Source organism: Gilliamella sp. B2717 (assembly GCF_026536675.1).
Classification (GTDB): Bacteria; Pseudomonadota; Gammaproteobacteria; order Enterobacterales; family Orbaceae; genus Gilliamella; species Gilliamella apicola_I.
The window spans coordinates 57,978-115,648 of record NZ_JAFNNQ010000011.1; the positions used below are offsets into that span (position 1 = coordinate 57,978).

General features: G+C 35.3%; 54 protein-coding genes and 1 riboswitch (1 of these 55 only partly in view). Of the genes, 24 read left to right on the forward strand and 30 right to left on the reverse strand.

Translation table 11 applies throughout. The features are described from left to right. Positions 1-256: 256 nt before the first annotated feature. The gene (locus tag J3U35_RS02725) at positions 257-460 is read left to right on the forward strand and encodes a heavy-metal-associated domain-containing protein (RefSeq protein ID WP_267349770.1); all 204 of its coding nucleotides are present in this window, start codon (positions 257-259) and stop codon (positions 458-460) included. Between the two features lie 167 nt (positions 461-627). Here the strand turns inward: J3U35_RS02725 and thiD are convergent, their stop codons facing one another. The 13 genes from thiD to J3U35_RS02790 all read right to left on the reverse strand — a co-directional run bounded on the left by thiD (position 628) and on the right by J3U35_RS02790 (position 12,700). Then, a complete protein-coding gene (thiD, locus tag J3U35_RS02730) occupies positions 628-1,425 on the reverse strand; it encodes a bifunctional hydroxymethylpyrimidine kinase/phosphomethylpyrimidine kinase (protein ID WP_267359494.1) in 798 nt (265 codons plus the stop codon). Positions 1,426-1,433: 8 nt separating this feature from the next. Then, positions 1,434-2,075, reverse strand: a complete 642-nt coding sequence (thiE, locus tag J3U35_RS02735; RefSeq protein WP_267359395.1) for a thiamine phosphate synthase — start codon at positions 2,073-2,075, stop codon at positions 1,434-1,436. Positions 2,076-2,087: 12 nt separating this feature from the next. Continuing rightward, entirely contained in the window at positions 2,088-2,873 is a 786-nt protein-coding gene (thiM, locus tag J3U35_RS02740) for a hydroxyethylthiazole kinase (protein ID WP_267359397.1), read from the reverse strand. A 45-nt stretch (positions 2,874-2,918) separates the two neighbouring features. Next, a riboswitch (TPP riboswitch) is annotated at positions 2,919-3,020 on the reverse strand. 68 nt (positions 3,021-3,088) lie between these two features. Continuing rightward, positions 3,089-4,450, reverse strand: coding sequence for a Trk system potassium transporter TrkA (gene trkA / locus J3U35_RS02745; RefSeq protein ID WP_220215588.1), 1,362 nt, complete (start codon positions 4,448-4,450; stop codon positions 3,089-3,091). Between the two features lie 123 nt (positions 4,451-4,573). Then, positions 4,574-5,569: a tryptophan--tRNA ligase gene (gene trpS / locus J3U35_RS02750; RefSeq protein WP_267349765.1), complete on the reverse strand. Its 996-nt coding sequence runs from the start codon at positions 5,567-5,569 to the stop codon at positions 4,574-4,576. A gap of 24 nt (positions 5,570-5,593) precedes the next feature. Beyond that, complete coding sequence (locus J3U35_RS02755; protein ID WP_267349763.1) at positions 5,594-6,289, reverse strand: phosphoglycolate phosphatase; 696 nt, start codon at positions 6,287-6,289, stop codon at positions 5,594-5,596. Further along, the gene (rpe, locus tag J3U35_RS02760) at positions 6,282-6,959 is read right to left on the reverse strand and encodes a ribulose-phosphate 3-epimerase (protein WP_267359399.1); all 678 of its coding nucleotides are present in this window, start codon (positions 6,957-6,959) and stop codon (positions 6,282-6,284) included. Before rpe ends, J3U35_RS02755 begins: the two co-directional genes overlap by 8 nt. Before the next feature lie 45 nt (positions 6,960-7,004). After that, positions 7,005-7,820 (reverse strand): Dam family site-specific DNA-(adenine-N6)-methyltransferase, encoded by an 816-nt coding sequence (locus J3U35_RS02765; RefSeq protein WP_267349761.1) that lies wholly within the window; start codon positions 7,818-7,820, stop codon positions 7,005-7,007. 46 nt (positions 7,821-7,866) lie between these two features. Beyond that, positions 7,867-8,676, reverse strand: coding sequence for an SPOR domain-containing protein (locus J3U35_RS02770; RefSeq protein ID WP_267359401.1), 810 nt, complete (start codon positions 8,674-8,676; stop codon positions 7,867-7,869). 70 nt (positions 8,677-8,746) lie between these two features. Continuing rightward, entirely contained in the window at positions 8,747-9,268 is a 522-nt protein-coding gene (aroK, locus tag J3U35_RS02775; RefSeq protein WP_065558794.1) for a shikimate kinase AroK, read from the reverse strand. Positions 9,269-9,452: 184 nt separating this feature from the next. Continuing rightward, the gene (gene gutQ / locus J3U35_RS02780; protein WP_267349756.1) at positions 9,453-10,415 is read right to left on the reverse strand and encodes an arabinose-5-phosphate isomerase GutQ; all 963 of its coding nucleotides are present in this window, start codon (positions 10,413-10,415) and stop codon (positions 9,453-9,455) included. 211 nt (positions 10,416-10,626) lie between these two features. After that, a complete protein-coding gene (locus J3U35_RS02785) occupies positions 10,627-11,250 on the reverse strand; it encodes a LysE family translocator (RefSeq protein WP_267359403.1) in 624 nt (207 codons plus the stop codon). 7 nt (positions 11,251-11,257) lie between these two features. Beyond that, positions 11,258-12,700 carry an LTA synthase family protein gene (locus tag J3U35_RS02790; RefSeq protein WP_267359405.1) on the reverse strand — a complete coding sequence of 481 codons (1,443 nt, stop codon included), beginning with the start codon at positions 12,698-12,700 and terminating at the stop codon, positions 11,258-11,260. A gap of 382 nt (positions 12,701-13,082) precedes the next feature. Here J3U35_RS02790 and glyA point away from each other — a divergent pair, with 382 nt between their 5' ends. Further along, positions 13,083-14,339 (forward strand): serine hydroxymethyltransferase, encoded by a 1,257-nt coding sequence (glyA, locus tag J3U35_RS02795; protein WP_267359407.1) that lies wholly within the window; start codon positions 13,083-13,085, stop codon positions 14,337-14,339. Between the two features lie 49 nt (positions 14,340-14,388). Here the strand turns inward: glyA and J3U35_RS02800 are convergent, their stop codons facing one another. After that, positions 14,389-16,557, reverse strand: a complete 2,169-nt coding sequence (locus tag J3U35_RS02800; protein ID WP_267359408.1) for a hypothetical protein — start codon at positions 16,555-16,557, stop codon at positions 14,389-14,391. Positions 16,558-16,752: 195 nt separating this feature from the next. On the opposite strand from J3U35_RS02800, the gene J3U35_RS02805 reads away from it, so the two are divergent. After that, positions 16,753-18,672: an ABC transporter ATP-binding protein gene (locus J3U35_RS02805; protein WP_267359410.1), complete on the forward strand. Its 1,920-nt coding sequence runs from the start codon at positions 16,753-16,755 to the stop codon at positions 18,670-18,672. Positions 18,673-18,709: 37 nt separating this feature from the next. On the opposite strand, the gene J3U35_RS02810 is transcribed toward J3U35_RS02805, so the two are convergent. Continuing rightward, positions 18,710-19,876: a sugar transporter gene (locus J3U35_RS02810; protein WP_267359412.1), complete on the reverse strand. Its 1,167-nt coding sequence runs from the start codon at positions 19,874-19,876 to the stop codon at positions 18,710-18,712. A gap of 190 nt (positions 19,877-20,066) precedes the next feature. Between J3U35_RS02810 and J3U35_RS02815 the strand changes: the two genes are divergently transcribed. Continuing rightward, positions 20,067-20,423: a DMT family protein gene (locus tag J3U35_RS02815; protein WP_267359414.1), complete on the forward strand. Its 357-nt coding sequence runs from the start codon at positions 20,067-20,069 to the stop codon at positions 20,421-20,423. A 298-nt stretch (positions 20,424-20,721) separates the two neighbouring features. Continuing rightward, positions 20,722-21,483 (forward strand): acid phosphatase, encoded by a 762-nt coding sequence (locus tag J3U35_RS02820; protein ID WP_267359415.1) that lies wholly within the window; start codon positions 20,722-20,724, stop codon positions 21,481-21,483. Positions 21,484-21,584: 101 nt separating this feature from the next. Here the strand turns inward: J3U35_RS02820 and apbC are convergent, their stop codons facing one another. After that, entirely contained in the window at positions 21,585-22,652 is a 1,068-nt protein-coding gene (gene apbC, locus J3U35_RS02825; protein WP_267359417.1) for an iron-sulfur cluster carrier protein ApbC, read from the reverse strand. Between the two features lie 252 nt (positions 22,653-22,904). On the opposite strand from apbC, the gene metG reads away from it, so the two are divergent. Next, positions 22,905-24,932 (forward strand): methionine--tRNA ligase, encoded by a 2,028-nt coding sequence (gene metG, locus J3U35_RS02830; RefSeq protein ID WP_267359419.1) that lies wholly within the window; start codon positions 22,905-22,907, stop codon positions 24,930-24,932. Positions 24,933-25,018: 86 nt separating this feature from the next. Here metG and J3U35_RS02835 read toward each other — a convergent pair whose 3' ends face one another. Continuing rightward, complete coding sequence (locus tag J3U35_RS02835) at positions 25,019-25,807, reverse strand: SDR family NAD(P)-dependent oxidoreductase (protein ID WP_267359421.1); 789 nt, start codon at positions 25,805-25,807, stop codon at positions 25,019-25,021. 452 nt (positions 25,808-26,259) lie between these two features. Here J3U35_RS02835 and J3U35_RS02840 point away from each other — a divergent pair, with 452 nt between their 5' ends. Further along, positions 26,260-27,150, forward strand: coding sequence for a LysR family transcriptional regulator (locus tag J3U35_RS02840; protein ID WP_267359423.1), 891 nt, complete (start codon positions 26,260-26,262; stop codon positions 27,148-27,150). A 105-nt stretch (positions 27,151-27,255) separates the two neighbouring features. Here J3U35_RS02840 and tolC read toward each other — a convergent pair whose 3' ends face one another. After that, positions 27,256-28,605 carry an outer membrane channel protein TolC gene (gene tolC / locus J3U35_RS02845; RefSeq protein ID WP_267349733.1) on the reverse strand — a complete coding sequence of 450 codons (1,350 nt, stop codon included), beginning with the start codon at positions 28,603-28,605 and terminating at the stop codon, positions 27,256-27,258. Positions 28,606-28,743: 138 nt separating this feature from the next. Here tolC and nudF point away from each other — a divergent pair, with 138 nt between their 5' ends. Together nudF and cpdA are read left to right on the forward strand one after the other, a co-directional pair. Beyond that, positions 28,744-29,373 carry an ADP-ribose diphosphatase gene (gene nudF, locus J3U35_RS02850; protein ID WP_267359425.1) on the forward strand — a complete coding sequence of 210 codons (630 nt, stop codon included), beginning with the start codon at positions 28,744-28,746 and terminating at the stop codon, positions 29,371-29,373. 176 nt (positions 29,374-29,549) lie between these two features. Next, a complete protein-coding gene (gene cpdA, locus J3U35_RS02855; protein WP_267359427.1) occupies positions 29,550-30,377 on the forward strand; it encodes a 3',5'-cyclic-AMP phosphodiesterase in 828 nt (275 codons plus the stop codon). Between the two features lie 41 nt (positions 30,378-30,418). Here cpdA and cls read toward each other — a convergent pair whose 3' ends face one another. The 5 genes from cls to fldA all read right to left on the reverse strand — a co-directional run bounded on the left by cls (position 30,419) and on the right by fldA (position 34,034). Continuing rightward, positions 30,419-31,882, reverse strand: a complete 1,464-nt coding sequence (cls, locus tag J3U35_RS02860) for a cardiolipin synthase (RefSeq protein ID WP_065558777.1) — start codon at positions 31,880-31,882, stop codon at positions 30,419-30,421. A gap of 5 nt (positions 31,883-31,887) precedes the next feature. Then, the gene (yciA, locus tag J3U35_RS02865) at positions 31,888-32,346 is read right to left on the reverse strand and encodes an acyl-CoA thioester hydrolase YciA (RefSeq protein WP_267359429.1); all 459 of its coding nucleotides are present in this window, start codon (positions 32,344-32,346) and stop codon (positions 31,888-31,890) included. Positions 32,347-32,373: 27 nt separating this feature from the next. Further along, complete coding sequence (locus tag J3U35_RS02870; protein ID WP_267359431.1) at positions 32,374-32,916, reverse strand: septation protein A; 543 nt, start codon at positions 32,914-32,916, stop codon at positions 32,374-32,376. Between the two features lie 66 nt (positions 32,917-32,982). Continuing rightward, a complete protein-coding gene (gene fur, locus J3U35_RS02875; RefSeq protein WP_065558774.1) occupies positions 32,983-33,441 on the reverse strand; it encodes a ferric iron uptake transcriptional regulator in 459 nt (152 codons plus the stop codon). An 80-nt stretch (positions 33,442-33,521) separates the two neighbouring features. Beyond that, positions 33,522-34,034, reverse strand: a complete 513-nt coding sequence (gene fldA / locus J3U35_RS02880; protein ID WP_267359433.1) for a flavodoxin FldA — start codon at positions 34,032-34,034, stop codon at positions 33,522-33,524. 179 nt (positions 34,035-34,213) lie between these two features. Here fldA and sucC point away from each other — a divergent pair, with 179 nt between their 5' ends. The 11 genes from sucC (at position 34,214) to hslU (ending at position 43,966) form a co-directional block, all read left to right on the forward strand. Then, on the forward strand, positions 34,214-35,383 hold the full coding sequence (sucC, locus tag J3U35_RS02885; RefSeq protein WP_267359435.1) for an ADP-forming succinate--CoA ligase subunit beta: 1,170 nt from the start codon (positions 34,214-34,216) through the stop codon (positions 35,381-35,383). A gap of 27 nt (positions 35,384-35,410) precedes the next feature. Next, entirely contained in the window at positions 35,411-36,277 is an 867-nt protein-coding gene (sucD, locus tag J3U35_RS02890) for a succinate--CoA ligase subunit alpha (RefSeq protein WP_267349726.1), read from the forward strand. Between the two features lie 110 nt (positions 36,278-36,387). Then, positions 36,388-37,959 (forward strand): cytochrome ubiquinol oxidase subunit I, encoded by a 1,572-nt coding sequence (locus J3U35_RS02895; RefSeq protein ID WP_267359437.1) that lies wholly within the window; start codon positions 36,388-36,390, stop codon positions 37,957-37,959. 19 nt (positions 37,960-37,978) lie between these two features. Beyond that, complete coding sequence (gene cydB / locus J3U35_RS02900; RefSeq protein WP_267349724.1) at positions 37,979-39,115, forward strand: cytochrome d ubiquinol oxidase subunit II; 1,137 nt, start codon at positions 37,979-37,981, stop codon at positions 39,113-39,115. A 9-nt stretch (positions 39,116-39,124) separates the two neighbouring features. Beyond that, positions 39,125-39,238, forward strand: coding sequence for a cytochrome bd-I oxidase subunit CydX (cydX, locus tag J3U35_RS02905; RefSeq protein ID WP_267359439.1), 114 nt, complete (start codon positions 39,125-39,127; stop codon positions 39,236-39,238). Positions 39,239-39,418: 180 nt separating this feature from the next. Beyond that, on the forward strand, positions 39,419-39,814 hold the full coding sequence (gene ybgC / locus J3U35_RS02910) for a tol-pal system-associated acyl-CoA thioesterase (protein ID WP_267359440.1): 396 nt from the start codon (positions 39,419-39,421) through the stop codon (positions 39,812-39,814). A gap of 9 nt (positions 39,815-39,823) precedes the next feature. Continuing rightward, entirely contained in the window at positions 39,824-40,495 is a 672-nt protein-coding gene (gene tolQ, locus J3U35_RS02915) for a protein TolQ (protein ID WP_218837365.1), read from the forward strand. A 3-nt stretch (positions 40,496-40,498) separates the two neighbouring features. Continuing rightward, the gene (tolR, locus tag J3U35_RS02920) at positions 40,499-40,918 is read left to right on the forward strand and encodes a colicin uptake protein TolR (protein ID WP_267359442.1); all 420 of its coding nucleotides are present in this window, start codon (positions 40,499-40,501) and stop codon (positions 40,916-40,918) included. Between the two features lie 30 nt (positions 40,919-40,948). Further along, positions 40,949-41,914 (forward strand): cell envelope integrity protein TolA, encoded by a 966-nt coding sequence (gene tolA, locus J3U35_RS02925; protein WP_267359444.1) that lies wholly within the window; start codon positions 40,949-40,951, stop codon positions 41,912-41,914. 169 nt (positions 41,915-42,083) lie between these two features. Further along, positions 42,084-42,611: an ATP-dependent protease subunit HslV gene (gene hslV, locus J3U35_RS02930; protein ID WP_025316169.1), complete on the forward strand. Its 528-nt coding sequence runs from the start codon at positions 42,084-42,086 to the stop codon at positions 42,609-42,611. Positions 42,612-42,637: 26 nt separating this feature from the next. Beyond that, entirely contained in the window at positions 42,638-43,966 is a 1,329-nt protein-coding gene (gene hslU / locus J3U35_RS02935; RefSeq protein WP_267349720.1) for an HslU--HslV peptidase ATPase subunit, read from the forward strand. A gap of 100 nt (positions 43,967-44,066) precedes the next feature. Here the strand turns inward: hslU and asmA are convergent, their stop codons facing one another. From asmA to mltA, 3 genes are all read right to left on the reverse strand, one after another. Further along, entirely contained in the window at positions 44,067-45,959 is a 1,893-nt protein-coding gene (asmA, locus tag J3U35_RS02940) for an outer membrane assembly protein AsmA (RefSeq protein ID WP_267359446.1), read from the reverse strand. Positions 45,960-45,992: 33 nt separating this feature from the next. Then, complete coding sequence (gene dcd, locus J3U35_RS02945) at positions 45,993-46,574, reverse strand: dCTP deaminase (RefSeq protein WP_065558762.1); 582 nt, start codon at positions 46,572-46,574, stop codon at positions 45,993-45,995. 70 nt (positions 46,575-46,644) lie between these two features. Continuing rightward, positions 46,645-47,724: a murein transglycosylase A gene (mltA, locus tag J3U35_RS02950; protein WP_267359448.1), complete on the reverse strand. Its 1,080-nt coding sequence runs from the start codon at positions 47,722-47,724 to the stop codon at positions 46,645-46,647. Positions 47,725-47,915: 191 nt separating this feature from the next. On the opposite strand from mltA, the gene cycA reads away from it, so the two are divergent. Continuing rightward, positions 47,916-49,289, forward strand: a complete 1,374-nt coding sequence (cycA, locus tag J3U35_RS02955) for a D-serine/D-alanine/glycine transporter (protein ID WP_267349717.1) — start codon at positions 47,916-47,918, stop codon at positions 49,287-49,289. A 46-nt stretch (positions 49,290-49,335) separates the two neighbouring features. Here the strand turns inward: cycA and J3U35_RS02960 are convergent, their stop codons facing one another. Continuing rightward, positions 49,336-50,367, reverse strand: a complete 1,032-nt coding sequence (locus tag J3U35_RS02960; protein WP_267359450.1) for a TerC/Alx family metal homeostasis membrane protein — start codon at positions 50,365-50,367, stop codon at positions 49,336-49,338. 174 nt (positions 50,368-50,541) lie between these two features. Here J3U35_RS02960 and dacB point away from each other — a divergent pair, with 174 nt between their 5' ends. Then, entirely contained in the window at positions 50,542-51,984 is a 1,443-nt protein-coding gene (gene dacB, locus J3U35_RS02965) for a serine-type D-Ala-D-Ala carboxypeptidase (RefSeq protein WP_267359453.1), read from the forward strand. Positions 51,985-52,032: 48 nt separating this feature from the next. On the opposite strand, the gene J3U35_RS02970 is transcribed toward dacB, so the two are convergent. Both J3U35_RS02970 and J3U35_RS02975 read right to left on the reverse strand, forming a co-directional pair. Continuing rightward, entirely contained in the window at positions 52,033-53,868 is a 1,836-nt protein-coding gene (locus J3U35_RS02970) for an ABC transporter ATP-binding protein (RefSeq protein WP_267359454.1), read from the reverse strand. A 239-nt stretch (positions 53,869-54,107) separates the two neighbouring features. Continuing rightward, the gene (locus J3U35_RS02975) at positions 54,108-54,794 is read right to left on the reverse strand and encodes a LexA family transcriptional regulator (RefSeq protein ID WP_267359456.1); all 687 of its coding nucleotides are present in this window, start codon (positions 54,792-54,794) and stop codon (positions 54,108-54,110) included. A gap of 664 nt (positions 54,795-55,458) precedes the next feature. Here J3U35_RS02975 and tatA point away from each other — a divergent pair. Together tatA and J3U35_RS02985 are read left to right on the forward strand one after the other, a co-directional pair. Continuing rightward, positions 55,459-55,632 (forward strand): twin-arginine translocase TatA/TatE family subunit, encoded by a 174-nt coding sequence (gene tatA / locus J3U35_RS02980; RefSeq protein WP_411590960.1) that lies wholly within the window; start codon positions 55,459-55,461, stop codon positions 55,630-55,632. A 7-nt stretch (positions 55,633-55,639) separates the two neighbouring features. Continuing rightward, the gene (locus tag J3U35_RS02985) at positions 55,640-56,824 is read left to right on the forward strand and encodes an FAD-dependent monooxygenase (RefSeq protein ID WP_267359458.1); all 1,185 of its coding nucleotides are present in this window, start codon (positions 55,640-55,642) and stop codon (positions 56,822-56,824) included. A gap of 59 nt (positions 56,825-56,883) precedes the next feature. On the opposite strand, the gene J3U35_RS02990 is transcribed toward J3U35_RS02985, so the two are convergent. Then, positions 56,884-57,671: the 3' portion of an NADH:flavin oxidoreductase/NADH oxidase gene (locus J3U35_RS02990; RefSeq protein WP_267359460.1), read on the reverse strand. Its footprint extends 253 nt past the window's final position; only the last 788 of its 1,041 coding nucleotides appear in the window; its start codon lies beyond the right edge, outside the window — the gene reads right to left on this strand; the stop codon is at positions 56,884-56,886.

The window sequence follows — 57,671 nt, forward strand, 5'->3', positions numbered from 1 at the left end:
GAAATAATGTCATTGTGGCTTTGTAACTGAAGCATGCTTTTTACAAACAATATTGTGGACGTTTCAAAAAATTTAGCTTCATTTTTTACTGTACGCAATCTTTTTTGTTTCCCACAAAGTATGATGAAAATTACTGGGCTTGATTATTATCAAACGAGTAATAATGCGGGTCAATGGATCGAACACAATTATAAGGCCTACGCTAATTTGGGCGATCCGAATTCTGATAAGATTTAATTGAAAAGAGAGGTCAACTATGAAATTAATTGTCGATAATATGAGTTGTCAGCATTGTGTTAATACGATTACTAAAGCGATTAACGATATTGATCCAAAAGCGAAAGTAACGATTGATTTGGCTAAACATGAAGTTGATATCGAAGGCGGGACCATTTCACAAGAAGCCGCTATAGCGGCTATCAATGAAGCTGGGTATGAATTTGTAGGTATTTCATATTAATTAACCTATATTAAAGCAAACAAATTTGGACGTTAGTTTTTTTATTTATCTGTTTTCATTAACACGTTTAAAACGTCCAAAACCTACTTTACATCCTCTTTTAATCACTCATATTTTGAAAAATTTGAAGAGAGTGTTCGCAAATATGCGTCAATTGTGTTTTTGAATCACCACCAACAATAAAAGTGATGTGTTGGTCCAATCCCTTTACCAATATTTAAATCATCAGCATGGCGTATGGCTCCGTGAAGATATTCTTTCGCCTGTTTAACCGCGTGTGCTAAGCTGTTTTTAGGTAATAAAGCCGCAATAGCGGCTGATAAGGTACAACCTGTACCATGCGTATTTTTTGTTTGAATTCTTTGCGATGTCATTCGGATTGTTTGGTCTGAGGTGATTAAATAATCGGGACTTTCTTGACTGTCTAAGTGCCCGCCCTTCATTAGTACCGCTTTACAACCTAGTTTAAGTAAATCTTGCCCTTGTTTTAGCATCTCATCTTCATTTTTCGCTTCATCACAATCTAAAAGCGCTGCGGCTTCGGGTAAGTTAGGTGTAATAATTGTTGCCAGTGGCAATAATTGTTCTCGAATGGCGGTAATGGCATCGGGTTTTAAAAGTGCATGTCCCCCTTTAGCGATCATAACTGTATCAAGTACAATCGATGGTATAGGATGATTTTTTAATAACTGATAGACAGTTGTGACAATTTCTTTATTCATTAGCATACCAATTTTGACACTATCAATGTGGATATCTTGATATAAGGTGTTAAATTCTGCTTCGATAAATTCGGTGGGAATTGCCAATACCGCATCAACACCTTGGGTACTTTGTGCGGTTAACGCGGTAATGACAGACATGCCATACGCACCAAGTGCCGAAAACGTTTTGAGATCGGCTTGGATGCCAGCTCCCCCACTGGGATCTGAACCAGCAATAGTTAGGGCTGTAATTGTCATGATGTTGCTTCCTATCTAGCTTGATTTATTTTATTGATTAGTAAGGTGGTTGCTTGTTCAATATTGGATTGACCACAAATAGCCGATACGACTGCAACGCCTTCAATTCCTGTTTGCATCACTTCTGTTATTTTTGTTATGTCGATACCGCCAATGGCAACAGCAGGGCAATGTTTGGTTTTGACTAATTGAGTTAACTGCTCAATACCAAGTGCCGAGGATGCATCTTTCTTGGTCGAGGTCGGATAGACAGGACCAATTCCAATATAATCGACGTTTTGCCAAGGCACGGTTTCAAGTTGTTGCTGATTCGAAACAGATAGCCCTAACCATTTATTTTTACCGATCAATCGGCGAGCTACATCAACGGGCAAATCATTTTGACCAACATGCACACCATCTGCATCGACAGCTAAAGCAATATCCACATGATCATTAATCAATAGCGGTACCGATGTCTGACTGAGTGCTTCTTTCAAGGCTAAAGCAGCTTTATACCAATCTTTGCCTGTCAATTCTTGTTCTGATCGTAATTGTACGGCGGTTACACCGTTGGCAACGGCAATTTTGGTGGTGTCTACCATGCCACTAATTCCTCCACATAGTGTCGGATCGAGCACTAAATAGAGAGTAAGATCCAACTTTTTCTGCATGCTACGTCCCTATTAGTATGATGAATAAAATAGTGATAATTGATCTAATAACGATACGGCAAAACTGCCTAATCCAAGCTGTTTATTTGCCTTTTCTCCAGCTTTTTTCATCATAAAGCAAGCGGCTGCTGTGGCTAAAAGTGGATCGGTTGAATTTACAATAAACGCTGCAACCATAGCAGATAAGGAACAGCCTGTTCCGGTAATTTTGGTTAAAGCAATATCACCGCCTGCTATAGCGTAAGTCGTATGACCATCAGTAATATAATCAATGTCACCAGTCATGGCGATGATAGTCTGGTAGTCTTGTGCCAATTGTTTTGCATATTGTAAAGCGGATTTTGTCGAGTCTTGACTGTCCGGGCCTTTTGATGATGCAAATTGACCGCTTAGCGCTAAGATTTCCGAAGCATTGCCACGAATAACGGTGGGTTTAAATGATAATAATTGATACGCAATTTCGGTACGATAAGCAAGTGCCGAACCAACGGCAACAGGATCAAGTACCCATGGAGTTTGGCTTTGTTGAGCTTGGCTTGCTGCAAGTAGCATACTTTTGGCGGTATTGTGATTAATTGTACCGATGTTAATCAGTAAACTATTAGCAATTTTAACAAATTCAGCCACTTCTTGTTCAGCAATAATCATTGCTGGTGAAGCTCCAATAGCAAGTAGGACATTAGCAGTAAAATTTTGTACAACATCATTTGTTATACAATGAACTAATGGGCGTTGCGTTTTGACAAGATTAATAAAAGGTGTAACTTGTGTGATTTGAAGCGATGTGGTTACTGACATGTTCATTCCTTATTTGATTTATAGGGAAGAATTTGCCTATTGTAAAGTTGAATGGCTAGACTTCCCTACGCTGGTGTTATCCAGATCAGGTTCAACGGGTAAACTCTCAGTTTTTTTAATGAATAAAAAACACCCCGAGTCAAAATTATGCTTATATTATGAACTGCCTATTGGCTTTTAACAAGTTTGTATAATAGAAAATTTCGATTTAAATGTTATTGTAACAATTTTTCGATATCCGTAATGGCTCTTCTATCCGGCAAGAAAATGATCAGGTGATCATTCTCTTCAATCGTTAAATCCGTGTTGATAATAATAACATCTTCATCACGTACAACTGCACCAATTGTTGCCCCAGACGGTAGCTTTAATCCATTGATGTTTTTTCCGACCAGTTTTGAATTTTCTTTATCACCATGCGCAACGATTTCCACAATTTCAGATTCGCCTTGTCGTAGTGATACAACTTTGACGATGCCTGTTTGTCTGACATGACTTAAAAGTTCAGAAATAGTGGCGTGTTGGGGTGAAATAGCAATATCAATCACACTATCATTAATGAGTTCTAGGTAAGCTTGTTTTTGAATTAAGACGATGACTTTTTTAGCGCCCATTCTTTTCGCTAACATCGATGACATAATATTGGATTCATCATCGCCGGTTACCGCAATAAAAAGATCGGTAAGTTCAATCTGTTCTTGGGATAGCAATTCTTGGTCTGATGATTCGCCATGTAATACTGTGGTATTAAGTAACTGTTCGGCAATGAGTTCTGCCCGTTCGGCATTGCGTTCAATTAGTTTGACTTGATAATCATTTTCTAAGCGCTTAGCCAGTGCAAGTGCAATGCCGCCACCGCCACTAATGATAATTCGTTTATAGGGTTTTTCTAAACGTTGTAGCTCACTGGTCACGGCTTTGATATTGGTTGGCGGAGTAATAAAATACACCATATCGCCAGCTTCAATTAAGGTAGAACCCAGTGGACGAATAAAGCGATTTTTACGGTAGATAGCAACGACTCTGGCTTCAACATGCGGAAGATGTTCTTTAAGCTCTGATAGCTCACTGCCAACTAGCGCACCACCATAATACGCCATAACGGCAACTAGACACACACGGGTATCGTTGAATGAGGCAAATTGTAATGCGCCTGGATATTGAACTAAATGACTGATGTGGTTGGTAATAAGGTTTTCTGGTGCAATGATATGGTCGATATTGATACACTCTTTATTGAAAAAAGGATATCTTTCATCATTGTATTCCGGTGCGCGGATACGCGCCACTTTTTGCGGAATATTAAACATGACATGCCCTATTTGACATGCCATCATGTTGATTTCATCAGAGTTGGTAACGGCAACAAGCATATCAGCCGATTCCGCGCCAGCACTCTCTAATACTTGTGGATAAGATGATTTTCCACAAATAACTTGTAAATCAAAGCGTTCTTGCAAAGATTGCAATTTATCATGATCTTCATCGACAACAGTGACATCGTTCTGTTTTTCAGTAACAAGATATTCTGCAAGCGCACTGCCTGTTTGTCCTGCCCCAAGAATGATAATCTTCATAACTAACCTATTTTAATTAAATGGCTTTCATCGGATTGATTGTCATTAGGATAATCAATGCCTATATCAAAGCTAATTAATACTGTTTAGTGTTAATAATAATCATGTTTTTTTGATTTCAGACTATACAAAACCGATAGCGTCATAGACCTTTTTCAATGTGATATCCGCTTTAGCTCGAGCTTTTTCAGCGCCTTCTTTCATGATTGAATAGAGGTAATCTTCATCATCACGATATTGGTGATATTGTGCTTGTAAGTGACTTATCATATCAATCACTTGTGTCGCCACTTCCGTTTTAAGATGTCCATACATTTTACCCTCAAACTCTTTTTCAAGTTCGGTGACTGGTTTTCCTGTTACACCAGTTAATATATCTAATAAATTTGATACACCAGCTTTATTTTTTAAATCATAACGTACAACAGGCGGTTCATCAGAATCGGTCATCGCTCGTTTGATTTTTTTCTCGATGTCTTTAGGATTTTCAAGTAAGCCAATCACATTGTTTCGATTTTCATCAGATTTAGACATTTTTTTCGTTGGGTCTTGTAAAGACATCACTCTTGCACCAACTTTAGGGATAAAAGGTTCAGGAACAGTAAAAATGTCACCATACAGGGCATTAAAGCGCATTGCAATATCACGTGATAGTTCGAGATGTTGTTTTTGATCGTCACCCACCGGTACTAAATTAGCTTGATATAATAAAATGTCAGCTGCCATTAATACAGGATAATCAAAAAGCCCTGCGTTAATATTTTCAGCGTGTCGTGATGATTTATCCTTGAATTGGGTCATGCGACTGAGTTCACCAAAATAAGTGTAACAGTTTAATGCCCACCCTAATTCAGCATGAGCAGGTACATGAGATTGTACAAATATAGTGCTTTTTTGAGGATCAATGCCACATGCTAAATAAAGCGCCATGGTATCGAGCGTTGCTTTGCGTAGCTTCTGTGGATCTTGGCGTACTGTGATAGCATGTTGATTTACAATACAATAAACGCAATCGTATTCTTGTTGTAAAGCGACCCAATTTTTTAAGGCACCCAAATAGTTGCCAAGTGTTAATTCCCCTGATGGCTGAGCGCCACTAAATACAATCGGTTTACTCATAATTTATTCCTAATCTATTCATTCTTATTTTTTTGCCTCAGCTTTAGGCAGTGGTAACAAGGTTAATATATCTTTGAAATCGTCAAACAAAAAATCGGGGTCGCTGGTCGCTATGGATACACCATAGTTGTAACCGTAACTTAACGCAACAGTAGGGCAGTTAGCATTCTTTGCTGCGGTAATATCATTTTTCGAGTCACCAACAAATAGTAATTGATCGCAAAAGAGCCCAAACGTTGCCATAACTTGATAAAGTGGGGCAGGATGAGGTTTTAGCTTGATAACATCACCGCCACCTAGCACCAGTTTGAAATATTCTTTAATGCCTAATGATTCTAATAAAGCAGGTAAAAATTGTGCAGGTTTATTGGTAACAAGTGCTAATGGATAATGATTATCATAAAGCACTTTTAAGGTCTCTTTAACATGTGGAAAGAGTTTTGTTTCTGCATCGATAACTTTATCATAATGCTGATTAAAGCAATTTTTAGCTTGACTAAACAATTCTGCTGTTGGGGTTATATCGATTGCTTTAAAGGTACGTTCTAACATAACATCGATGCCATTACCTACCCAATTTTTAACTTGATCTTTGCTAACAGTAGGTAATTGTAAGTCGGCAAGCATTTGCTGAATTGCTAATGCAAGTCCGGGTACACTATCAACGAGTGTGCCATCCAGATCAAATGCTATTGCTTGAATGTCATCCAGTTTAGGCATAGTTTACTCCTGCTAATGCTTTTCGCATGGCATCAATAACTGATTTATAATCAGGCTGACCAAATATGGCAGACCCTGCAACAAACATATCAGCGCCTGCTTGGGCTATTTCTGCAATATTGTCGACTTTGACGCCCCCATCTATTTCAAGTCGTATATTTTGACCTGATTCAATAATACGTTGTTTAACTTGTCGTAATTTTTTTAATGTTGACGGGATAAAAGATTGCCCACCAAAACCAGGATTAACTCCCATTAATAACACAATATCAATTTTATCCATTACATAATCTAAATGATCTAACGGAGTAGCCGGATTAAAAACTAAACCAGCGGTACAACCATGATCTTTGATGAGTTGCAACGTTCGGTCAAGATGAATCGTTGCTTCGGGATGAATAGAGATATTGCTAGCTCCAGCTTTTGCAAAAGAGACAATAAGTTCTTCGACAGGGGATGCCATTAAATGGACATCGATTGGGGCTTTTATTCCGTAGTCACGTAGTGCTTGGCAAAACATTGACCCCATTGTCAAATTAGGCACAAAGTGATTGTCCATGACATCAAAATGAATTACATCAGCCCCTGCTTCAATCACTTTTTGGGTTTCTTCACCTAAACAAGCAAAATTTGCTGAAAGTATTGACGGTGCAATAATAAACTCTTTCATAACATACCTCTAATCATACAAGCCAATACTCAAATGTTTTTAGGATTATTTGTATAGCGCTAATATTTCATCAATTTTTTTTCGACCTTCACCATCACAGCTAATTGAGCGTCGCATTTCAGCTCGATAAAGGTGGCGAGCTTTACTATATAACGTTCTTGTATAATCAGTATCATGATTGGATACAAGCACTGGAATATTGTTTTTATAAGCCATTTTTTCGGCTAATTTAGAGAGTTTTTTATGTTCTTCATAGCCAAAATTATTTGAATAATATGCCGTAAATCCAGCCGAATCATTTGGCGATAAATAGGGCGGATCACAGTATATCACAGAATTTTTCTTTGCTTTTTTCATGACCTCTTGGTATGGGGCACAGATAAATTCCGCATTTTGTGCTTTTTTTGCAAAAAAGTTTAGCTCTTTCTCAGGAAAATAGATTGTTTTATAGCGACCAAATGGCACATTAAAAAGTCCACTGTTGTTATAACGACATAGACCGTTATAGCAATGACGATTTAAGTAAATAAATAATAACGATCGTAAATACTGATCTTTACTATAATTAAATACGTCTCGTAGTTGATAAAATGCCTCAGGCTTATTGTTCTGAGGTTGGAAAAATATTTTTAGATCATTAATAAACTCATTTGGTTTTGATTTCAATAAATTGAATAATTCAATTAAATCATGGTTAATATCAGCTAAAAGGTAGCTTTTATAATTGGTATTTAAGAAGACCGAACCTGCACCAACAAAAGGTTCAATCAGTTGATCTCCTTCTGGTAGATACTGCCTAATGGTGTCCACAAGCTCATATTTTCCTCCAGCCCATTTTAAAAAGGCTCGTTGTTTTTTCAAAGGATACTCCTATTTTGTCTTTGGTAGGATAAATGAACCATATCCTTTATTTTTCAGCTTTTTCTTTATTCACAGATGCACCAGATTTGACCCATGGATTATCCTTTTGTAAAGCACTAGGTAAAGATTTTATAGCCTTTTTGGCTTCATCTGATGATTTATATATACCTTTAATCAAAATAAACCATTTACTGTTATTACGTTTAGTTTCGTAAATTTGGTAATGAGTAATATTATTTTTTTCAACAAATTTTTTTAAGTTTTCAATAGATGATGAAGCACTAAGTTGAATAGTGTATTCATCATCTTTAATATAAATAGTATTGTTATTATTCCTGTTTCCGTTATGACTTGAAATAGTATTATGACTATTCGCTCCATTTTTCTCAGAAAGGGACGATGTTGTTGGTTTTTTTATAGTCGAATCATTTGATTGATTACGAGCTTTCCTTGATTCATCCACAATATTACTATTACTGGTTAGTGACTCTTGACTGTCTAATGATTGATTCGATCTTGAAGCAGTTGTAGAGTTGGGCAATAAACTTGAATCGGTGGTTTGTGTGTTACTTGATGCGTTTAACTCATCAGTTAAATATTGAGCGTTGTTGCTGTTTTCAATATCTGTTGATGAATAACCATTGACGTCAGGCGACGTCAATGATGTTGGTTCATTTTCTGTTGAAGAACTTAATATCACAAAACTTAGCGTTAAGAAAAAGATTACCATAGCAGAACCAAGAATAATTAATTTTTTCTTGGAAAAATAATTAAGAAAACTTGGTAATTTGAATGAAGTTGTAGAGTCTTTATTCGCTTTTTCTGATATATAACGGTCATCTTTATCTACACGCATATTTACTCCTTAACTTGACATCTACACTATTACTATTTCAGTATCAGTCATTATCTTGATAATAAGTAGCTTAAATTTGCTCTATTTTATCGATGATATAACCAGCTACACCTTTAGCACTTTGTTCATCTGTCTTAATAGTGATATCAGCAATTTCTTGATAAAGTGGTTCACGTTCATCAGCAAGCTCTTCATAGAGTTCTCGAGGGGTATTTCCTCCTTGTAATAATGGACGCCGTTTGTCTTTTTGAGTTCTTGCCATCTGTTTTTCAATGGTTGTTTCAAGATAGACCACTATCCCACGAGCAGATAAACGATTACGTGTCTCTTTTGATAGAACCGATCCACCGCCTGTCGCGAGTACTACACCTTGTTTTTCAGTCAATTCATTAATGACTTTTTCTTCTCTGGCGCGGAATCCGTCTTCACCCTCTAAGTCAAAAATCCAAGCAATATCGGCACCCGTTCGTTTTTCGATCTCTTGATCAGAGTCAAAAAACTCCATGCCTAACTGTTGTGCAATTTGTCGACCTATTGTGCTTTTTCCTGCCCCCATTGGGCCAATTAGAAAAATATTTCGCTTTTCTGCCATTGTAGTTTCATCATCTATTAATTTTGGTTAAAATTTACAACACAATATTAACTGACCGTGATCTTTCGTTTCACAAGCAGTTAATTGTGTAACTTTTCTTGTATCTCCGTCTAACGACAAAAATTTAGGTTGGTAATTATCTCAATAGAAAGCCCCTTTTTGCAATAGGTATTTATTAATAGTTTTAGCTAATTCCTGCTTGATGCAAATCGTGAATATTTAATGCACCGACTAATTCACCTTCGTTATTCACAACTGGTGCAGCAGTAATATTGTGATAATTAAATGATTTTAAAGCTTCTGTTGCTTTCCAACTTGCGGGTATTCTATAACCAGGACTTGTCATCACAGCTTCAATACTGTCTTGTAATGTGCCATTTTTTAATAATAATCGACGCAAATCCCCGTCAGTAAATACGCCAATAATTTTATTATTATCCTGACATATTGCAACTAATCCCACACCTGTGCGGCTGAGTTCAAGCATAGCTTCAAGTACTGTTGCGGTATGGGGAACTTTTGGAATTAAATCTCCCGTTCTCATGACATCTTTTACTTGATTAAGTAATTTCGCACCCAAACTGCCTGCCGGATGTGAACGAGCAAAATCTTCTTCATTAAAACCTCGGGCTCGCATGACGGCTATGACCAGCGCATCACCCATTAATAATGTATTTGTCGAACTCGAAGTAGGTGCTAGCCCCATAGGACACGCTTCTTTTTCGATCGATATATCAATTACGGCTTGAGCCGCTTTAGCTAAGGGTGAGTCTAAACCGCCAGTTATGGCAATCACCGGTACTTTCATCGAAGCAAGTATAGGGAGTATAAAATTAAACTCTTTTGCTCGACCCGAATAAGAAATTAGTATTGCTACATCATTTTCGCTTACCATTCCTAAATCGCCATGTAGCGCTTCGGAGGGATGCATAAAAAAAGAAGGGCTACCAGTACTGGCTAAAGAAGCAGAAATTTTTTTTCCGATATGTCCCGATTTTCCAATACCCGATACGACAATTTTTCCTTTTGCAGTTAAAATAAGCTGGCAAGCTGTAATAAAGTCTTCACCTAGCCGATTAGGTAACTTTTGAGCTTCATGAATTTCCAATTCAAGAAGTTCACGACCATATTTTAATAATTTATCCATTTCAATTAACCTATGGAGTTTTTAGAAGGTATTTGTGCCATTTATGATCTTCAATAAGTAAAATTGAAAATAATAATATATATTAGATAGCTAACAGTGTAGCAAGTAACAGAGAAATATTCAAAAAGAAAGCGAGTTAATTTTTACGTCAATCATGTTTCTTATAAATTTATGATCGATTAAGTATTAGAATTTGGAAAATAACGAGGCATTAACCACCTAAAGCTACTTTTATTCCCAGTGCGATTATAATGATACCCAGAATTTTATCAATGATGAACTGAATTTTACCGTAACATCGTTGTACCGATCGGGTTTGAAAAATAAAGACAACAAATGGCCACCAAAAAATCGCTTCTACCCAAATTATCAGTGCCACTAATAATTTGTCAATGAGCGTTGAATTAGCACTAAGTACCTGAGTAAATATAGCGAGAAAAAACAAAGTAGCTTTAGGATTAAGTAAATTACATAAAAAGCCTTGAATAAACGCTGTGCCAGATGAGATCATCCTACCATGTGATTCACAATTTAGATAACGAGTACCACTATTTTTGGCAAGTAGTGCTTTTATGCCTATCCAGATTAGGTATACAGCACCAACATAACGTAATGCATTATAAAGCAAGGGTGTTGCGGTAATCAGCACTGCGATTCCCGCAACACAATAACTCATATGAATTAATATGGCGATAATGACACCCAAACACGTGAGTAATGCTATTTTTCGGTTATAACTTAAACTATTTTTTAACACTAGAAAAAAATCAGGTCCGGGCGAAATCATTCCCAAAAAACTGACGGTAGTGACTATGATCATGGTATCAAGTGTCATGTTTGACCTATTTAACGTATTCAGCTGAGTGATTTAACGTTGCGATTTTGGATTTATTTTGTTCAATAAACTGTTTTTTATCCATGTCGATTTGGGTTAAATAATCAGTTAAAAATTTAGCATTACTTTTAATTTGAGCACCATTTAAAATCAATCTTGGTAAATCAATTTGATAGATTGTTTGATCGGATGATTTATGTAAATTTTCAGGTTTAGCATTGGTTAATAAATAAAGTTGACGCTCTTTTTCAGATAGGCGATGAATAGTAGGAGTACCCGACCCCATCATTAAGTGATCCGGAAAAATATAAAAGACCGTATCTTCGAGTAATCCATTATGCTCTAAATATTGGATAAATTGTCCAACGTTATAATCCAGTGAGGCAGCAACAAATGACATATTATCTTCTTTAGGTGTGATAACCGATGCCATTCGTTCATCGTAAAATCCATTAGGGGCATGGGTTGAAACAGTTGAAATAAATAAAGCAAAAGGTTGATTTGCCTCATTCATATCATTAATTTGTTTTTTGGCGATATCAAAAATATCTTTGTCATATAATCCAAAAGGTGCATTAGGATACTGACCTATATAGTTTTTTTCAGAAATCACTTTCAAACCAAGTAATTCAGCGGTATGTCCAATACCTGCAAAATCAGGGCCAGCCATAACATAGCGTGTTTGGTAGCCTGCCTGTTTCAATACATCCCCTAAACTGATTAATTGGGTTTGATTGCTTTTCATCAATGGCGAAGTTGAGTACCCACCAATTAAAAAAGGCACGCCTGTCATGTAAGTATACATTGATGCAGTTGTCCAGCTACTACCAACACTCATTGGCATATTCGGGAAGAAAGTATATGTTTGACGTAATTGTCTTAAATGCGGTGTGATATCCGCAAAATCTAAAAAACCTTGCTCAAACGATTCTAACGAAATGACGATAATATTTTTTCCTTTATGACTAATTAACTGATTTTTATTAGTGTAATCAGTCATATTGAGCGTTTGTAGTGCTTGTTCGAATGATTCACGAGGTGCGTTTGTCACTTGATAAATTTCGTATAAACGGCTTAACGGTCCATTGTGATAACTGATGCTAATAATGGCAATCATAGCCAATACCAAACGAAGTAATGGATGACATTTTCGCTTAAATAAACTCGCTAACTTAAACAGTAAAAATACAAAACCCAAAAAAACAACAATCACCAAGAGTGCTTGTAATTTAAAAATGAATAACCCTTGTATAATGTCATTGATATTTAAATTGACGTAAAACTGGTAGTCTATAAAGCCGCCACTAAAATAGATTGAGGTTAACTCCATGACTACAAAAACTGTCAACAGGCTGATCACCAGCAGTTGCCACTTTTTGCGTTTAAAAAAAGAGGCAACCACGACGGTAATAATTAAAAGAGGTAAAACAATTAATGTCGAAAGTGGCATAGAACAAAATACTCAATGATTAACTTTTGCATAAGTATATACTTAATATTATGAAAAATAAAAAGCAGCGAGTATTTTTATCTCAATAGCTAGATAAAATGCTGTTAACTGACAATTTTGAGTGTAATTAATCTGTTATTTATCAACAAATAAATTAAAAAATCACATTTTTTTGTTAAGGTTAAATTATAACCGTTTGGTGAATTAATCGGATATTTAGCCTATCAAGATTTTTATAATCTTATTTCTATAAATATTATTTATAACTCATAAAAAAGATTGAAATAAAATGTTGGATAGGTAAGGATAATTCATCGTGATTTTTAAGCGTAAAGTTAATCAACAGCCTAAAAGCCAATGTAATTGAAAATAAGGAGTCAAAATGTTTAGTAAAGAAATGACTATTGCCGATTATGACAAGGAGTTGTGGGATGCCATTAAGGGTGAAGAACAACGTCAAGAAGATCATCTTGAATTAATTGCATCCGAAAATTATGCCAGCCCAAGAGTAATGCAAGCACAAGGTTCCCAGTTAACCAATAAATATGCAGAAGGGTATCCAGGTAAACGTTACTACGGTGGTTGTGAATATGTCGATATTGTTGAAAAATTGGCTATTGAACGAGCAAAAACGTTATTTGGTGCTGATTATGCCAATGTACAACCCCATTCAGGTTCGCAAGCTAACTTTGCTGTTTATACCGCGTTATTAAATCCTGGCGATACAGTACTGGGTATGAATTTATCTGAAGGTGGTCATTTAACCCATGGTGCACCGGTTAGTTTTTCAGGCAAGCTTTATCATGTGGTTGCCTATGGTGTTGATGAGGCAGGTCGTATTGATTATGAACAGTTAGCGACCATTGCTAATGAGTCAAAACCTAAAATGATTATTGGCGGTTTTTCTGCTTATTCTGGTATTGTTGACTGGAAGCGTATGCGTGAAATTGCTGATAGTGTGGGTGCTTATTTATTTGTGGATATGGCGCATGTTGCAGGTTTAGTGGCAGCAGGTGTTTATCCAAATCCTGTTCCTTATGCGCATGTGGTTACCACAACAACCCATAAAACCCTTGGTGGACCAAGAGGCGGATTAATTTTGGCAAAAGGTGGTAGTGAAGATCTTTATAAAAAATTAAATTCATCGGTATTTCCTGGTGCGCAAGGTGGGCCTTTAATGCATGTCATTGCAGCAAAAGCGGTGGCATTGAAAGAAGCAATGGAACCAGCTTATCAACAATACCAACAACAAGTCGTTAAAAATGCACAAGCAATGGTTGATGTGATTTTAAAACGGGGCTATAAAGTCGTTTCTGGTGAAACACACAATCATCTATTTTTGATTGATTTAGTCGATAAAAAAATTACAGGTAAAGAAGCTGACGCAGCATTAGGAAGTGCAAATATCACCGTGAATAAAAATAGTGTGCCAAAAGATCCGCAAAGTCCTTTTGTCACATCTGGTATTCGTATTGGTTCACCTGCGATTACAAGGCGAGGATTTAAAGAGCCCGAGTCTCGTGAATTGGCTAATTGGATTTGCGATGTATTAGATAATATTGATGATGAACAAACGATCCAAGCCGTAAAAGAAAAAGTATTAGCGATATGTCGGCAATTCCCTGTTTATCAACATTAAGATACCATCATTATCGCCGACACTATCGGCGATAATGATAGATTTGTTTTTATTGTTTTTCTGTGTCTGTGGTTTTTTGTATAAGTTCTTGCTTTTGTTGCTCTATAAAGTGTGTTATATGACCTTTATGCCATAACCACCCACCTGTTATACCAATACCTAATACTAAAGCTATCCAAAATACAATAGCAAATTTATTACGACGTTTTCTCATTGGGTCACGTAAATTACGTTTTGCATTCTTCGGTAATTCTGCTTTACTAGTGAGTAATCCACCTAATAATAAGTTTATTTTCACTTGCCCATTAATTGCCCAACCGGATGCTTCAAGAAGTGGTCCAAGTGTACGGTGTCTTAATTTTAACCAAGCTAAAATCACAGAAGGGCCCGATATAATGACAAATAATCCAATAATAACCAAAGGAAGTTGCCACCAGCTTAATGAAAATAGTGCTTGGAAAATGGTTGCTAAAGCAGTACCAATTGCACCAAGTGCTAAGCCAATTGCGGCAAATATACCCACGCTTTTACCAATATCAAATTTGGTATCTGGATTTTGTAAGACTTGCGTACCGGTTTTTTCGATATCGGCATCTTTGCTGGTTGCCCATTTATTAATTTGTTCAGTAATTAGGCGACCAATACGTTGATAAGGAGCCCAAACAGCTTGTTGGATACTGATTGGTTTTGTAATAATTTTAACTACATTAGCATCCCAATCATTACCTTCATTGTCAATAAATACACCGTTACGACCTTCGATAAGTAAATCACCTTGCCCTGCAGTAATAGCCGCTGCAATCACCTTTTTTTCACCTTGTCTGGTACATTCACAGTAAAGTAAACACAGTTCCGAGTAGTTAGACATTGTAATGTGTTTGGCAATATTATCTACCGAAACACATAACGTTGCACAGCGACCATCAATATAGAGTTTTCCAAGTTGAAATGCGGCTCTTTTTTCAAGTGAAAAGAAATCAGAAAAAGAGGTAAAATTGACGAGTAGTCGATACAAATGTTTGTGAAATAGAACAAGTTTTTCTAAAATTAAAACATCTGAGGCTGAAATCGGCGTTTTATTGTCTTGATCAACCATTTCTTGAAATTGAGCCAATAAATCACTATTTGCCATGTTTTTAATCGTTTTGTTTGATAAATCTTCAATGCTATCGGTTGGTTGAACTGAAACTTTGGTTTGAACCATACTAGGTTTTGAATTAATCAGCGAGGCGTAAGGATCCAGACTGGTTTGAATATTTTGCCATTCTTCTTCTGTTAGTACATTAGAATTAGCTAATAACGGCGAAACGAGTGTTTTAAATTGTGTAATTTTTGCTTTCCATAATGGATTGAGCCCATTGACCAAATCGAGAGAGTTATGGGTATCGATTTTTGATAACGGTAATTCGGCTAGCGCTTCGTCTGATAATAACCCATTTTCTGTTGGGACTATATACTTCTCATCAACGTTCAATGCTGTTTGTGCTTGTGGTGCATATTGTGCAAGTTCCACACGTAAAAAATAGTCATCTATTTTGGGTTTTAGCGTTTGAACAAGGTTCCATATTTCAGCACTATTTTCGCCAAATGGTGTTTGTGTATTACTTATATCCTTTTGCCATTGTTGCCATATTTGTAAGTTTTGAACAAATGTTTTGGCAATATCTATGTTAATTCCATTTTCTCCACTCATATCTTTTTCAGCCCCAACAATTTTTATTGCTGATTTGATAAAAGTTTGCATTTCTGGTGATAGCTCGGCGGATGCAGGAAAAATTAAATCACCATTGTAAAGTTTGCCTGCATTAATTTTAATAGATTGTTGTACATCATCTTGAGTTAAATAATCACAATCACTTTTGTTTAAATTGACAAGAATGCTGCGAGCGGTGATGAATAATTTTTTACCTTGTTCTGTTTCTGTATTAATTTGTGACAAAGGTAAAATATCTGATGAATGTAAGATCGTTTCAAAAGAGTGAATTTTACCTCTTGTCCAAGCGATAGCATCTAATATATCGGGAATGCGAATGCGACCGTCTTGATCTTCATCCAAAAGTGCCAATGTTCGTTTGTCAAAATCTAGCCCTGTCGTCGGGCAACTGAGTGCGACCCATAATTTAGGGTCAAGATTGGGTAGATTAATAATATCGTCGGCGTTTTTAAAAACAACTTGATCTAATCCACCTACACGCTGAAATGTCCACATATGACTCATGATAACCTCCATACTGAAATTTATTTTATTTCCTTTATGTAAATAAATATAACAGTATTAGTCGTTTAATGAAAGAGAACAGTGATTTTAAGCTTGTGAAATTTTAAAAAATTTTGAAGAATTGAGTTTAGTTGCTGACCACAACTTTATGATAGAATAACGCCATATTACTTAATATCCAAATAAAAAATAACTATGTCATTAATCAATCTTACAAATGCTTATCTTTCCTTTAGTGATGCGCCACTACTCGACCATATTGATATGTCGATTGAAGCTAATGAGCGTGTCTGTCTTGTTGGGCGTAATGGTGCAGGTAAATCAACGTTACTAAAAGTATTAAATAAAGAAGTACCGTTAGATGAAGGTCAAATTATTTATGAGAATAATGTTGTTGTATCACGTTTACAACAAGATCCCCCAAGGGATATTCAAGGAAATGTGTTCGATTTCGTTGCAGAAGGTTTAAAAGAACAAGCTCAATTATTGAGGGATTATTATGATTTATCTCATCGTATTGAACAAGATCCCAGTGAAAGTAATCTGTCTAAATTAGCTAAATTACAAGAGCAATTAGATCAGCAAAATGGTTGGCAACTTGATAATCGTATTCGTAATGTTATCTCTTCACTTTCCTTGGATGGTGATGTGCTGTTGTCATCCTTATCAGGAGGTTGGTTGCGTAAAGCCGCATTGGCTAAAGCATTAGTGTGTCAGCCAACAGTATTGTTACTGGATGAGCCAACTAACCATTTAGATATCGAAACGATTAAATGGTTAGAGGAATTTTTAAAAAGTTTTAATGGTAGCATTGTGTTTATTTCACATGATCGTTCTTTTATTCGGCAAATGGCAACGCGTATTATTGACCTCGATAGAGGTAAAGTGGCTTCATGGGGTGGTGATTATGATAGTTATCTTGTTGGAAAAGAGGAAGCACTACGTGTCGAAGAGTTGCAAAATGCAGAATTTGATAAAAAATTAGCTCAAGAAGAAGTGTGGATACGTCAAGGTATCAAAGCTCGCCGTACACGTAACGAAGGTAGAGTACGCGCTTTAAAGGCGATGAGACAAGAACATTCACAGCGTCGCCAAGTCATGGGTAGTGCAAAAATGCAAATTGAAGAAGCGTTGCGTTCGGGCAAAATTGTTTTTGAATTGGATAATGTGAGCTATCAAGTCGCAGATAAATTATTGGTTAATGATTTTACGGTACAAGTATTACGTGGCGATAAAATTGCGCTGATTGGTCCTAATGGTATAGGTAAAACAACACTTTTAAAGCTGATGTTAGGTAACTTACAGCCGACATCGGGTAGCGTCCATTGTGGTACCAAATTGGAAGTCGCTTATTTTGATCAGTATCGACTTGAGTTGGATCCTGAAAAGACAGTGATGGATAATTTGGCTGAAGGTAAACAAGAGGTGATGGTTAATGGTCGATCTCGTCACGTGCTTGGCTATTTGCAGGACTTTTTGTTTCCACCTAAACGCGCCAGAACTCCTGTTCGTGCATTATCAGGGGGAGAGCGAAATCGTTTATTGTTAGCTAAATTATTTTTAAAACCAAGTAATTTATTAGTACTCGATGAGCCCACCAATGATCTGGATATTGAAACATTAGAGTTATTAGAAGAGCTAGTCAATGAGTATCAAGGCACCGTTTTATTGGTTAGCCATGATCGACAGTTTGTTGATAATGTGGTTACTCAATGTTGGTTTTTTGAAGAAAAAGGTCATATCGGTATTTATGCAGGCGGATATACTGATGCTTTACAGCAACAGCAGCAAGCAAAACCCGTGTCGGTGAAAAAAAATAGTGCACAGGTTAAAAAAGATGAAAAAGCGGTAACTGCTCAAGCTAACGTGCCTGAAGCGAAAAAGAAAGTAAAGTTAAATTATCATGAACAACGTGAATTAGCACAGTTACCAAGCCAAATAGAGCAATTGGAATTAGCAATAGCTGATTTACAAGCGCAAATAGGGCACAGTGACTTTTTCAATCAACCCCACGAGGTGACGAGCCCGATTTTAACTGACTTAGCCAATAAAGAAGCTGAACTAGAAGCCATCTTTGCACGTTGGGAAGCGCTTGAGTCGTTAAGTCAACAATAGTCGTGTTAAGAGCTTGCTGGCAAGCTCTTGTTAGCATTTACCATGTTCTTTTTGTTAATACAAAAAAGAGTGCTAATGCGAAAATGACAAATATTGCACCAATAAACCCGATATACTCGGTTGAAAGTCTGACTAATACTTGGCTACCTACAAACGCACCTGCTCCAATGCCGATATTATAAATACCTGAATAAACAGATGTTGCAATATCAGCTGCATCTGGAGCAACATCAATGACTTTACTTTGCATAACCATGCCGATGATGGTGATCGCAAGTCCCCATAACATGCCTTGTAAGATTGCAGTGATTAAATTGAACGAGCAAACATAGAGTGAAAGTAAACAAATCATCAATAGTAACAAAGGGATGATTAGAATTGCTGTTGGATGTCTATCCGAATATTTAGCAAAGACAACACTGCCGATCATACCTGAAAAACCAATAGCTAATAGTATGCTAACCACCACTTTTTCGTTAAAGCCACCGACATTTATCATAAATGGGGTGATATAGGTATAAGCACAAAAATGCCCAGTGATAATAATTGCTGTTAACAGATAGATATTAAGTAATACTGGTCGTTTAAGTACTTTCGGAATATCACGGATAGATAAGGTGTCTGTGCTTGGCACAGGCGGTAATAAATAGAGTAATGAAACCATGACACAAAAAGCAATAAAACCGATGCATAAAAAAGTAATCCGCCAACCAACAACTTGACCAATTATCGTGCCAATTGGAATACCTAAAATTGTTGCCATTGAAACGCCGACAACAATAAAACCCATTGCTTTAGCTTTTTTGCCATTGGGTGCAAGTCGTACTGCTAAAGGCGTAGTAATAGCCCAAAATACAGCGTGTGCACAAGCGATTCCAATTCTGGCTACCATTAAACTATAAAAGTCCCAAGCAAAACCCGCTAAGATATGGCTACCAATGAATAAACAGAATAAGAAAACAAGAAGTTTTCGGCGATCCATTTTTGAAGTTAATACCGTTAATGGTAACGATAATAATGAAACAGACCAAGCATAGATAGTTAATAATAATCCTGCATGCGCTTCATCCATTGAAAAACTTTTAGCGATGTTGGGTAGCAACCCTACCGGAACAAATTCGGTGGTATTAAAAATAAATGCTGCAAATGCCAAACATAAAATTGACGACCAAATTCGAGACCGTTTATTAGCATTGTTTATCATGTTGTTTTTTAAAGAAGGGATAAATAGATTGAGTGTCATTATAACATGAATAATGTTCGTTATTAAACAGTCAGTAAAGATAATGGTGTCATCTTCGATGACAACTAATCGGCATTCTTTATCGATTTTGTACCTTCATTCGTAACAGGTATATAATACTCATACCTTTCCACTAGCAGTGATGATAATCATGAATCAACTTTTTATTACGATATGTCTATTAATTTTTAGTAATATGTTTATGACGTTTGCTTGGTATGGCCATTTACGTTTTTTGCATAATCAAGTCTGGATTGTTGCCGTTTTTATTAGTTGGGGGATTGCGCTGTTTGAGTATTTATTGCAAGTTCCTGCTAATCGTATAGGCTTTCAAGTTGCCACCGCTGGTCAATTAAAAATTATTCAAGAAGTCATTAGTTTGTCTGTCTTTATACCCTTCTCAATTTATATCTTAAAAGAACCTTTTAAAACTGATTATATTTGGGCTGGTTGCTGTTTGCTTGGTGCAGTATTTTTTATGTTTCGAGATAAAATTTTTGCATCATAAACAGTTATGATACCTCTATTTTAAATATCATTACGGCTTGAAGAGTGATTCGATCTTTTATATCACTATTGATAAAAAGTGACAGTATGAAAATGTGATAGTTGTCACATAATGTAAATGATGTCATTTATTAATCCAATAATTCAATTTAAGATTGATTAATATCAAATAAATCAATGTGATTAGACAATAAGATTTAGAAAACTTTATTGTATGGACATTGTAACAAGGCAATTTAATCGTTTTAAATACCAACGATATAGGAATATCAATATCGAGAAAGAAAAGGGGGCCGTCTATGCAAAAAATGTTAGTTAGAAGTATTATGTTGTATTCTTTATTATGTGCTCAAGCATTCGCCGTAGAAATAAAAGATGTAACAACACATCCCAATGACTATTTTCTTACTGAAAATCAAGCGCCTGATAGTTTACAATTGTTACCACCACCTCCTTCATTTACCAGTGTTGAATTTTTAAGAGATAAAGCCATGTATGATTGGGGTAAATCGATGCGTCATACCGAACGAGGAAGACAAGCTTATATTGATGCTGACTCTAGCAAGGAAAATGTCACTCAGCAATTTTCAACGTCGTTTGGTTTTGATATATCTGCTATCAAAACACCCGAAATTTATAAATTGATTACGACAATGAAAGAAGATGCTGGTGATCTGGCTACTCGTTCGGCGAAAAATTATTACAATCGTATCCGACCATTTTCGTTTTTCAATGAGCCCACTTGCCGACCAGAAGACGAAAAAACGCTGTTTACTAATGGATCTTATCCCTCAGGACATACAACAATTGGTTTTGCTATATCGCTGGTGTTAGCTGAAATCAACCCACAACGTCAAAATGAAATTTTAAAACGAGGTCTTGAAGTGGGTGAAAGTCGTGTTATTTGTGGATACCATTGGCAAAGTGATATTGATGCGGCTAGAGTGATGGCGGCGAGTGTGGTGGCACAACTGCATGCTAATGCCCAGTTTAATCAACAACTGGCAAAAGCCAAAATGGAGTTTAACCGCTTACAAACCAATCAACAAAGTAAAAAGTAATAAAAGTTAACAACGGCTATGACTGGATTGTAAATCCAATGTTTATCAATTTAAGGCTGATATTGGCTGTTTCGTTAAACAACCAATATCCAGCTTAACAATCATAACGCTTTAAATGAGATATCCGGTAAAATCGCTTCACCTTGCCAATATAATTCACTGGCAAGTAGCCCGGCAATTCGACAATAATTTTCAGTAAATTCACTGTCTGGATGACTAATAACTGTTGGCGCTCCGGTATCAAGGTCTTGTCGCAACATTCTATGCAGCGGTATTTGCCCAAGTAATTGAGTTTGATATTTTTCGGCAAGCTGTGCCGCACCACCTTCACCAAAAATTGCCTCATGATGCCCACAATTTTCACAGATATGGTAGCTCATGTTTTCGATAATACCTAGCGTCGGGATATTAACCTTATTAAACATTGTGATGCCTTTTTTAGCGTCAATTAAGGCAATGTCTTGAGGCGTGGTAACAATCACCGCGGCAGTAACAGGAATACTTTGCGCGAGTGTTAATTGAATATCTCCTGTCCCTGGTGGCATATCAATCACTAAATAATCAAGTTCAGGCCAAAGTGTGTCTTGCAAAATTTGCAATAATGCTTTACTTGCCATTGGTCCTCGCCATACCATAGCTCCATCTGAATCGACTAAATAGCCAATCGAGTTACTGGCTAATTCATAGGCCATAATTGGTGTCATATGTTTATTGTCGGGAGTAAGTGGTTGTTGTTTTTCGGTTCCTAACATGGTAGGTATAGACGGGCCATAAATATCGGCGTCTAAAATACCAACTTTGGCGCCTTGTTTTTGCAGTGCAAGCGCAAGGTTAATCGCGGTTGATGATTTACCGACTCCTCCTTTACCAGAGCTAATGGCGATGATGTTTTTAATGTTTTTTATCGCTTGTTGATGATTTGCTCGTTTTAGGGTGGCAATATTGAAATCAATTTGCCAATTCACTTGTTTTATACCGTCAAGTTCGAGTAATTGAGGTGTAATGGTTTTTTTCAGCTCTTCAAAAGTGATTTGCCATGCAAAGGGCATCGTTAAATGAATATGCAAAGTTTGATTTTCCATTTCACACTTTTTAACTGCACCTAATTTGATTAAATTTTTTCGCAAAGTAGGATGAGCAAAATTTTCAAGAATCTTTTTGGGTTCCATGGTGATTAGCCTTCATTTTTATCTACGGTTTTATCTGCTTTTATGCTGATTTGTATAATTATCATGCTTATTTAAGTAAAATATTGAGAACAGCCAAATTATTTTATGCTTTCCAAAATATCGTGAGTCATTAGTTTGCTGATTTTTCTGAATCTGGAAAGAATTTTTATTAAATTATGGCATAAATCTAGCGATAATCCCATGTTTGATGTACTATTCCCGACATTATGTAATAAAAGGTATTAAATTGACATGACAACAAAACGCAAAATATTAGTGACTTGTGCACTTCCTTATGCAAATGGTTCAATTCACTTAGGACATATGCTAGAACATATTCAGGCTGATGTATGGGTACGCTATCAACGAATGCGTGGCAATGAGATTTACTTTATTTGTGCAGATGATGCGCATGGTACGCCAATCATGCTTAAAGCCCAACAACTAGGGATGACGCCTGAACAGATGATTGCAGAAGTTAAAACTGAGCATCAACGTGATTTTGCTGGATTTAACATCAGTTATGACAATTACCATTCAACGCATAGTCCAGAAAATCGTGAGATATCTGAACAGATTTATAAAAAGCTAAAAGCCAATGGTTATATCAAAACAAAAGTAATATCACAATTATTTGACCCAGAAAAACAGATGTTTTTACCTGATCGGTTTGTGAAAGGCACGTGTCCACGTTGTAAAGCCCCAGATCAATATGGTGATAACTGTGAAGTTTGTGGTGCAACTTATAATCCAATTGATCTCATTAATCCTCAATCGGTTATTTCTGGCGCAACCCCAATAATGAAAGACTCAGAGCATTTCTTTTTTGATTTGCCCGCTTTTTCAGAAATGTTACAGGCATGGATCCGATCGGGCACATTGCAAGATCAAGTTGCGAATAAAATGCAAGAGTGGTTTGAAGCAGGATTACAACCTTGGGATATTAGCCGTGATGCTCCTTATTTTGGTTTTGAAATTCCGGATGCACCCGGTAAATATTTTTATGTTTGGTTAGATGCGCCAATAGGTTATATGGGATCTTTCCTTAATTACTGTAATAAAAATAATAAAGCGATATTTGATGAGTTTTGGAATAAAAACTCAACGACTGAACTTTATCATTTTATCGGTAAAGATATTGTCTACTTCCATAGTCTATTTTGGCCAGCAATGTTAGACGGTAGTGAACATCGTAAACCTTCCAATATTTTTGTTCATGGCTATGTCACGGTTGATGGTGCAAAAATGTCAAAATCACGTGGAACTTTCATTCAGGCAAGTACTTACTTAAAACATTTAGATCCAGACTGCTTGCGTTACTATTATGCAGCGAAATTGTCGCCACATATTGATGATATCGATTTAAATTTGGAAGATTTTGTCCAACGTGTTAATAGTGATTTAGTCAATAAAGTTGTTAATATTGCTTCCCGTTCGGCAGGCTTTATCAGCAAACGTTTTGACGGTAAATTGTCTGATAATCTTGCTGAGCCAGAACTTTATGCTTTGTTCATTGAAAAATCAAAAGTAATTGCTGATTATTTTGAACAACGTGAATCCGGTAAAGCAATACGTGAAATTATGGCACTGGCTGACGAAGCAAATCGTTATATAGATGAAAAAGCGCCGTGGGTTGTAGCAAAACAAGAAGGGCAAGATCAAGCATTACAAGATATTTGTTCAATGGGTATTCATCTATTCCGTATTTTAATGACCTATTTAAAACCTATTGTGCCAGCATTAGCGGAACGCACTGAAGCATTTTTAAGTAGCCAATTGACGTGGGATTCGATTAATCAACCTTTGACCGGACACAATATTAACAAATTTAAAGCCCTATTTAACCGTATAGATATGGATAAAATTACTGCTATGATTGACGAAACAAAACAACAAGCTGCATTAGCGACGCCAGCTAAAGAAAAAGTCGCTGAACCGATTGCTGACACGATCAATTTTGATGATTTTGCAAAAGTGGATATGCGTGTTGCATTAATTAAAAATGCATGTGTTGTTGAAGGATCAGACAAATTATTGCAACTTACACTTGATATAGGAGACGAAACTCGTAATGTCTTTTCAGGCATTAAAGAGTTTTATCCTGATCCTCAAGTTTTAGTGGGCAGATTAACGATTATGATCGCTAACTTAGCGCCTCGTAAAATGCGTTTTGGTATCTCTGAAGGCATGGTACTTTGTGCAAGTGGTAAAGATGATAGTGAAGGCGTTTACTTATTGTCACCTGATAGTGGAGCAAAACCGGGTATGCGAATTTCGTAATTAATTGTTTTCTTTTTTTACATCTTAACAAGTTAAAACGCTTGTTAAGATGTTTAATTTTTTTAACGTGTTTTGTTGTAAAAGTTTTAAGACTTTTGATTTTCAGCCGCATTGCCAGAATAAGGTAAAATGCTATCTTTTAATGTAAATGAAAAATCTTTTGTGCTAATTTCTCCGATGATGTTGTCGCTATCATATAGCGCCATTAAAAAACCAGCCATTTGCTCTGCTGTGTGATATTGGCTGAAACTTTTATTATAGTCATATTCATTGACATTATTCGCTTTTTGACCGAATTCAGTTTGGGTTGCCGCAGGGGCTAAGACTTTAGCCGTTAATTTCGCTTTTGCTTGTCTTAATTCTTGCGCTAAACCTTCAGTAAAAGCATTAACATAGAATTTAGTCGCACAATAAGTGACAGCATTGGGTACAATTGTGTATCCACCTCGTGAAGAGATATTAATTATTTGTGTGCCAGATTGATGGTGATATTTATGCACATACAGCGTTGATAGAATTGTTAAGGCTTCGATATTTAAATGTAGCATAGATTGTATTTTATCTAAATCTTGATCTTTAACACTTCCGTAATGCCCAAAACCTGCATTATTTATCCATGTTTCAATATAATAGCTATCTAATTGTTTGAAGAGTGAAAAAACATTATCGGCTTGCGACAAATCACAAATTTTAATGATGACTTCCAAATTTGGATTTAATTCGGCAATTTTTTGTTTCAATGTTTCTAGTTGTGATTCTCTTCTTGCTATCAATATAAGGTTTTTATTTCGTTTAGCAAATTCAATTGCAGTGGCATAACCAATGCCTGAACTTGCGCCGGTAATTGCAGTGTATTTTTTAACATGATTGTTCATTTTTTTTCCTTTTAATTTCTTAATAAAGTAATTGTTATGTCGGTTTTTCCATAGACTATGGAGTAATTTTCTGTTTATTGGATTTCTATGCTTTAACTAATTGATTTTGAATAAAACACAGTTTATGTTGGTTAAGTTCACGCCAATCACCAACTTCAGGATATAAAGCTAGTTTTGATAGAACCAAATACCCTTTGCGCAAATTATTAAAATATAAAGGTGTTTACTTTTTACGTCATTATTTAGGATAACAAGCGATCTTCAATTTGTTGTATTATTCAGTTTTGAATCTATAACGTTATCTTCAATAGAAGTTTAATTGACAATACCTGTTTATCTCGTAGTAAATTTTATGTTTTCACACCCAAGATGATTTTGTTTTATTATCTTTATAAAATAAGGGATAATAAATATTATAAAAATTGATTTATTAACAACTAGGAGTTGATAATTTGGATCTATTAAAGTGTATGGAAGCATTTGTATTGACGGTGAAAACAGGATCGTTTGTGTCTACGTCAGTATCATTGAATACTTCACCTCAGATGGTGACTAAATACATTGCTTTTTTAGAAAAACACTTAGGATTAAAATTACTTAATCGAACAACACGCTCGCAACATCTTACCGTGTTTGGCAAACAGTATTATCAACGGTGTTTGTTAATTCTTGCAGAAATAAAAGAGACGAAGATATTAGCCCAACAATTTATTGAAGAGCCAAAAGGTCGATTAAGGATTAGTGCACCTGTCAGTTATGGACACTATAATTTAATTCCGGTCATTAGCCGTTTTATGAAACGCTATCCTAAATTAAACATTGATATTCAATTAAGTGATCGCTATGTTGATATAGTAAAAGAGGATTATGATATTGTGTTTCGTATCGGTCAATTAAATGATTCCGGTCTGATCGGACGCAAACTTAAACCTTTTCAACTTATATTTGCTGCTTCGCCCAGTTATTTGATGCAAAATGGTGTACCAGCTGTTCCTGACGATTTAAAAAATCATCAGTGTTTAATTTATCAATATGTGAATCGAAATAAAAATGATTATGTTTGGCCATTTACGATGAATGGCAAAGCCGTCAATCTTTCTATTTCTGGTTCATTACAATCAAATGATACTTCAGCATTAGCGATTGCCGCTATTGAAGGTTTGGGGATAACGATGTTACCCGAACCGATGCTTAATGAGGCGATAAAACAAGATAAATTATTACCGATATTACAAAATTATTTACCTCCCGCTCGGGAAGTCCATATGCTTTATACTGCTGACAGACAACCGCTAGCTATAATGAAAATGTTTATTGAATTCGTGGTTGATACGATGTCATGAAAATCATCAAATGATGTTATGATCAGACTTGATTTAAGATAACTGCTATAAGGCAATAAAAAAAGGCGATAAAATCGCCTAAAGTCAAACAGTTATACTTAAAGATTATTGTATTGTTGCTAAGGTACTGACTTCATTACCAAGCATATTATTTAGATAGACTAAATCGTCTGCGGTTAATGTACCAACAGCATATTTAAGTTGTAGTAAATTTATTAGATAGTTATATTTAGCATCTGATAAATTTCGTTTAGAGCTATAAAGTTGAGTAGTTGCATTCAATACATCAACAATAGTTCGAGTTCCTACTTGATAACCTGAATTCGTCGCTTCTAATGAGCTTTCAGCTGAAACAACCGCTTGTTGATAAGCTTTAATCGCACTAATTGACGAAGAAATATTGTTATAAGAAGAACGGACTTGATTGATTACACTGCGATTAGTACTTTCAAGCTTTTCACTCGAACTAACGTAGTTGTGTTGAGCTTGCTCAACTTTAGATTGCGTAGCGCCACCTGAGAAGATAGGTAAATTTAAACTTAATCCAACATAATTATTACCCGAATAAGATTTTCCTCTATGACCCCCATTAGTTGCAAAATTATCCCCATATCTATCGGTTTTATTTAGATTTGTTGATGCATCTAAACTTGCTGTCGGTAGGTGTCCTGCTTGTGATAATTTGATTTGATCACGAGCTATTTCTTGGTTTAATTTCATTGTTAATAAATTAAGATTAGACACTTCAGATTGTTTTAACAACGAATTAATTGAAATTGGCGCTTCGGTTTTAAACATTTTGGTATTAATGGTTGCTAAATTTGAATAGAATCGACCACTGACCTGACGTAAGTTTTCGATAGCGTTATTCAAATCGTTCAATGCATTAACTTGTTGAGCAAGCGTAAGGTCATAATTTGCTTGCGCATTTTGCACATCGGTAATTGCTACCAAACCAACTTGATGTTGTTGTTTGGTTTGTTGTAATTGACGACCAATTGCTTTTTTCTGTGCATCGATAAAGTTTAATGCCTCAAGTGCTTTAAGTACATTAAAATACGCAACTGAGGTATTTAATATAAGCGTTTGTCCTTGATATTGATAAGCTATATCAGCAATACTAGCTTGCTTTTTAGTGATATCTAAAGCTTTCCAATTAGAATAATTAAAAATACTTTGTGATAAGCTTACTTGATAAAGGTTCCCACTTTTGGATTTTACACCACTGGTATCACGACGCCCATGAGTTACACCATAAGAAGCACTTAAACCAATTTGTGGTAATAAGCTTGCTCGTGATCCAGAAATTGCTGAATATGCCTTTTCTTTTTCAGCTAATGAACTGCTTAAATCAGGATTCGTTTCCTTAGCTTGTTCATAAACCTGAACCAAATTTTCGGCAAATACAGAGTGGCTTAGCGCTAAGCCGATTAGAAAGGTTAAAGTTTTTTTCATCAATTTTCTCTTTAAAACATTCAAATATAATAGTATTTTTAATTTGCATAATTTTAACAGATAAATAGGATATAGTAAGCATAGTTTGTTAACTATTCGCACTTTTTATTAAAATTAAGACTAAAATTGAGAGTTTCTATGAAAATTAATAATGATCCTGTTGTGTTTAACAAGAAAGATGTGTTTAATTTGACTAAACGTGTTTTGTATAAAGGCTTTTTTTCTTTAATTGAATACCGTTTTCAATACCGTAAATTTGACGGCACCAAAAGCGATGTCGTAACGCGAGAAATTCTGGAGCGGGGACATGCTGTCGTGTTATTAGCTTACGATGTTAAACTTGATAACGTAGTCATGATAGAACAGATTCGTATTGCTGCTATCGAAACTCAGGATAGTCCGTGGTTATTAGAACTTATTGCTGGCATGATGGATCATAAAAATGAATCTTATGAAGAGGTTGCAAGGCGAGAAGCGATGGAAGAGGCAGGTATAACAATTGGACGTTGTAAACCGATTGTAAGTTATTTGGCATCACCGGGGGGATTAACGGAAAAACTTCATATATTAGTTGGTGAAGTAGATTCCTCAACTGCTATGGGAATTCATGGATTGGCAGAAGAAAACGAAGATATCAAAGTGCATGTAATTAGCCGCAAGCAAGCTTATCAGTGGGTTCAAGAAGGCGTGATTAATAATGCGGCATCAATTATTGCGCTTCAATGGTTACAGCTCAACTATAAATCATTAAAAGATGAATGGATATAATCAATGGCAATGATCACATTTAAGTTTTTCTTTCATAAAAATGTGATCCATTTTACACTTTATAAATCTACTTGAATTTATAATAAAAAATATTTAGTCTAGCCAGCTTTGCTATCCTTTTTTTGGGGATTTGATTATCTCTAATCGTGTATTTTGATAAAATGTTGAGGTCAATTTTGGGGTCATTTTTAACGCTTCCAATCATAAATAGAAATTACAGTAATATTTTACATATTACCGATACACATCTTTTTGCTAATGACCAGAGTAAATTATTAGGTATTGATTCAAATGCTAGTTTTCGAACAGTGATAAGAGAAATAGAAAATAGAAAAAGCCCGTTTGACTTAATAGTGGCAACAGGTGATTTTGTTCAAGATGGATCTAAACAAGCTTATCGTCTTTTTGCCGAGCAAATACAAAAATTTAATTTACCTTGTGTTTGGTTAGCAGGCAACCATGACAATTATCATGATATGCATGAAATTTTTGCTGACTATCAACTCGCTGAAAATAAAATTGTTCTTCTAGGGGATAAATGGCTTTTAGTGTTGCTTAATAGTCAGGTTGTGGATCAAGCCTATGGTTTTTTACCCCAGTCAGAACTTGAATTTTTGCAATGCACATTAACAAGTCATGATGATCGTTATGCTTTTGTGTTTTTGCATCATCATGCTATTGAGTCAGGTTGTCACTGGTTAGATCAACACATATTAAAAAACAAACATGAATTAGAAGAAATTATTAAGCATCAACCCAATATAAAAGGCGTAGCTTGGGGACATATTCATCAAAGTCTGGAATATATTTGGCACGGCTGCAAAGCGTTTTCTACACCTTCCACTTGCGTACAATTTATGCCAAAATCTTATGATTTTAAATTATCCTATGAAGCACCAGGATGGCGAGAAATCAAGCTTTCAATAGATGGAACAATTCAATCCAAGGTTCATCGTATTGCTGACAATTGTTTTCAACCAGATATGTCACAAAATGGCTATTGAATTAGATCCGATTATAACATTAGTTTTAAAAAATTAATTTTTTATAGCAACGGTGCAAAAAAATAAAAAAGTCGTTCAATAACACGTTGCCAAATTGGGCGTTTTTTCCATTCATCGATATTTACGATATCTGAGTTAGATAAGTATTTATGTAAAAGCTGAGATAATGATTTAGCAAATTCAGCATCATCAATAACTGTAGTGATTTCAAAATTGAGCCATAAACTACGCATGTCTAAATTTACGGTACCCACTAAACTAAGTTGATTATCAATTAACACACTTTTGGTATGTAATAAATTATCATTAAATTGATAAAGTTTGACACCACCTTCTAGTAATTCAGAGAAAAATGCTCGACTAGCCCATTTGACCATAAGTGAATCATTTTTTTTCGGAACGATAATAATCACTTCAACACCTCGCTGAGCAGCTGTCACAACAGCGTGTAATATATCATCGCTAGGCACTAAATAAGGGGTAGTAAAAATAATTTGTTCTTGCGCTGAGTATATTGCGGTTAACAGCACTTGATGAATCATATTTTCAGTATAACCCGGCCCTGAAGCAATTAATTGCATTATGTGTTTTTTCTCTTCGGGCGGTTCGGCAAACTCAGTAATTTGCGGTAATGCTAAGTATTTCCCCGTTTCAAGCTCCCAATCACTTGCATAAATTGCACCCATTAACGTTGTCACTGGCCCATTCATTCTTACCATGATATCTACCCATTCGCCAATGTGTTTATTTTGTTTAAAATAGCGAGGATCCACGATATTCATACTGCCAGTATAAGAAATATAATTATCAATAATGGCAACTTTGCGATGTTGACGTAGGTCAAGACGTCGGAACATAAAACGTAACAGATTTACTTTTAAGGCTTCGATAATTGTAATGCCTGCGTCACGCATTCTTTTACTTGCTTTGGTTCTGATAAAATGGCGACTACCTGCGGAATCAACCATTAAACGACAGGTTACGCCTCGTTTGGTTGCGGCAATCAATGCATTCTCAACATCATCCGCTCTACCGCCTTCGTTCCAGATATAAAAAACCATTTCAATATTAGATGTTGCATGATTGATATCATCGATTAAACGATCGAATATCTCATCTGTTTCGCTAAGTAACTCTATATGGTTACCATTAATACCATCGAGGCCGGTTTGGTGCTTACAAAGTTGAAAAATCGGTTTACTGACTTGACTAACATTACGGGTAAAAATATCAGGAAAATCTTCAAGTCGATTAATAAATTTAGCAATTGTAGGACGCATTTGTTGCGCACGTTTTACACGTTGTTGACCTAAATGGGCTTCCCCTATGGCAAAGTAGAGTATGATTCCAACAATTGGTAAAATATAGATTATTAACATCCATGCAATAACGTAGGTTGTCGGCCTGCGTTTGAAAACAATACGCAATGAGGTTGCTACAATAAGCAACCAATAAGTTAGAAAGATCAACGAACTAATTAGAGTATGGAATGAGTATAATTGCATATTGCTCAACTATTGTTAAGATTTAATTTGCTAATCGGGTCTTTGTCGCAATCGAAGTTTTGAAATATTTCTGGTAAAGGTTTTGGATTATTATGCTTATCGACAGACACATAGGTAAATACCGCATCAGTAATACAAAAACGCTGTGTTGTATCATCAGTATCAATTAATTTTTTGATCCAAACTTCAATAGCAATTGTCATTGAGGTTCTTCCTGTTTTTATACAACGAGCATAGCAGCAAACTACATCGCCAACCATAGCGGGTTTATGAAAAGTAATGCTACTGGCATTAACAGTCACGACTCTGTTTTTAGCAATCTCTTTTGATAAAATACCACCTGCAAGATCCATTTGAGACATGATCCAACCACCAAATATGTGTCCATGTGGGTTGGTGTCTGAAGGCATAGCAAGCGTTCTGAGTACTAGTTGTCCCTTGGGATTGTCAGTTGTTTGTTTCATCACTAAAATTACTCCTACCTATGCTATTTATTTACTTTCTAAATCTTTATTAATATTTTTATAGATATAAATACCAGAAATTAAGGATAATAACAATGATGCAATGGGTAAAATAAAAACCTTAAATTTCCAAAAAAAGTTATCAGACATATAATAAGTTGCAATCAAACTGAACGTTCCGCAAAGTATAAAAAAGACTATCCATATTAAATTCAGTTTATTCCAAATAATGTCATCTAATTGTAACTCTTTGCCTAACATTTTTTGAATTAAGTTTTTCTTAAATATAGATTGACTGATTAATAGAACAGATGCAAATAAAAAATTAATAATTGTTACTTTCCATTTTATGAATATCGCTTCTTTTGTGGCGAGCGTAATACCACCAAAAATCATCACCATCAAAAAGGAAATTAATTCTACTTTATCAATTTTTTTGTATAAAATCATTCCAATAACAAGTGATACACATGATGCAATCATTAATGCTTGAACACCAACAAAAATATCATACATTGTCAAAAAGACAAAAAAGACAACAAGTGGGACAAAGTTTAAAAGCTGTTTCATTATAATTACTAACCTAACAGAAGAATTACGATAATTTGAAAAGTAAAAAAAGCCTATAAAATAGGCTCATTTTTTGGTATGAAGTTCTGGGTGTTTTTTGCAATTACCGGAATCACAATGACCATAAAGATACAAACTATGGAAAGTTAATTTTACGCCATATTGTTCTGCAATTTCTTTTTGTCGGGTATTAATAATTTCATCACGAAATTCAAATACTTCACCACAATCTAAACAAATTAGATGATCATGATGTTGTTGTGTTGCAAGTTCAAATACGGCTTTACCACCCTCAAAATTGTGTCGGGTTACGATACCTGCGTCATCAAATTGGTTTAAAACTCGATAAACTGTTGCAAGTCCAATTTCTTCTCCCATATCAAGAAGTTTTTTATAGAGATCTTCTACAGTAATATGTTGGCATGAAGGATCACGTAGTAACTCTAAAATTTTTAAACGAGGTAATGTAACTTTTAAACCAGCACTTTTCAGCGCTGCATTATTATCTCTATCATGATTTGTCATATTACATCCCAATATAGTTGATATAAATTAATGATTATAAAATATGATGAACGAAAAATACATTAAATCATTAAAATAGATTAAATATTCATTTCTGTTTTTACTTGTTCAACCCAAGTAGAAATGCGTTCTTCTGTTAATTCTGGTTGACGATCTTCGTCAATTGCCAAACCAACAAAATGTGTATCATCAACTAAACCTTTAGATGCTTCAAAGATATAACCTTCAGTTGGCCAATGCCCAACAATTTTGGCGCCTTTCGGTTCGATAATATCGCGTATTGTTCCCATTGCACTGCAGAAGAATTCTGAATAGTCTTCTTGATCTCCGCAGCCAAAAATAGCAACAGTTTTTCCGTTAAAATCGATTTGCTCTAAATTAGGAAAGAAGTCTTCCCAATCTGCTTGTGGATCACCATAATACCAAGTTGGAATACCGAAAATAAGGTAAGCATATTGTTCGATATGCTCTTTGGTGGCTTCTCGAATATCTAAAAGATCGGCTTTATCGTTACCCAAAATGAGTTGGATTTGTTTGGCAACATTTTCTGTATTGCCTGTATCACTTCCAAAAAAAATACCAACTTGTTTCATTTTTTTACCTTTACAATTATTACGATATTAATTTAGCTAATGAGTATATCATTGTCACTTATTATCAGCAATAATTCTCAATTACAATACCTATAAGATATTATTTACTACACAATTGATTAATCTTGGATTAGAATTGAGGCTATTTTTAATATTAACTTAAGTTGTGGAATTTGTTTATGAACTTGCATGAATATCAATCCAAATATCTTTTCAAGCAATACAACTTACCCGTACCAGAAGGGTTTGTATGTAACTCAATGGATGAAGTACAAGATACTTTAGCTGAATTAGCATCTAAGTCTGATTCAGGTGCTTGGGTTGCTAAATGTCAAGTTCATGCAGGGGGCAGAGGAAAGGCTGGTGGTGTAATTTGTACTAATGATCTTAATCAAATTAAACTTTTTGCTGAAAAATGGCTAGGTCAGCATCTTGTCACTTATCAAACCACATCAGAAGGTCAACTTGTTAATCAAATCTTAATTGAAAAAGCTTCCAATATACAGAAAGAACTTTATTTAGGGGCAGTAATAGATCGTAGTATTCAACGTGTGGTCATCATGGCTTCAACTGAAGGCGGCGTTGATATTGAAAGTGTCGCTGAAAAATCACCACATTTAATACATAAAATTGCACTTGATCCTTTAACCGGTCCTTGTGCTTTTCAAGGTAGAGAACTTGCCTTTAAATTAGGGTTAACGGGTAAACTTATTAACCAATTTGCCAAACTATTTGTTAATTTTGCGCAGTTTTTCTTAAAAAATGATGTGTCATTAGCAGAAGTCAATCCTTTGGTTATTACCGATGCCGATGAATTCGTTTGCTTAGATGCTAAAGCCGTTTTAGATGATAACGCAATGTTTAGACACCCTGACTTAACTATTTTAAGAGATACCACACAAGAAGATAAACGTGAATCTATTGCCGCCAAACAAGGGATTAGTTATGTTTCGTTAGATGGCAATATCGGTTGTATGGTTAATGGGGCAGGTTTGGCAATGGCAACCATGGATATGATCAAACTTTATGGTGGAAAACCGGCCAATTTTCTCGATGTAGGCGGCGGTACAACCAAAGAGCGAGTCGCTGAAGCGTTCAAATTGATTTTATCAGATAAAAATGTCAAAGCGATATTGGTCAATATTTTTGGAGGTATTGTTCGATGTGATCTAATTGCCGATGGTATTATCAGCGCTATTAAAGAAATTGAGCTAACTGTTCCTGTTGTTGTTCGTCTTGAAGGTAATAATGCTCTGCTTGCCAGAGAAATTTTAATTGAAAGCCAATTAAATGTTACTACAGCCGAAAGTTTGACTGATGCTGCACAAAAAATTGTTGCGGTCGCATAATAATAGGAAGAGTGAGGAACAATAATTATGTCAATTTTAATCAATAACGCAACGAAAGTCATTTGTCAGGGATTTACGGGTAGCCAAGGTACCTTTCATTCACAACAAGCGATTGAATATGGAACTCAATTGGTTGGTGGGGTTACACCCGGTAAAGGGGGAACAACTCATCTCGGATTGCCGGTTTTTAATACTGTCAAAGAAGCTGTTGAAGCGACGGGGGCAACGGCAAGTGTGATTTATGTTCCTGCGGCATTTGGCAAAGATTCGATACTCGAAGCAATTGAAGCAGGTATTAAATTAATTGTTTGTATCACTGAAGGTATTCCTACTTTGGATATGCTTATTGTCAAAGAAAAGCTAAAACAGAGTGATACAATTATGATTGGTCCTAATTGTCCGGGTATTATTGTGCCTGATGAATGTAAAATTGGCATTATGCCTGCGCATATTCATCTAGCTGGTGATATCGGTATTGTGTCTCGATCAGGGACTTTGACTTATGAAGCAGTCAAACAAACTACTGATATTGGACTAGGTCAATCTGTTTGTATTGGTATTGGTGGTGATCCCATTCCAGGCAGTGATTTTATTTCTATTTTAGCATTACTTGAGCAAGATCCGAAGACTAAAGCAATTGTGATGATTGGCGAAATTGGTGGTAGTGCGGAAGAAGAAGCTGCTGAATACATTAAAAAACATGTTAGCAAACCAGTTATAGCCTATATTGCCGGTATGTCGGCACCAGCCGGCAAACGCATGGGGCATGCAGGAGCAATTATCTCGGGTAATAAAGGCACTGCTGAAGAAAAGGTAAAAGCATTAACTGCTGCTGGTGTAGTTGTAGTTAGTAGTCTTGCTGAAATTGGTAATGCGGTAAAAAAAGCAGTTTAAACAGTGTTTTTTTTGACATTAATCAATTTTTATTCTTTAAATATTGATGTACAATATTGCGATATATCTTTATACACTTTGTGGGCATATTAAAGGAACAGGGAGCAATTATGTTAGATATAGTAGAACTATCGCGTCTCCAGTTTGCACTCACGGCAATGTATCATTTTATTTTTGTACCATTAACGCTAGGTTTAGCGTTTATGCTAGCAATTATGGAAACGGTATATGTTGTTAGTGGTAAGCAAGTCTGGAAAGATATGACTAAATTCTGGGGAAAACTGTTTGCTATTAACTTCGCTGTTGGTGTAGCAACAGGTTTAACAATGGAATTTCAGTTTGGTACTAACTGGTCTTATTATTCGCATTACGTCGGCGATATTTTTGGGGCACCATTGGCAATAGAAGGGTTAATGGCCTTTTTTCTAGAATCAACAATGGTAGGGTTATTCTTTTTTGGTTGGGATAGATTAAGTCGCGGTAAACATCTTCTTGTGACATGGTGCGTTGCATTCGGGTCGAATTTTTCTGCACTATGGATTCTCGTTGCTAACGGTTGGATGCAGTTCCCAATCGGTTCAGATTTCAATCCAATCAACTCTCGCATGGAAATGGCAAGTTTTTATGATCTGATCACCAACTCTGTTGCACAATACAAATTTGTGCACACTGTCGCGGCGGGTTATCTAACAGGTGCGATTTTTGTCTTAAGTATCAGTTCTTATTACTTACTTAAAAAACGTGATAGCGAATTTGCTAAACGCTCTTTTGCCGTGGCAGCTATGTTTGGTTTCATTGTATCTATTGTTGTCGCGATTATGGGGGATGAAGCCGGTCACGAAATGACAACCGTTCAGCCAGCTAAACTTGCTGCTATTGAAGCCGAATGGGAAACTCAACCCGCCCCTGCATCATTTAATGTTATTGCTTTTCCTTCTCAAAAAGATAAAGAAAATTTATTTGCGATTGAAATACCTTATGCAATGGGCATTATGACAACACGTTCATTGGATAAGCAAGTAACAGGGTTAAAAGACATTTTAGCCACTAACGAAATGCGAATTCGTAACGGTATTTTAGCTTATACAAATCTTGAAAAAATCCAACAAGGAAATCAAGATCCCGAGGTGCTTAAATTGTTTGAAAATAACAAAGCTGATTTAGGTTATGGTTATTTAGTCAAACGTTTTACTGATCGAGATAATTTAACGATTCCGGAAGCGACGGAAGCGCACATTAAAGCTGCCACAGAAGATTCTATTCCTGCTGTTTGGCCACTATTCTGGTCATTTAGAATCATGGTTGGTCTTGGTGTATTAATGATCTTAGGAACTGGTCTTGCATTATGGACTACTTATAAAAATAAAATTGGTGAAAAACGTTGGCTTCACCGTTTATTATTAGTGTTCTTACCTTTTCCATGGATAGCATGTGAATGTGGTTGGTTTGTTGCTGAATACGGTCGACAACCATGGGCAATTCAAGATATTTTACCAACAGGTGTGGCTAATTCGTCGTTAACTCCAGGTGAAGTATTATTTACTATGATACTAATTTGTGGACTTTATACTCTGTTCTTAGTTGCTGAAATGTTCTTAATGTTTAAATTTGCACGTCTTGGACCAAGTTCTTTGGGGACAGGCAAATATCATTACGAAAAAACGCAACCAACTACAGAATAGGACAAAGGGAGTAAACACAATGATTGATTACGAAATTCTACGAGCTATTTGGTGGTTGCTAATTAGTGTTATCTTGATTGGTTTTGTTATCACTGATGGTTTTGATATGGGGGTTGGTATTTTACTCCCTTTCATAGGTAAAACAGATACTGAACGCCGAATTATGATAAATGCTATTGCGCCTCATTGGGATGGTAATCAGGTTTGGCTAATTACGGCTGGAGCTGGGATTTTTGCTGCATGGCCATTTGCTTATGCTGTGTCGTTTTCGGGCTTTTACATCGCAATGATTTTGGTTCTATGTGCATTATTTTTTAGACCAATAGGCTTTGATTATCGCAGTAAACTTGAAAATTCAAAATGGCGTGGTTTATGGGATATTGCAATCTTTATTGGTAGCTTTGTTCCTGCTCTTGTTTTTGGGGTGGCTTTTGGTAATTTATTAGAAGGCGTTCCATTTAGATTTGATAATTCTTATCGTGTCTTCTATGATGGAAACTTCTTTGGTTTGCTTAATCCGTTTGCTTTATTAACCGGTGTGGTGAGTTTGATGTTGTTTGTTGCTCATGGCGGCACTTGGTTGCAAATGAAGACCTCTGGTGAATTATATTTAAGAGCCCGAAAAGCAACTCAAATATCTTGCTTAATTTTAGTCATTACATTTATTTTAGCGGGTATTTGGGTCATGTTTGGTATGCATGGTTATGAAGTGGTCAGCACGATAGATCATAGTGTCACGTCACAGCCATTAAATAAAGTGGTATCCACCGAATCAACATGGCTTAGAAATTATATGAATTATCCAATTTTATGGATTGTTCCTGTACTCGGTGTTGTTTTACCTTTACTCAACATTGTTTGTTCTGGGTTAAATAAAAATGCTTTATCATTTATTTTATCGACGTTAACTATTGCGTGTGTGTTATTAACTTATGGCATAGCAACGTTCCCATTCATTATACCATCAAGCATTATGCCTAATGCGAGTTTAACAATGTGGGATTCAACATCAAGCCAGTTAACACTTAATATTATGTTCTTTGTAGTAGTGATATTTTTACCCATTATCCTTTTCTATACTACTTGGTCATATATTAAAATGTTCGGACGACTTGATAAAAATCATATCGAAAATAACAAACATTCACTTTATTAAGGTATAATTATGTATTACTTTTTATGGTTTATCGGTCTTATTGCAGCTTGTATGCTTGCCGTTGTTACAGGACTTTGGGTTGAACAAACAAACAGCGAAAAAGAATCCAAAAATAACAATTAATAAGCATCTCTATATTTTTAAAGGTGACAATCGTCACCTTTTTCATTCATCGTTAATTTAAATCATTAATATGTTACAAATGATAATTGTTTTCATTTGAGTAATTCTATATCATAGTGCAGCATATTTAAGATTTAGATATAATAAAACATATTGCTTTTAAAATATGTAAATACAAATATGAAAGAATTTAATTGGAGTGCCAGAGTTTATTATGAAGATACTGATGCTGGTGGTGTCGTATATCATGCCAGGTATCTTGCTTTTTATGAGCGAGCGAGAACAGAATTGCTAAGACAACTTGGAATCAGTCAACATAAGCTATTACAAGAAAGTATTGCTTTTGTTGTTAAAAAGATGGATATTAGCTATCACTTCCCCGCTCGTTTGGATGACCTGTTAACTATTAATAGTAAAGTTGATCAAATTCGCAAGGCATCTATAATTTTTAAGCAAACTATTATTAATGAGAACAATCAAGTGATTAGCAGTGCTGATGTTATTATTGCTTGTGTTGATATCACTAAAATGAAGCCATGTGGGCTTCCAAAGTCACTAGTTTTGGAGTTTATATAAGTGGAAAATCTGAATATTGTTAATCTGTTCTTACAAGCAGGTCTTTTAGTGCAATGTGTTATGTTGTTATTATTGATGTTTTCAATTATGTCATGGGCGATTATTTTTCAGAGAACTAAGGTTTTAAGGCAAGCCAAAAAGCAAATTGAACAATTTGATAATCGTTTTTGGGCAGCTGACGAGTTGAATGTTTTATTTGAGAAAGCAAAATCCAACAAAGATGAAATTACAGGTACAGAACATATTTTTTATTCAGGTTTTAAAGAATTTACCCGTTTATATCAAATCAATCCAAATATGCCAGAGGCCGCTTTAGACGGTGCATCTCGTTCTATGCGCCTTGCTATGAATCGAGAACTTGATAATCTTGAACAGCATATTCCTTTCTTAGGTACGGTAGGTTCTATTAGTCCTTATATTGGGTTATTTGGGACCGTTTGGGGAATCATGCATGCTTTCATTTCTCTTGGCGCAGCTAAACAAGCGACATTAAAACTTGTTGCGCCAGGTATAGCTGAAGCTTTAATTGCAACAGCAATTGGTTTATTTGCTGCAATTCCAGCGGTTATGGCATTTAATCGTTTATCGTTGAAAGTCAGCCGTATTGAGCAAAGTTATCTCAACTTTATTGATGAATTTTCAGCTATTTTACAGCGTCAAGCTGTGGCTGTCAGGAAATAAACTATGCGTAGAAGTTCACGTTTTTCAACTAAATCAGAGATTAACATTGTACCATTGCTTGATGTACTGTTAGTATTGGTACTTATTTTTATGGCAACAGCCCCCATTATTAGCCAAAGCGTTGAAGTCGATCTGCCTGAATCAACCGAATCTAAGACGGTTTCAGCTTCTGAAAATAAAACCATAATATTAGAAGTGGCAGATGTCGGGGTTTATACACTCAGAATCGATAGTGTGCCACAAGAAAGCTTACAGCAAGAACAGATCATTGCTGAAGTTAAGCAGTTATTAGCATTGAATGAAAAGGCTGTATTTTTAGTCGGTGGAGCTAAAAATGTACCTTATGAAGAAATTATAAAAGCTTTAAACTTATTACAATCTGCAGGTGTTAAATCTGTTGGTTTAATGACACAACCAATGTAAACTAGAATAAAACACATTAAAATGTCAGCAATGTCTAAAAAATCAAATTCAAAATTCAGTTTAGCCATAATTTTATCAATCCTGTTTCATGTGTTATTGATAATTTTTTTATGTTATAAAGCTATACAAGATGATAGTGATAATTACGGTACGGTCAATGGTCAATCGATTGATGCAATTATGGTTGATCCATCTATTATATCTGAACAATATAAAAGGCAATCACAAAGTCAAAAAAATCAACAGCAATTAAGGCAACAGGTTGATGAGCAAATTACAAAACAGAATCAGTTGTTGCAGCAAAAGCAACTGGAACAGCAACAGTATTTAAAGGATTTAGAAAAAGAGCGTTTAAAACTTGCTGAAAAACTTAAACAAGAACAGCTTGAAGCTGAGAAAAAAGCAGCACAAGAAAAGCTAGAGGCTGAAAAGCGAGCCGCTGAGGAAAAAGCAGCACGAGAAAAGCAAGAAGCTGAAAAGCGAGCAGCTGAAGAAAAAGCAGCACGAGAAAAGTTAGAAGCAGAAAAAAGAGCTGCTGCAGAAAAAGCAGCACGAGAAAAGCAAGAAGCAGAAAAAAAAGCTGCTGAAGAAAAAGCGGCACGCGAAAAAAAAGAAGCTGCTAAACGAGCTGCGCAACAAAAGGCAGCAAATGATAAAGCTGTTAATGATCTATTAGGTGAACTTACGACAGGTGGATCAAGCGCACCAGCAACAAGAAAGGGTGTTTCTAACGGCGAATTAGATAAATATAAATTTTTAGTTAAAACCGCTATAAGTAATAAATTTATTAATCCAAATCGTCTTTATGTAGGTCAGCGTTGCCAATTACAAATTCAAATCGCACCGGATGGTCTATTATTAGATCATAAAGTGTTAAGTGGCGATGATGCATTATGCCGTGAAGCCGTTGCTGCTACATTGTTAGCCATAATTCCGGAACCTTCTCAAATACTTTATCCTGAAGTTAAAAAGATGATAATCAACTTTGAACCATAGTAAATATGGATTTTAATTGATTTTACAATGTGATGTGAATCTCGATTATCCATTCATTCAATAAATTGACAACATCTTTGTATAAAAGATGTTGAAAACCAATTTATCATCCCAATATATAACCTATTCATTCCAAATTAAGATATTTATGTAAGAGAAGGAGCAGAATATGACAACAATTGTCAGTGTCCGTCGAGAAGGGCAAGTTGTAATCGGTGGAGACGGTCAAGTCACACTAGGCGAACGTATTATTATGAAAGGAAATGCACGTAAAGTTCGTCGTCTTTATAATAACAAAGTGATTGCAGGTTTTGCTGGTGGTACTGCTGATGCTTTTACACTTTTTGAATTATTTGAGCGTAAATTAGAAATGCATCAAGGTCATTTGACGAAGGCCGCTGTTGAACTAGCTAAAGATTGGCGAACAGACAGAATGTTACGCAAATTAGAAGCTTTACTTGCTGTTGCTGATGAAAGTGCTTCACTAATTATTACTGGTACAGGGGATGTAATTCAACCAGAAGATGATTTAATTGCAATTGGTTCTGGTGGACCTTATGCTCAAGCTGCGGCAAGAGCTTTACTGGATAATACTTCTTTATCTGCACATGATATTGTACAAAAATCATTATCGATTGCCGGCGATATTTGTGTGTATACCAATAATTTCCAAACGATTGAAGAACTTAATTATTAATTTAACTGATTTAAGAGAATTATATTATGTCTGAAATGACTCCTCGCGAAATTGTAAGCGAACTAAACCAACATATTATTGGACAAGATAAAGCTAAACGTTCCGTTGCAATAGCGTTACGTAATCGTTGGCGTCGTATGCAACTAGATGAAGCACTCCGTCACGAAGTCACCCCAAAAAATATATTAATGATTGGTCCAACTGGTGTTGGTAAAACAGAAATTGCAAGGCGCTTAGCGAAATTAGCTCATGCACCTTTTATCAAAGTTGAAGCGACGAAATTTACTGAAGTAGGTTACGTTGGTAAGGAAGTCGATTCCATTATTCGTGATTTGACGGATTCAGCGGTAAAAATGATTCGACAAGAAGCGATGGAAAGAAATCGTAATCGTGCTGAAGAACTAGCTGAAGAACGGATTTTAGATGTACTTGTCCCACCGGCTAAAGATGGCTGGGGACAAGTTGAAAACAATAATGATTCTACAGCAAGACAAGCATTTCGAAAAAAATTACGTGAAGGTACGCTTGACGAAAAAGAGATAGAGATTGAAGTTGCTGGCGTTAATATTGGTGTCGAAATTATGGCTCCTCCGGGTATGGAAGAGATGACTAATCAATTACAATCAATGTTTCAAAATCTAGGTGGACAAAAAACCAAACCACGTAAGATGAAAATTAAAGATGCATTTAAACAGTTGATTGAAGAAGAAGCTGCTAAATTGGTTAACCCTGACGATCTTAAACATGAAGCTATCGAAGCGGTGGAACAAAATGGGATCGTATTTATTGATGAAATTGATAAAGTCTGTAAACGAGGTAATTCGTCAGGTCCTGATGTTTCACGTGAAGGTGTACAGCGTGATCTATTACCACTTGTTGAAGGATGTACTGTTTCTACTAAACATGGTGCAGTAAAAACCGACCATATTTTATTTATTGCTTCGGGGGCTTTCCAAACAGCTAATCCATCTGATTTAATACCTGAACTTCAAGGGCGTTTACCTATAAGGGTTGAATTACAGGCGTTAACAACTGAAGATTTTGAGCGAATTTTAACTGAGCCAAATGCCTCGCTTACAGTACAATACAAAGCATTAATGGCAACAGAAGGTGTCAATATCGAATTTACGCCTGATGGTATCCGTAAAATAGCTGAATCTGCTTGGCAGGTGAATGAACAAAATGAAAATATAGGCGCTCGTCGTTTGCATACTGTGTTAGAACGATTAATGGAAGAAGTTTCGTTTGATGCAAGTGAGTTAGGTGGTCAAACTATTACTATTGATGCTAAATATGTAGGCGATCACTTAGATAAACTGGTTGCTGATGAAGATTTAAGTAAATTTATTCTATAAATAAATGTTCTTTATCGAATAAAAAAAGGTGAGTTAATCTCACCTTTTTTATTAACATCATTGATCGTCACAACAATCAATTTAACGTGCAGATCAAGCACTATTTTTTAAATAACTGACCTAAGATATCCGCCGCTTTTTGCTTCGATTTTGATTTAGAATCATCTTTTGAATTTCGATTTTCGAGTTTTTCTCGAAGTTTATCTAATCCTTGTTGTAGTTTATCATTAAGAACATCTTTAAAGACTTGGCTAATATCAATTTGATAATGAAGTTTTGTAAATTCACCATAAATTCGTAGTGGAATCGTTAATTGTTGTAATTTGGCAATGGTTTCACTTTTTCCATTCCAACCACCTAGCATTTTGACATTTAAATTGATATCGAGGTCTTTTTGAACTAGTCCTACTCTTCCCGAACCATTTATAATATCTAATGTTTCTGAATTAGCGGTTAATGTCGTAACATCCAAATTACCATTATTTATATTACCATTAGCAGAAATTTGATGAAACTCGGTGAATTTTTGTTGATTTTCGGTTGTCAGCACATCTTTACTATACTTCGCTGCCGCATTTTGAATGATATTTTGAATATTAATATTATCCAATCTAGCATTAGCTATGTTGATAGCAACGTTTCCTCGTAAACTGGATAACAAGTTAGCCGTGGAAATGGTGCTTACTTCTAATTCTCCGTTTGCATTAAATACGCCTACTAAATCATTTGGTGTATTGATTTGATTAAAGAATTCATTTAAATCGATATTACTGATTTTACTGCTCAGTTTAATTAATGCATTCTTTTGTTTGCCGCTGGCAAAACCATTTGCCGTAATATGCCCTTTGGCAAAATCAAAATTCAGGTTATTAAACGTTGCAATACCATCATTATTACTGATATCAGCATGAACATTATCAAGTGTTATTTGATTAGCAACGATTTGCCTAATATTTAACTTAGCTTTCGCATTGAAACTATTTAGGAAATCAAGTTCATTATTAGTTTTTTGAACTGTCGATACAACAGGTGTCGTTTGCTGTGATGGGCTACTTTCATTATCGCTAGGCTTCTCTTTGGCCGTAATAAACGGATCTAAATTTAATTTATCAGCATTGAGATCTAACGCTAAATAAGGCTTGTTAGCTAAATTGAGACTAACGTTGCCTGTAAATGTATTACCATTAACTGATAATAGAAGATCTTGCGTGTTCACGCTTTGCGGATTTTTTTGATAATGTAAAATAGTTTTCAAATTACCTTTTATTTCGCCACTAGGGATGCCGATACCTGTTAACGTATAATCAAATTTTTTCAGATCGATTGTCGCCTGTTCAGGGTATTGACTTAAATCAATATTGGCATTTGCAACATAAAATAAATCCTGTTGATTTTTATCAACATTTCCTATGAAATCAACATTGAGATTTTTATCCGCTTTTTGTTCAACCGTTAAGTTAATGTTCCTAAAATTGATTAGCGTATCTTTTTGTTGTAGTACTAAAGTGCTATCTGCAACTTCAAATTTGTTCAATGTGAATTGCCAACTTGATTTGCTTTGCTCTTCATTCTTTTGCTTATCTTCATCAGGTTTATGAGGTATATTGTTGGCGTTTTTTTTATGTGCCATTTCACCTTTGCTATCATCGGTAATATTGATGACAGCCGACTTAACAAAAACATTTTTTACTACCAACTTTTTCGAAAAAAGTGGTAGCAGTTCAACATCTAGTCGCATATTGTCTGCGGTCAAAATAGGTTTTTGCGCACCGGTATCATTCAGTTTTACCGAATCGGTTAATATACTGACTTGTGGCCAAATATGCCAACGTAAATCACCCTCAATAGTTAATTCATAACCTGTTTTATCTCTTACTTTATCAGAAATAAATCCTCGGAAATTATTAGGATCGACAAAAACAATCAGTGAAATGATCCCAATAGCTATAATCAGAATTAAAATAAAAAGAGTAACCAATATTTTTTTTATCATATTAGTGTTCCTATAGTAAGGTTATATGCTGATTTAGTCTTTATCAATACGACTGGCTACAGCGCCATGTTGGTCTTTATATTTTGCATCTTGTCGACGATTGTAAGGTCTCGCCGCTCGCCCTGTTAAAGTCTCAAAACTTAGGGCTCCGATAGTCATCCCAGGTCTAAGTGCTAATGGGATTTTTCCAGAATTAAAAAACTCTAAGACAATTTGTCCTTGCCAACCTGGATCAATACGGTGTGCAGTTACATGCACCATAAGACCAAGTCTGGCTAATGAAGAACGTCCATCAAGCCAGCCAACTAAATCATCAGGAATCGTCACAGATTCAAGTGTAACGGCTAATGCAAGTTCTCCTGGATGAAGGTAAAAAACATGACCTTCAGATAGTACTATTTCATCACTCATTACACGTTCTAATACTGCGGAAACTTCTTCTTTGGGTCCACTTAAATCGATATAGGGAGTTGTATGTTCTCGGAAAGTCCGAAATTGATTACCTAACCTGACATCAACTGTTGCGCCATTTATTGAACTTGGTGCTGGTTGAGGGGTTATTTTTAATTTACCGTTTTGTAAATATGCTTCAATATCTCGATCGCATAATCTCATGAGTTATCCTTAATTGAGCCTCTATCCTGCTATTTTAACAGTTTCTTGTTATGCCGTCGATGTTCGTAAATTAAGGTTTAATTACCCATGCCCGACCATAATGATTGTAGTATCCAGCAAGTTTACCTGCGTCATTTCCAACGCCAAGATAAAGGTCAAAATGATGGCCTTTTATGGCGCCTCCAACATCGAGCGCAACCATTAGACGAGTTTCTCGTCTACCATTATATTGACCATCTTCATCGAGTAATGGTAAATCCATTAACACCACCGAACCAAGAGGGACAAGTAACTTATCTGATGCTACCGATGCATTAGCAACCAAAGGTACAGTTGCTGCTCCTTTGACATCAGCATTGTATTGGGGCTTAAAAAAGACAAAGGAACGGTTTTCGGTTAGCAAGGCTTTGAGCTGTTTTTCAGTTTTAGTTGTTGCCCAATCTCTAATGGCTTGTAACGATATCTTTTCTTTTTCAATTTCACCTTGTTCAATTAAAATTCTTCCAATGCTGGAATAGCCATGTCCATTTTTACCGCCATAGCTGAAAAAGACCAAAGGTTCACCGTCTTCAAAATCGATATAGGCACTACCTTGAACTTCCATAATGAAGTTTTCAATTAATGAATTACTATAAGCAATTTCAAGTCCTTTGCCAGCTAAAGCGCCTTTATAAATTTGTTGTCGACTTGGTAATTGACCTTTGTAGTTAACCGGCATTTTATAAATAGGATATTTAAATTCTTTAGTAGGTTTATGTCTGGCTTTAATAATTGGGGTATAATAACCAGTTAAGTGCACGTTTCCAAATCCATCTTGACCTGCCATTTCGTAACTATTTAATCCTACTTTGTGAAATTCATTAGAAGCAAGCAAGCCATTAATCCAATCATCAACAGCTTTATAAATATGTTCATTTTGTTTGTATAATGCGGGCGATGCGGTTTTTATTTGTTCCACCTGCATAATGTAGTCTGTTATGTTTACAGGCGTATCTAAATTTGGATAGCTGATATTAAGTGATAAGGGTAATCGCCCGTCCGAGTATTGTTGACCCTGTTTAATGGGTTTATCTTGACAGCTGGTTAACAGCGAAAGTGTAAAAAAGGTAATAAAAACAATGAAAAGATAATGATTAAGTTTTTTTTTCATCTAATTAGTTATTATCAATAATAAACAGTATTGAATATGCTACACAATTATATTATAAGAAACTACTCATAATTATTAACGGACAATAAAAAGTTTTCATAAAAAATCAGCTTGCGATTTAGCAATATTGAATTTATAGTCCTATATTCCTTAAAAAATCGAAAATTACGGAATAAAAGGTAATAATAGTGATGAGCAATACATCCTCAAACAATGACCTAAAACGAAACCTTTCTAATCGGCATATTCAGTTAATTGCAATCAGTGGTGCAATTGGTACAGGCTTATTTATGGGATCAGGAAAAACAATTAGCCTTGCTGGACCGTCGATCATCTTTGTTTACATGATTATTGGTTTTATCTTATTTTTTGTTATGCGAGCAATGGGTGAAATCTTGCTTTCCAACTTGAAATATAAATCGTTTAGTGATTTTGCCAATGATCTACTCGGCCCTTGGGCAGGGTTTTTTACTGGTTGGACTTATTGGTTTTGTTGGGTGGTAACAGGTATTGCTGATGTGGTTGCTATTGCCGGTTATGCACAGCATTGGTTTCCTGATTTGCAATCTTGGATCCCGATGTTATTAACCGTCGTTTTACTGTTAACACTTAATTTATTAACAGTAAAAATGTTTGGCGAAACCGAATTTTGGTTTTCAATGATTAAAATTATTGCGATTTTAGCTTTGATTGGTATTGGATTAGGATTAATTTTCACAGCATACCACTCAGATCAAACGAATACCACAGCTGCATTTTCGAATCTTTGGGATTATGGCGGATTTTTTCCTCATGGTTTTATGGGATTCTTTGCCGGTTTTCAGATAGCTATTTTTGCTTTTGTGGGAATTGAACTGGTTGGTACTACCGCCGCTGAAACAGTCGATCCGAATAAAAATTTACCTCGAGCCATTAATTCTGTGCCTGCACGTATTATCTTCTTTTACGTGTTTGCATTAATTATCATTATGAGTGTGACACCATGGTCATTTATTTCACCAAATAAGAGTCCATTTGTTGAGTTATTCACCCTAATTGGTTTACCAGCGGCAGCAAGCATTATTAATTTTGTGGTATTAACATCGGCTGCTTCGTCGGCTAATAGTGGTATCTATTCTACCAGCCGAATGTTATTTGGTTTGGCTAAAAAACAAGATGCACCAGAACCTTTTGGTAAATTATCACGTCGTTCAGTTCCTGCCAATGGTTTGCTCTTTTCATGTACTTGTTTATTCGGTGGTGTAGTTCTGATTTATTTAGTTCCTAATGTGATGGAAGCTTTCACTATAGTAACGACGATTTCCGCCATATTATTTATGTTTATTTGGTCGATGATTTTGATATCGTATATGGCTTATCGACGTAAAAAAGTGAATTTGCACGAACAATCTCAATTTAAGATGCCAGGTGGTAATTTGATGTGCTTGGTTAGCTTGATGTTTTTTATATTTGTTATTGTCTTACTTACTTTTGAAAAAGATACTCGTCAAGCATTGATTGCAACACCAATTTGGTTTGTAATTTTAGGGATAAGCTATTTTATACGTTCGCTAAAACGTCAATAATTATTACTATAATGAGTAGGATGAATTCCTACTCATTGTCTGAAGATTAATCGGCTTTGTAGTGATCTTTTTCAGGCCAAATGATACTGGCAATAATACCGATAGCTAAAATGCCTAATACGATATAAAGGTTTGTTATAGGACTAATATCAATACCATGCCCAAATAAATGGTTACTTGCATTTAATGCTAATTTGATTGCTATAAAAAACAGTAAACAAATAACCGCTTTTCCTAAGTGAACTAAGTATTGTTTCATGGCTTCTAAAACAAAATACATGGTTCTGAGACCTAAAATTGCAAAAATCATGGCACTATAAACGATGAGTGGTTCTTGGCTAACCGCGATGACAGCAGGAACAGAATCAAAGGCAAACATCACATCGCTAAGTTCAATTACAGTAATACATAAAAAAAGCGGGGTTGCGTATAAAGCTCTTTTAGGTAATTTGCCAATTAAGTTACTGTTTTCTGGTTTTGCAAGTTCTTGATCTAACTGTTTAGAGGTTAATAAAAAATGATGCCCGACAATTTTAGGATAAGCGGGAAAAATACGTTTTGCTATTCGATAAGCGAAATGGTTTGAATAATCTTTTATTTCTTCATTTTCACCTTGATTTTTTAACATCATCAAACCGGTAAAAGCAACAATAACGGAAAAAACGAGTTCCATCCAAGGCCCTAAAGCTAATAAACCCGTCCCAATGATAACAAAAATAGCACGGAATATGATGGCGCCTATTACTCCCCAATAAAGCAAGCGATGACGATAATTTTCAGGTACAGAAAACCATGAAAAGATAGCCATAATCACAAATAAATTATCAACAGAGAGAGCCTTTTCAAGTACATAACCAGTGATAAATAAGCTCGCTATTGCACTACCATGATGAAGATATAGATAAAGAGTAAATCCTAAAGCTACAGCAATCCAAAATAGTGACCATAATACAGCATTTTTTAAATTTATGGGTTTATCGTTATGATGTGCATATAAATCAATAACAATAGCTGTTAATGCTAATACAATAAAAACGATGACCGTTTCAATTGGAAAGCCTAATGAGTTGTGAATCATAATTTATCGCCTAATATGTAGTTATGTCATGATCTTTTAATAACAAAATTTAACTATTTTTACAGAACATATATATAAAAGTAGTTGAGTATATATTGATAGCAATAACAAAAAAAGATATATTTGTTTTCAATATCCCTTCCCATTAATTAAAATAATTTTGAGCTGATTTTGATGAAAAATTTCAAAGTAGTAAGTTTTTTTATTATTTCTTTTTTTTCCGCTATATTGCAAGCTCAGTCAGTTGAGTCTTATGTATCTTCGTTACCCAAAGGTAGTGATATATCAATTTTAGTTCAATCTGTTGATGACAAACCAAGAACATTAGCTAAATATAAAAGCGATCAATTTAAACAGCCAGCCAGTACCCAAAAAGTGATCACTGCACTTGCAGCAGAACTTGAATTAGGAGCGGATTTTAGATTTGAAACTAAAATGTTAACTAATGGTTCAATTGCCAATAAACAATTAAATGGTGATTTGATTATTCAACTGAGTGGTGATCCAACTTTTACGCGTGGACAGTTAAAAAATATGCTGGCAAGTTTACGTGGGAAAGGGGTTGAAAAAATAACAGGAAAAGTCATTTTAGATACTTCTATATTTACCAGTCACGATAAAGCAGAAGGTTGGTCTTGGAATAATTTAACCGCTTGTTACAATGCACCGCCGTCAGCTGCAATTATCGATGATAATTGTTTTTATGTGACAATCAAACCGGGTAAGGTCGGTGCTAAAGCCTCTATTTCTGTTTCCTCAAATATTCCTGTCACGGTGACAGGTAATGTTAAAACCATAGCTAAAAACAGTAAAGATCTGAATGATAAATACTGTGAGCTTGATGCCAGTTATACTGACAAAAATCGCTATCAATTATCCGGATGTATTGCGTCAGGATCAGATAAAATAGCATTAAAATTTGCTGTACTTAATGGGGTGGATTATTTTTCAAGTGTTTTGAAAAATGAGTTAAAACAACAGAAAATTTCATTTAATGGTGCGATTTCAGCACGTAATGAGCCCATAAATAGCAAACTTTCATTATTAGTTTCAAGCCAGTCGGCACCGCTATCAGAATTGTTAACCGTAATGTTGAAAAAATCGAACAATCTGTACGCTGATGCTATCTTTAGAACAATTGGGGCTCATTACTTTAAAATTCCAGGTACATGGCGAAATAGTGGGGATGCGGTTAAACAAATTTTACTTAAAAAAGCTGGTATTGATCTCGAAAATTTGGTGATTGTTGACGGTTCAGGTTTGTCTAGATTGAATCTTGTCAGTGCAGACAAAATGATGGAAATTCTGCAATATATTTCAGCTCATGATCGCGATCTCAAAATTATTGAAAAACTTCCTGTTGCAGGGAAGGATGGAACATTACAATATCGTAAAAGCTTTAATCAACCGCCTTTTATAGAAACCATACGAGCAAAAACGGGATATATACAAGGCAGCTATAATTTAGCTGGATTTATTGAAAAGTCAGATGGAAAAATTATCGCTTTTGTTCAGTTACTTTCGGGATATCATCCTGAAAGAAGGGATGAGCCTAAAAATAGTGCAATAATGCGTTTCGAATCTGAATTTTATAAAAAATTTGTGATTGGTGAATAAAAAATGATATTGGCACCTAGAACAAAGGTGCCAAACCGTTAAACGCACTTATAGACTATCTGGTAAAAAACCACCGCTTTGATGTTTCCAAAGTTGAGCGTATAAGCCATTTTTATCCAGTAATTCTTGATGTGTACCTTGTTCGATAATTTTTCCTTCATCCAAAACAACCAGTTTATCCATTGCGGCAATAGTTGATAAACGATGCGCTATAGCGATAACAGTTTTGCCTTCCATTAGTGCATATAAACTTTCTTGAATAGCTTGTTCAATTTCTGAATCTAATGCACTGGTTGCTTCATCAAGTAATAATATTGGTGCATTTTTTAAGATCACCCTAGCAATGGCAATGCGTTGCCTTTGACCACCCGATAGTTTTATACCTCGTTCACCAACATGAGCATCATAACCGGTTCTACCATTAGCATCGATTAATGTTTGAATAAATTTATCTGCATGGGCTTTTTTAGCCGCATCTATCATCTCTTGTTCAGTAGCTTGATTATTACCATAAAGTAAATTTTCCCGAACAGTTCGATGTAACAAGGACGTGTCTTGTGTAACCATACCAATTTGCGACCGTAAGCTTTCTTGATTAATCTCGGTAATGTCTTGTCCGTCAATAAGAATTTTACCTTGTTGTAAGTCATAAAAACGTAATAACAGATTAATTAATGTTGATTTTCCGGCGCCAGAGCGTCCAACTAACCCTATTTTTTGACCGGGCTTAATAGTTAAATTGAGATCGTTAATTACCGAATTTCGAATCTTTTCATCGTAAGTGAAATAAATATTTTTAAACTCGATTTTTCCATCAGTCACATTTAGATTTTTGGCATTGGGTTTATCAACAATGGTTGTTGCAGTTGAAAATGTATTCATACCATCTTTCACAACCCCAATATTTTCAAATAAAGCTGCAAGCTCCCACATAATCCAATGTGATAAACCGTTTAAACGAAGCGCTAATGCTGTGGTTGTTGCAATAGCACCGATTCCAACTAATTGATTTGTCCATAACAGCAAGGCAACACCAGTCGTTGATAAAATAAGTAGAATAGATAGTAAATGATTCACGATTTCAAAACTGCTGACTAGCCGCATTTGTTTATTGACAGTAATCAAAAACTCATCCATAGACTCTTGGGCATACTTTGCTTCATTACCGGCATGAGAAAACAGTTTAACCGTCATAATGTTTGTATAAGCATCCGTTACACGTCCAGTCATGGTAGAACGAGCATCTGCTTGCATACTTGCAACTTTACTTAAGCGAGGAATAAAATAGTACATGGCTAAGCCATAAAGGACACACCACCCAAAGAATGGCAGCAATAGCCAAGGGGCTAATTGACCGATTACCGCAGCCATAGTTATAAACGAAATCAACACAAATATTAAGATATCAGCAACAAGAAAGCAGGTATCTCTAACGGCTAATGCAGTTTGCATAACTTTTGCCGATATTCTTCCGGCAAACTCATCTTGAAAAAAACGCATACTTTGATTAAGCACTAGTCGATGTAAATTCCAACGCATTCGCATTGGAAAATTTCCCGCTAAACATTGATGCTTGATGATTGTTTGTAATCCAATAATCAAAGTGCTGGATAAAATGATTAAGGTTAAGATTAATAGCGAAGTTTTTTCTTTTTGCCAAAGCTCATTAGGTTCGACAATCGCAAGCCAATCCACCACTTTGCCAAGGGCAGCGAATAGAAAAGCTTCAAATGCGCCACTGAGTGCACTAAATATAATTAAAAGCAGCATGAATATTCGAGTGCCTTGGGTTGATTGCCATATAAAACCTAGAAAATTTTTAGCTGCTGGTTGCGGTTCACTTTTAGGATAAGGTGACACCAATTTTTCAAAAAATCGATACATAATTGACCTAATTATTTGCTATTTTTCATTAAATTGAATCGTTGATATTAACATTGCGAGTAGAATGAATAGAGTTAGATATCCTAAAACTGATGGATAGTTATGAAATTTAACAACATTTTACTACCTATTATTGCAGATTCTAAAAATATTAAAAACTAAAGCAAGAAAGAGTTCATTTTATATTCTTTCTTGCTTTTCAATTATATCTTGAATAACGATATTTGCCTATTTTTTGACTAAAAAATATCCTTAATAATTTGTACAACTCGACCCACAAAATGGTACTTATCAAAATTTTCTTTAGAGACTTCAATGGTAGGGAATTGGTTATTGTTACAAATTAAAACCCACCCATTTTGCGTTAATCGAACTTTACGTAAAAAGGTAATATCTTCATATTCAACTAAATAGATTGCTCCATCAATAATTTCAACGATTTCCGTATTAATAATTAAACCATTATTATTGTTGATTTCAGGCGACATGAGATCCCCTTTAGCCCAATAAATGATTAATTTTTTGATATCTAATCCTCGATGAGAAGCCCAACCTTCAACAACGGGATAGTTCATGACAGGAGGTGTTTCTCGAATATATCGTTGTGATTGCGCTTCTTCTTTGGTTGGTAACTGTTTTTTATAGACGGGAATACGGTATATATTCTCGTTGTAGACATCTGCTTCATCTTCTTTAGGATCTAAAACTTCTAATTTATAGCCTGTTGCCAGCCAGTTATATGAAACATTGCATTTTTCAGCAATCACTTCCAGTCGTGTCAAAGATGGATAAGTTTTTCCTGATAAATAATCTCTGATCACTGTTTCAGACATATCACATTTTTTAGCGAAGGCAGAGACAGATAAACCTTGCATTGAGCTATGTAATCTTTCTTTAAATGTTTTTACATTTTTATTTTTAATCATATTCATTTCTGATTTGTTTCTCCTATCACATCCGTTTTTCAAATTATAGTAGATATTTTATAAGTTTTACATACAACATTAAATGAAAAGCTAATATAAAAAAGTAATTTTTTGTAATTTTGTCTGAATTGTTCGTTTTATAGCAAGTTAATTATATCAATTTGCGTATTAAAAAATCAAAATATAGTGTTTTTAAAAAAATATTTTATTTTTGTTTTTCTGTTGGAATTTTGTTTATTTCCACGAGAAAAAAAGATTTTTGTCTGCTTTTTAAATGTTTTTTATTTTATATTTGATATATGTCAAATTAATTTATTTTCATGAGTTACTTACGTTAAATTTATTTATTTATTGATTTTAAAAGATTTAATTCTTGTTTTTGACCTTTTTCTTTTAAAATTTAAAATAAATAAAAAAACAAATAAAAACGTTGACTGAAACGAAAAAAAATGGATAATAAGCAGTGTAAGGATTTTTCATTGTTTTCTTTCCTTATATTCCTTATATTTCATGTTGGCCTGTATATTTATATGCAGGTCTTTTTTTTTGCTTAAACTTCTTATGAAATCATCCCTTAAAAGGTATAATGTATAAATATATATACCATTTGTTTACAATTCTATTGTTAGACGAATTAATAAAATTTAATAAAGAGGATTTTATTATGTCATTTAGTATCCCACATCTTTTAGTCTTTCTTGCTGTTGTCGTCTTGTTATTTGGTACTAAAAAACTACGAAACTTAGGATCTGATTTAGGTTCTGCGCTGAAAGGGTTTAAAAAGGAGATGAGTGAAGATATTGAATCTAAGAATGATCCTAAATTAGATAATAAATAATTGAGCTATGAGTATTCAATTTGATGTCGCCATTGTTGGGGGTGGCTTAGTAGGTTTGGCAACGGCTTGTGCTTTAAGTCATTATGATTTGAAAATTGCCATTATTGATAAAAATATTCACCAACATGAAAGTTTGCCAAAGGATAAGATTGGGGTCAGAGCTTCAGCGCTAAATGGTGCTAGCCAGCGCTATTTTGCTCAAATTGGTGTATGGGATGCACTTTGCTTAAGTGGTCGTGTGCAAAAGTTTACTGAAATTGATGTGTGGGAAAAGAATGGACAGGCTCATTTATCAGCACAGGCTAAGGATTATGGTTATCAAAATTTAGGTTATATCATTGAAAATCACGTTATGTCTCATTATTTATATCACTATGCTTTAGCTAGTAACAACATAACGATTTATAGTCAAGAAGTGATAGATAGTGTATTCGATGATAATAGTGCTTTTTTGACCTTGGCAGATCAGGTTACTTTACCAGCGAAACTTATTATTGGTGCAGATGGTGCAAATTCATGGATTCGTCAGCATGAAAACATTTCGGTTTTAGAACGTAATTATATTCATCACGCACTTATTACAACCGTTGAAACCGAATATCCTCATCATGCTTGTGCAAAACAAATTTTTTATCCCAATGGTATTGTTGCCTTTCTTCCCCTTTATCATCCTAATAAAAGTTGTTTAGTATGGTCAACTAAACCTGATAATGCAGCTAATTTAGCTTTGTTATCTGAAACCGACTTTTCTCATCAATTATTTCAATTAACAGGTGATAAAGTAGGTCACTGTCAGTTAATTAACCCAAGAATGATTTTTCCATTAAAAGCACGCTTTGCCAAGCAGTTTGTTAAACATCGTTTAGTTTTGGTAGGCGATGCAGCGCACACAATTCATCCTTTAGCCGGGCAGGGAGTCAACTTAGGTTTTCAAGATTCGGCCTTGTTAGTGTCGACGATAAAAAAATTAATTGATGCAAATCAGGATATTGGCTTAGTCAGTAATCTAAAGTCATTTCAGTTTACGCGTCGTAAAGATACGATGGTAATGTTAGCGGCAATGCAAACTATTCAAGATATGTTTAATGGGGATAACTTATTTAAGAAGGCACTAAGAACGGTAGGCATGAATACTATTGATTATTGTTCACCATTAAAAAAACAGTTGATTAAATATGCCATGAAGATATAAATTTGCTGATGTTTATTATCCTGTAGCGTGTGCTACAGGAAGTAAAATTTTAGCATAAGTTATTTAAAAGCGATTTGATAAGATGTCGGAACAAATGGCGATGAAGGAATACGCAAAGGCCAATAAGGATCATTGAGTAAGCCTCGACCAATTGCTATCAAATCTACATCACCTCGGCTTAAAACGTAATCGGCTAAGTAATGATCCTCAAGCATACCAACAGCTATTATTGGCAAATCTATCGATTGTCTGATAGCGCTAGCCAAGTAAACTTGATAACCGGCATGAAAATCAGGGGTGTGAGCTGGATCAAGTTGTCCGTCACCGCCACCACTCACATCTAAAACGTCAGCACCCGCATCGGCAAAACGTTTAGCTATTTTGCATCCATAATCAATACTATATCCATCTTTACCATATTCTTGCGCTGAAAACCGAATAATTAACGGCATGTCAGGTGGCATTACCGATTTAGCGGCTTTGATAACTTGTTCGCCAAAGAGTAACTTATCTTGACCATATTCATCGGTTCGTAAATTGGTTTTAGGTGAACTGAATTGATGTATTAAGTAACCATGTGCGCCATGTATTTCAATTGCATCGAAACCAGCTTCAACGGCACGTTGGGTTGATTCTTTAAATTTTTGAATAATGTCAGCGATTTCATTTTTTGATAATTCTCTTGGCATTTGATATTGCCACTGTTTATTGGCCTCGTTAGTGCCGTCATAAAGAAGAGGAGAGCAAGATACCACATCATCAGCTCCCAACGCTTTTCGACCTGCATGGGCAATTTGAATGGCTATTTTGCCATTTTGGGCGTGAACGGCATCAACAATGCGTTTAA

Excerpts from the sequence above, each read along its gene's own strand:
- J3U35_RS02985 (WP_267359458.1), top strand. The coding sequence starts at position 55,640 with ATGAGTATTCAATTTGATGTCGCCATTGTTGGGGGTGGCTTAGTAGGT.
- glyA (WP_267359407.1), top strand. The coding sequence starts at position 13,083 with ATGTTTAGTAAAGAAATGACTATTGCCGATTATGACAAGGAGTTGTGG.
- apbC (WP_267359417.1), bottom strand. The coding sequence starts at position 22,652 with ATGGAACCCAAAAAGATTCTTGAAAATTTTGCTCATCCTACTTTGCGA.
- sucD (WP_267349726.1), top strand. The coding sequence starts at position 35,411 with ATGTCAATTTTAATCAATAACGCAACGAAAGTCATTTGTCAGGGATTT.
- J3U35_RS02815 (WP_267359414.1), top strand. The coding sequence starts at position 20,067 with ATGAATCAACTTTTTATTACGATATGTCTATTAATTTTTAGTAATATG.
- tatA (WP_411590960.1), top strand. The coding sequence starts at position 55,459 with ATGTCATTTAGTATCCCACATCTTTTAGTCTTTCTTGCTGTTGTCGTC.
- dacB (WP_267359453.1), top strand. The coding sequence starts at position 50,542 with ATGAAAAATTTCAAAGTAGTAAGTTTTTTTATTATTTCTTTTTTTTCC.
- dcd (WP_065558762.1), bottom strand. The coding sequence starts at position 46,574 with ATGAGATTATGCGATCGAGATATTGAAGCATATTTACAAAACGGTAAA.
- thiM (WP_267359397.1), bottom strand. The coding sequence starts at position 2,873 with ATGTCAGTAACCACATCGCTTCAAATCACACAAGTTACACCTTTTATT.
- aroK (WP_065558794.1), bottom strand. The coding sequence starts at position 9,268 with ATGGCAGAAAAGCGAAATATTTTTCTAATTGGCCCAATGGGGGCAGGA.
- metG (WP_267359419.1), top strand. The coding sequence starts at position 22,905 with ATGACAACAAAACGCAAAATATTAGTGACTTGTGCACTTCCTTATGCA.
- tolA (WP_267359444.1), top strand. The coding sequence starts at position 40,949 with ATGTCTAAAAAATCAAATTCAAAATTCAGTTTAGCCATAATTTTATCA.
- J3U35_RS02785 (WP_267359403.1), bottom strand. The coding sequence starts at position 11,250 with ATGACACTTGATACCATGATCATAGTCACTACCGTCAGTTTTTTGGGA.
- J3U35_RS02805 (WP_267359410.1), top strand. The coding sequence starts at position 16,753 with ATGTCATTAATCAATCTTACAAATGCTTATCTTTCCTTTAGTGATGCG.
- J3U35_RS02970 (WP_267359454.1), bottom strand. The coding sequence starts at position 53,868 with ATGTATCGATTTTTTGAAAAATTGGTGTCACCTTATCCTAAAAGTGAA.
- yciA (WP_267359429.1), bottom strand. The coding sequence starts at position 32,346 with ATGAAACAAACAACTGACAATCCCAAGGGACAACTAGTACTCAGAACG.
- J3U35_RS02725 (WP_267349770.1), top strand. The coding sequence starts at position 257 with ATGAAATTAATTGTCGATAATATGAGTTGTCAGCATTGTGTTAATACG.
- cydB (WP_267349724.1), top strand. The coding sequence starts at position 37,979 with ATGATTGATTACGAAATTCTACGAGCTATTTGGTGGTTGCTAATTAGT.
- J3U35_RS02975 (WP_267359456.1), bottom strand. The coding sequence starts at position 54,794 with ATGATTAAAAATAAAAATGTAAAAACATTTAAAGAAAGATTACATAGC.
- J3U35_RS02770 (WP_267359401.1), bottom strand. The coding sequence starts at position 8,676 with ATGCGTGTAGATAAAGATGACCGTTATATATCAGAAAAAGCGAATAAA.
- ybgC (WP_267359440.1), top strand. The coding sequence starts at position 39,419 with ATGAAAGAATTTAATTGGAGTGCCAGAGTTTATTATGAAGATACTGAT.
- J3U35_RS02835 (WP_267359421.1), bottom strand. The coding sequence starts at position 25,807 with ATGAACAATCATGTTAAAAAATACACTGCAATTACCGGCGCAAGTTCA.
- sucC (WP_267359435.1), top strand. The coding sequence starts at position 34,214 with ATGAACTTGCATGAATATCAATCCAAATATCTTTTCAAGCAATACAAC.
- asmA (WP_267359446.1), bottom strand. The coding sequence starts at position 45,959 with ATGATAAAAAAAATATTGGTTACTCTTTTTATTTTAATTCTGATTATA.
- gutQ (WP_267349756.1), bottom strand. The coding sequence starts at position 10,415 with ATGGATAAATTATTAAAATATGGTCGTGAACTTCTTGAATTGGAAATT.
- cls (WP_065558777.1), bottom strand. The coding sequence starts at position 31,882 with ATGCAATTATACTCATTCCATACTCTAATTAGTTCGTTGATCTTTCTA.
- J3U35_RS02960 (WP_267359450.1), bottom strand. The coding sequence starts at position 50,367 with ATGATTCACAACTCATTAGGCTTTCCAATTGAAACGGTCATCGTTTTT.
- J3U35_RS02810 (WP_267359412.1), bottom strand. The coding sequence starts at position 19,876 with ATGATAAACAATGCTAATAAACGGTCTCGAATTTGGTCGTCAATTTTA.
- hslU (WP_267349720.1), top strand. The coding sequence starts at position 42,638 with ATGTCTGAAATGACTCCTCGCGAAATTGTAAGCGAACTAAACCAACAT.
- cycA (WP_267349717.1), top strand. The coding sequence starts at position 47,916 with ATGAGCAATACATCCTCAAACAATGACCTAAAACGAAACCTTTCTAAT.
- tolC (WP_267349733.1), bottom strand. The coding sequence starts at position 28,605 with ATGAAAAAAACTTTAACCTTTCTAATCGGCTTAGCGCTAAGCCACTCT.
- cydX (WP_267359439.1), top strand. The coding sequence starts at position 39,125 with ATGTATTACTTTTTATGGTTTATCGGTCTTATTGCAGCTTGTATGCTT.
- tolR (WP_267359442.1), top strand. The coding sequence starts at position 40,499 with ATGCGTAGAAGTTCACGTTTTTCAACTAAATCAGAGATTAACATTGTA.
- J3U35_RS02790 (WP_267359405.1), bottom strand. The coding sequence starts at position 12,700 with ATGCCACTTTCGACATTAATTGTTTTACCTCTTTTAATTATTACCGTC.
- J3U35_RS02755 (WP_267349763.1), bottom strand. The coding sequence starts at position 6,289 with ATGCCTAAACTGGATGACATTCAAGCAATAGCATTTGATCTGGATGGC.
- rpe (WP_267359399.1), bottom strand. The coding sequence starts at position 6,959 with ATGAAAGAGTTTATTATTGCACCGTCAATACTTTCAGCAAATTTTGCT.
- fur (WP_065558774.1), bottom strand. The coding sequence starts at position 33,441 with ATGACAAATCATGATAGAGATAATAATGCAGCGCTGAAAAGTGCTGGT.
- J3U35_RS02800 (WP_267359408.1), bottom strand. The coding sequence starts at position 16,557 with ATGAGTCATATGTGGACATTTCAGCGTGTAGGTGGATTAGATCAAGTT.
- mltA (WP_267359448.1), bottom strand. The coding sequence starts at position 47,724 with ATGAAAAAAAAACTTAATCATTATCTTTTCATTGTTTTTATTACCTTT.
- J3U35_RS02870 (WP_267359431.1), bottom strand. The coding sequence starts at position 32,916 with ATGAAACAGCTTTTAAACTTTGTCCCACTTGTTGTCTTTTTTGTCTTT.
- thiE (WP_267359395.1), bottom strand. The coding sequence starts at position 2,075 with ATGCAGAAAAAGTTGGATCTTACTCTCTATTTAGTGCTCGATCCGACA.
- nudF (WP_267359425.1), top strand. The coding sequence starts at position 28,744 with ATGAAAATTAATAATGATCCTGTTGTGTTTAACAAGAAAGATGTGTTT.
- hslV (WP_025316169.1), top strand. The coding sequence starts at position 42,084 with ATGACAACAATTGTCAGTGTCCGTCGAGAAGGGCAAGTTGTAATCGGT.
- trkA (WP_220215588.1), bottom strand. The coding sequence starts at position 4,450 with ATGAAGATTATCATTCTTGGGGCAGGACAAACAGGCAGTGCGCTTGCA.
- J3U35_RS02820 (WP_267359415.1), top strand. The coding sequence starts at position 20,722 with ATGCAAAAAATGTTAGTTAGAAGTATTATGTTGTATTCTTTATTATGT.
- trpS (WP_267349765.1), bottom strand. The coding sequence starts at position 5,569 with ATGAGTAAACCGATTGTATTTAGTGGCGCTCAGCCATCAGGGGAATTA.
- fldA (WP_267359433.1), bottom strand. The coding sequence starts at position 34,034 with ATGAAACAAGTTGGTATTTTTTTTGGAAGTGATACAGGCAATACAGAA.
- J3U35_RS02895 (WP_267359437.1), top strand. The coding sequence starts at position 36,388 with ATGTTAGATATAGTAGAACTATCGCGTCTCCAGTTTGCACTCACGGCA.